Source organism: Dyadobacter linearis (genome assembly GCF_907165045.1).
In the GTDB taxonomy this organism is placed as follows: domain Bacteria; phylum Bacteroidota; class Bacteroidia; order Cytophagales; family Spirosomataceae; genus Dyadobacter; species Dyadobacter linearis.
In genome coordinates this window covers 807,400-865,070 of sequence record NZ_CAJRAU010000003.1, presented here as the reverse complement: position 1 = coordinate 865,070, position 57,671 = coordinate 807,400, and the positions used below count along the sequence as shown (strand labels likewise).

At 45.2% G+C, this 57,671-nt stretch carries 54 protein-coding genes (2 of these 54 only partly in view); 31 read left to right on the top strand and 23 right to left on the bottom strand.

Features of this window, described 5'->3' with window-relative positions:
* The 3 genes from gpmI to KOD92_RS14005 form a co-directional block, all read left to right on the top strand.
* Nucleotides 1-366 carry the 3' portion of a 2,3-bisphosphoglycerate-independent phosphoglycerate mutase gene (gpmI, locus tag KOD92_RS14015; RefSeq protein WP_215234190.1) on the top strand. 1,167 nt of this gene lie to the left of the window's left edge, so only the last 366 of its 1,533 coding nucleotides appear in the window; its start codon lies off the left edge, out of view; the stop codon is at nucleotides 364-366.
* Between the two features lie 101 nt (nucleotides 367-467).
* A complete protein-coding gene (locus KOD92_RS14010) occupies nucleotides 468-1,022 on the top strand; it encodes a hypothetical protein (RefSeq protein ID WP_215234189.1) in 555 nt (184 codons plus the stop codon).
* A 320-nt stretch (nucleotides 1,023-1,342) separates the two neighbouring features.
* The gene (locus tag KOD92_RS14005) at nucleotides 1,343-2,293 is read left to right on the top strand and encodes a hypothetical protein (protein WP_215234188.1); all 951 of its coding nucleotides are present in this window, start codon (nucleotides 1,343-1,345) and stop codon (nucleotides 2,291-2,293) included.
* Nucleotides 2,294-2,377: 84 nt separating this feature from the next.
* On the opposite strand, the gene KOD92_RS14000 is transcribed toward KOD92_RS14005, so the two are convergent.
* The 4 genes from KOD92_RS14000 to KOD92_RS13985 all read right to left on the bottom strand — a co-directional run bounded on the left by KOD92_RS14000 (nucleotide 2,378) and on the right by KOD92_RS13985 (nucleotide 5,940).
* Complete coding sequence (locus KOD92_RS14000) at nucleotides 2,378-3,259, bottom strand: polyphosphate kinase 2 family protein (protein ID WP_215234187.1); 882 nt, start codon at nucleotides 3,257-3,259, stop codon at nucleotides 2,378-2,380.
* Nucleotides 3,260-3,271: 12 nt separating this feature from the next.
* Nucleotides 3,272-3,865: a non-canonical purine NTP diphosphatase gene (locus tag KOD92_RS13995; RefSeq protein ID WP_215234186.1), complete on the bottom strand. Its 594-nt coding sequence runs from the start codon at nucleotides 3,863-3,865 to the stop codon at nucleotides 3,272-3,274.
* An 83-nt stretch (nucleotides 3,866-3,948) separates the two neighbouring features.
* A complete protein-coding gene (locus KOD92_RS13990; RefSeq protein WP_215234185.1) occupies nucleotides 3,949-4,854 on the bottom strand; it encodes an FKBP-type peptidyl-prolyl cis-trans isomerase in 906 nt (301 codons plus the stop codon).
* Nucleotides 4,855-4,905: 51 nt separating this feature from the next.
* A complete protein-coding gene (locus tag KOD92_RS13985) occupies nucleotides 4,906-5,940 on the bottom strand; it encodes a DHH family phosphoesterase (protein ID WP_215234184.1) in 1,035 nt (344 codons plus the stop codon).
* Nucleotides 5,941-6,140: 200 nt separating this feature from the next.
* Here KOD92_RS13985 and KOD92_RS13980 point away from each other — a divergent pair, with 200 nt between their 5' ends.
* Nucleotides 6,141-6,560, top strand: coding sequence for a nucleoside-diphosphate kinase (locus tag KOD92_RS13980; RefSeq protein WP_215234183.1), 420 nt, complete (start codon nucleotides 6,141-6,143; stop codon nucleotides 6,558-6,560).
* A 65-nt stretch (nucleotides 6,561-6,625) separates the two neighbouring features.
* Here KOD92_RS13980 and KOD92_RS13975 read toward each other — a convergent pair whose 3' ends face one another.
* Complete coding sequence (locus tag KOD92_RS13975; RefSeq protein ID WP_215234182.1) at nucleotides 6,626-7,129, bottom strand: fasciclin domain-containing protein; 504 nt, start codon at nucleotides 7,127-7,129, stop codon at nucleotides 6,626-6,628.
* 94 nt (nucleotides 7,130-7,223) lie between these two features.
* Between KOD92_RS13975 and KOD92_RS13970 the strand changes: the two genes are divergently transcribed.
* From KOD92_RS13970 to KOD92_RS13925, 10 genes are all read left to right on the top strand, one after another.
* Nucleotides 7,224-7,859: a 3-keto-disaccharide hydrolase gene (locus KOD92_RS13970; protein ID WP_215234181.1), complete on the top strand. Its 636-nt coding sequence runs from the start codon at nucleotides 7,224-7,226 to the stop codon at nucleotides 7,857-7,859.
* Between the two features lie 123 nt (nucleotides 7,860-7,982).
* A complete protein-coding gene (locus KOD92_RS13965; RefSeq protein ID WP_215234180.1) occupies nucleotides 7,983-10,142 on the top strand; it encodes a TonB-dependent receptor in 2,160 nt (719 codons plus the stop codon).
* A gap of 31 nt (nucleotides 10,143-10,173) precedes the next feature.
* A complete protein-coding gene (locus tag KOD92_RS13960; RefSeq protein ID WP_215234179.1) occupies nucleotides 10,174-10,830 on the top strand; it encodes a hypothetical protein in 657 nt (218 codons plus the stop codon).
* Between the two features lie 15 nt (nucleotides 10,831-10,845).
* Nucleotides 10,846-12,294 (top strand): histidine kinase, encoded by a 1,449-nt coding sequence (locus tag KOD92_RS13955; protein WP_215234178.1) that lies wholly within the window; start codon nucleotides 10,846-10,848, stop codon nucleotides 12,292-12,294.
* Nucleotides 12,278-13,060 (top strand): LytR/AlgR family response regulator transcription factor, encoded by a 783-nt coding sequence (locus KOD92_RS13950; protein WP_215234177.1) that lies wholly within the window; start codon nucleotides 12,278-12,280, stop codon nucleotides 13,058-13,060. The genes KOD92_RS13955 and KOD92_RS13950 overlap by 17 nt, the downstream gene beginning before the upstream one ends.
* Before the next feature lie 320 nt (nucleotides 13,061-13,380).
* Nucleotides 13,381-14,133: an isoprenyl transferase gene (locus tag KOD92_RS13945; RefSeq protein WP_215234176.1), complete on the top strand. Its 753-nt coding sequence runs from the start codon at nucleotides 13,381-13,383 to the stop codon at nucleotides 14,131-14,133.
* 6 nt (nucleotides 14,134-14,139) lie between these two features.
* Entirely contained in the window at nucleotides 14,140-16,737 is a 2,598-nt protein-coding gene (gene bamA / locus KOD92_RS13940; protein ID WP_215234175.1) for an outer membrane protein assembly factor BamA, read from the top strand.
* Nucleotides 16,738-16,788: 51 nt separating this feature from the next.
* Nucleotides 16,789-17,403: an OmpH family outer membrane protein gene (locus KOD92_RS13935; protein WP_215234174.1), complete on the top strand. Its 615-nt coding sequence runs from the start codon at nucleotides 16,789-16,791 to the stop codon at nucleotides 17,401-17,403.
* 11 nt (nucleotides 17,404-17,414) lie between these two features.
* Nucleotides 17,415-18,059, top strand: a complete 645-nt coding sequence (locus tag KOD92_RS13930) for an OmpH family outer membrane protein (protein WP_215234173.1) — start codon at nucleotides 17,415-17,417, stop codon at nucleotides 18,057-18,059.
* A gap of 285 nt (nucleotides 18,060-18,344) precedes the next feature.
* Nucleotides 18,345-19,943: a hypothetical protein gene (locus KOD92_RS13925; protein WP_215234172.1), complete on the top strand. Its 1,599-nt coding sequence runs from the start codon at nucleotides 18,345-18,347 to the stop codon at nucleotides 19,941-19,943.
* A gap of 16 nt (nucleotides 19,944-19,959) precedes the next feature.
* Here the strand turns inward: KOD92_RS13925 and KOD92_RS13920 are convergent, their stop codons facing one another.
* Together KOD92_RS13920 and KOD92_RS13915 are read right to left on the bottom strand one after the other, a co-directional pair.
* On the bottom strand, nucleotides 19,960-20,697 hold the full coding sequence (locus KOD92_RS13920; RefSeq protein WP_229254671.1) for a lipoprotein signal peptidase: 738 nt from the start codon (nucleotides 20,695-20,697) through the stop codon (nucleotides 19,960-19,962).
* 51 nt (nucleotides 20,698-20,748) lie between these two features.
* Nucleotides 20,749-21,951 (bottom strand): proline dehydrogenase family protein, encoded by a 1,203-nt coding sequence (locus tag KOD92_RS13915; protein WP_215234171.1) that lies wholly within the window; start codon nucleotides 21,949-21,951, stop codon nucleotides 20,749-20,751.
* A 173-nt stretch (nucleotides 21,952-22,124) separates the two neighbouring features.
* On the opposite strand from KOD92_RS13915, the gene KOD92_RS13910 reads away from it, so the two are divergent.
* Nucleotides 22,125-23,219: a chorismate mutase gene (locus tag KOD92_RS13910; RefSeq protein ID WP_215234170.1), complete on the top strand. Its 1,095-nt coding sequence runs from the start codon at nucleotides 22,125-22,127 to the stop codon at nucleotides 23,217-23,219.
* 63 nt (nucleotides 23,220-23,282) lie between these two features.
* Here the strand turns inward: KOD92_RS13910 and KOD92_RS13905 are convergent, their stop codons facing one another.
* Nucleotides 23,283-23,924: an SGNH/GDSL hydrolase family protein gene (locus tag KOD92_RS13905; RefSeq protein ID WP_215234169.1), complete on the bottom strand. Its 642-nt coding sequence runs from the start codon at nucleotides 23,922-23,924 to the stop codon at nucleotides 23,283-23,285.
* A gap of 6 nt (nucleotides 23,925-23,930) precedes the next feature.
* Nucleotides 23,931-24,527, bottom strand: coding sequence for a thymidine kinase (locus KOD92_RS13900; RefSeq protein ID WP_215234168.1), 597 nt, complete (start codon nucleotides 24,525-24,527; stop codon nucleotides 23,931-23,933).
* Between the two features lie 103 nt (nucleotides 24,528-24,630).
* Here KOD92_RS13900 and KOD92_RS13895 point away from each other — a divergent pair, with 103 nt between their 5' ends.
* Nucleotides 24,631-25,734 (top strand): hypothetical protein, encoded by a 1,104-nt coding sequence (locus KOD92_RS13895; protein WP_215234167.1) that lies wholly within the window; start codon nucleotides 24,631-24,633, stop codon nucleotides 25,732-25,734.
* Nucleotides 25,735-25,789: 55 nt separating this feature from the next.
* Here KOD92_RS13895 and KOD92_RS13890 read toward each other — a convergent pair whose 3' ends face one another.
* Together KOD92_RS13890 and KOD92_RS13885 are read right to left on the bottom strand one after the other, a co-directional pair.
* Entirely contained in the window at nucleotides 25,790-26,638 is an 849-nt protein-coding gene (locus tag KOD92_RS13890; protein WP_215234166.1) for a hydroxymethylglutaryl-CoA lyase, read from the bottom strand.
* 130 nt (nucleotides 26,639-26,768) lie between these two features.
* Nucleotides 26,769-27,830 (bottom strand): NAD-dependent epimerase/dehydratase family protein, encoded by a 1,062-nt coding sequence (locus tag KOD92_RS13885; RefSeq protein WP_215234165.1) that lies wholly within the window; start codon nucleotides 27,828-27,830, stop codon nucleotides 26,769-26,771.
* Nucleotides 27,831-28,077: 247 nt separating this feature from the next.
* Between KOD92_RS13885 and KOD92_RS13880 the strand changes: the two genes are divergently transcribed.
* Genes KOD92_RS13880 through KOD92_RS13865 form a run of 4 tightly spaced genes read left to right on the top strand, consistent with a single transcriptional unit; the run spans nucleotide 28,078 to nucleotide 35,142 of the window.
* Nucleotides 28,078-28,806 carry a hypothetical protein gene (locus tag KOD92_RS13880; protein ID WP_215234164.1) on the top strand — a complete coding sequence of 243 codons (729 nt, stop codon included), beginning with the start codon at nucleotides 28,078-28,080 and terminating at the stop codon, nucleotides 28,804-28,806.
* Nucleotides 28,803-31,574, top strand: coding sequence for a TonB-dependent receptor (locus KOD92_RS13875; RefSeq protein WP_215234163.1), 2,772 nt, complete (start codon nucleotides 28,803-28,805; stop codon nucleotides 31,572-31,574). The genes KOD92_RS13880 and KOD92_RS13875 overlap by 4 nt, the downstream gene beginning before the upstream one ends.
* Before the next feature lie 16 nt (nucleotides 31,575-31,590).
* Nucleotides 31,591-32,718, top strand: coding sequence for a DUF4249 domain-containing protein (locus tag KOD92_RS13870; RefSeq protein ID WP_215234162.1), 1,128 nt, complete (start codon nucleotides 31,591-31,593; stop codon nucleotides 32,716-32,718).
* Between the two features lie 21 nt (nucleotides 32,719-32,739).
* On the top strand, nucleotides 32,740-35,142 hold the full coding sequence (locus KOD92_RS13865; RefSeq protein WP_215234161.1) for a hypothetical protein: 2,403 nt from the start codon (nucleotides 32,740-32,742) through the stop codon (nucleotides 35,140-35,142).
* A 15-nt stretch (nucleotides 35,143-35,157) separates the two neighbouring features.
* Here KOD92_RS13865 and KOD92_RS13860 read toward each other — a convergent pair whose 3' ends face one another.
* Nucleotides 35,158-35,619 carry an Lrp/AsnC family transcriptional regulator gene (locus KOD92_RS13860; RefSeq protein WP_215234160.1) on the bottom strand — a complete coding sequence of 154 codons (462 nt, stop codon included), beginning with the start codon at nucleotides 35,617-35,619 and terminating at the stop codon, nucleotides 35,158-35,160.
* Nucleotides 35,620-35,787: 168 nt separating this feature from the next.
* On the opposite strand from KOD92_RS13860, the gene KOD92_RS13855 reads away from it, so the two are divergent.
* Nucleotides 35,788-36,744, top strand: coding sequence for an NAD-dependent epimerase/dehydratase family protein (locus KOD92_RS13855; RefSeq protein WP_215234159.1), 957 nt, complete (start codon nucleotides 35,788-35,790; stop codon nucleotides 36,742-36,744).
* Between the two features lie 96 nt (nucleotides 36,745-36,840).
* A complete protein-coding gene (gene kbl / locus KOD92_RS13850) occupies nucleotides 36,841-38,028 on the top strand; it encodes a glycine C-acetyltransferase (RefSeq protein WP_215234158.1) in 1,188 nt (395 codons plus the stop codon).
* A 162-nt stretch (nucleotides 38,029-38,190) separates the two neighbouring features.
* Here the strand turns inward: kbl and KOD92_RS13845 are convergent, their stop codons facing one another.
* Complete coding sequence (locus KOD92_RS13845) at nucleotides 38,191-38,982, bottom strand: transglutaminase-like domain-containing protein (protein ID WP_215234157.1); 792 nt, start codon at nucleotides 38,980-38,982, stop codon at nucleotides 38,191-38,193.
* 178 nt (nucleotides 38,983-39,160) lie between these two features.
* On the opposite strand from KOD92_RS13845, the gene KOD92_RS13840 reads away from it, so the two are divergent.
* The 4 genes from KOD92_RS13840 to KOD92_RS13825 are packed head-to-tail and all read left to right on the top strand — an operon-like array spanning nucleotide 39,161 to nucleotide 42,728.
* The gene (locus KOD92_RS13840) at nucleotides 39,161-39,694 is read left to right on the top strand and encodes a YceI family protein (protein ID WP_215234156.1); all 534 of its coding nucleotides are present in this window, start codon (nucleotides 39,161-39,163) and stop codon (nucleotides 39,692-39,694) included.
* 15 nt (nucleotides 39,695-39,709) lie between these two features.
* Nucleotides 39,710-41,062 (top strand): neutral/alkaline non-lysosomal ceramidase N-terminal domain-containing protein, encoded by a 1,353-nt coding sequence (locus KOD92_RS13835; protein ID WP_215234155.1) that lies wholly within the window; start codon nucleotides 39,710-39,712, stop codon nucleotides 41,060-41,062.
* 11 nt (nucleotides 41,063-41,073) lie between these two features.
* Entirely contained in the window at nucleotides 41,074-42,159 is a 1,086-nt protein-coding gene (locus tag KOD92_RS13830) for a Gfo/Idh/MocA family protein (protein ID WP_215234317.1), read from the top strand.
* Nucleotides 42,160-42,167: 8 nt separating this feature from the next.
* On the top strand, nucleotides 42,168-42,728 hold the full coding sequence (locus tag KOD92_RS13825) for an acyl-CoA thioesterase (RefSeq protein WP_215234154.1): 561 nt from the start codon (nucleotides 42,168-42,170) through the stop codon (nucleotides 42,726-42,728).
* Here the strand turns inward: KOD92_RS13825 and KOD92_RS13820 are convergent.
* Nucleotides 42,725-44,281: a helicase HerA-like domain-containing protein gene (locus KOD92_RS13820; RefSeq protein ID WP_215234153.1), complete on the bottom strand. Its 1,557-nt coding sequence runs from the start codon at nucleotides 44,279-44,281 to the stop codon at nucleotides 42,725-42,727. The two genes, KOD92_RS13825 and KOD92_RS13820, sit on opposite strands and share 4 nt — an antisense overlap.
* A 219-nt stretch (nucleotides 44,282-44,500) precedes the next feature.
* Between KOD92_RS13820 and KOD92_RS13815 the strand changes: the two genes are divergently transcribed.
* From KOD92_RS13815 to KOD92_RS13805, 3 genes are all read left to right on the top strand, one after another.
* Nucleotides 44,501-45,529, top strand: a complete 1,029-nt coding sequence (locus KOD92_RS13815; RefSeq protein ID WP_215234152.1) for an alpha-E domain-containing protein — start codon at nucleotides 44,501-44,503, stop codon at nucleotides 45,527-45,529.
* Nucleotides 45,530-45,700: 171 nt separating this feature from the next.
* Nucleotides 45,701-47,104, top strand: coding sequence for a phosphoglucosamine mutase (glmM, locus tag KOD92_RS13810; RefSeq protein WP_215234151.1), 1,404 nt, complete (start codon nucleotides 45,701-45,703; stop codon nucleotides 47,102-47,104).
* Between the two features lie 28 nt (nucleotides 47,105-47,132).
* Nucleotides 47,133-48,281, top strand: coding sequence for a cysteine desulfurase family protein (locus KOD92_RS13805; RefSeq protein ID WP_215234150.1), 1,149 nt, complete (start codon nucleotides 47,133-47,135; stop codon nucleotides 48,279-48,281).
* On the opposite strand, the gene hemH is transcribed toward KOD92_RS13805, so the two are convergent.
* The 9 genes from hemH to KOD92_RS13760 form a co-directional block, all read right to left on the bottom strand.
* Nucleotides 48,271-49,362, bottom strand: coding sequence for a ferrochelatase (gene hemH, locus KOD92_RS13800; RefSeq protein WP_215234149.1), 1,092 nt, complete (start codon nucleotides 49,360-49,362; stop codon nucleotides 48,271-48,273). The two genes, KOD92_RS13805 and hemH, sit on opposite strands and share 11 nt — an antisense overlap.
* Nucleotides 49,363-49,444: 82 nt before the next feature.
* On the bottom strand, nucleotides 49,445-50,392 hold the full coding sequence (locus KOD92_RS13795) for an N-acetylornithine carbamoyltransferase (protein WP_215234148.1): 948 nt from the start codon (nucleotides 50,390-50,392) through the stop codon (nucleotides 49,445-49,447).
* Between the two features lie 64 nt (nucleotides 50,393-50,456).
* Nucleotides 50,457-51,593: an aspartate aminotransferase family protein gene (locus tag KOD92_RS13790; RefSeq protein WP_215234147.1), complete on the bottom strand. Its 1,137-nt coding sequence runs from the start codon at nucleotides 51,591-51,593 to the stop codon at nucleotides 50,457-50,459.
* Nucleotides 51,594-51,607: 14 nt separating this feature from the next.
* Nucleotides 51,608-51,997, bottom strand: coding sequence for a type II toxin-antitoxin system VapC family toxin (locus tag KOD92_RS13785; protein ID WP_215234146.1), 390 nt, complete (start codon nucleotides 51,995-51,997; stop codon nucleotides 51,608-51,610).
* Nucleotides 51,998-52,253: 256 nt separating this feature from the next.
* Nucleotides 52,254-53,237, bottom strand: a complete 984-nt coding sequence (gene argC / locus KOD92_RS13780; protein ID WP_215234145.1) for an N-acetyl-gamma-glutamyl-phosphate reductase — start codon at nucleotides 53,235-53,237, stop codon at nucleotides 52,254-52,256.
* Nucleotides 53,230-53,637, bottom strand: coding sequence for a type II toxin-antitoxin system tRNA(fMet)-specific endonuclease VapC (gene vapC, locus KOD92_RS13775; RefSeq protein WP_215234144.1), 408 nt, complete (start codon nucleotides 53,635-53,637; stop codon nucleotides 53,230-53,232). Before vapC ends, argC begins: the two co-directional genes overlap by 8 nt.
* Nucleotides 53,634-53,867 carry a hypothetical protein gene (locus KOD92_RS13770; protein WP_215234143.1) on the bottom strand — a complete coding sequence of 78 codons (234 nt, stop codon included), beginning with the start codon at nucleotides 53,865-53,867 and terminating at the stop codon, nucleotides 53,634-53,636. Before KOD92_RS13770 ends, vapC begins: the two co-directional genes overlap by 4 nt.
* A gap of 8 nt (nucleotides 53,868-53,875) precedes the next feature.
* The gene (locus tag KOD92_RS13765; RefSeq protein ID WP_215234142.1) at nucleotides 53,876-55,075 is read right to left on the bottom strand and encodes an argininosuccinate synthase; all 1,200 of its coding nucleotides are present in this window, start codon (nucleotides 55,073-55,075) and stop codon (nucleotides 53,876-53,878) included.
* Between the two features lie 136 nt (nucleotides 55,076-55,211).
* Nucleotides 55,212-55,937, bottom strand: coding sequence for a GNAT family N-acetyltransferase (locus KOD92_RS13760; protein ID WP_215234141.1), 726 nt, complete (start codon nucleotides 55,935-55,937; stop codon nucleotides 55,212-55,214).
* Between the two features lie 328 nt (nucleotides 55,938-56,265).
* On the opposite strand from KOD92_RS13760, the gene aat reads away from it, so the two are divergent.
* Nucleotides 56,266-56,868 (top strand): leucyl/phenylalanyl-tRNA--protein transferase, encoded by a 603-nt coding sequence (gene aat, locus KOD92_RS13755; protein WP_215234140.1) that lies wholly within the window; start codon nucleotides 56,266-56,268, stop codon nucleotides 56,866-56,868.
* Nucleotides 56,869-56,979: 111 nt separating this feature from the next.
* Nucleotides 56,980-57,671, top strand: the 5' portion of a protein-coding gene (proB, locus tag KOD92_RS13750) for a glutamate 5-kinase (RefSeq protein ID WP_215234139.1). It continues 340 nt past the right edge of the window; 692 of the gene's 1,032 nt are visible here — the first part of the coding sequence; its start codon is at nucleotides 56,980-56,982; the stop codon falls past the right edge of the window.

The following is a 57,671-nucleotide window of genomic DNA, read 5'->3' as shown; positions in this document are numbered from 1 at the left end:
GGTGATGTGGATTTCGTTTGTCTTAATTTCGCGAATCCCGACATGGTAGGGCATACCGGCGTTTTCGAGGCAGCTGTAAAAGCTTGCGAGACTGTGGATCAATGCGTTCAGGCAGTGGTAACAACTGGTTTGAACCACGGATATTCTTCCATTATTATCGCAGATCACGGGAATTCGGATTATATGTCGAATGACGACGGTTCGCCGAATACTGCCCACTCATTGAATCTGGTACCTTGTATATTAGTTGATAATACTTATCAATTGCCGCTTAAAGACGGGAAATTAGCTGATATTGCTCCTACGATTTTGGCTTTAATGGACATTCCAAAGCCAGAGGAAATGACGGGAGTCAGCATTCTTTAAACTTAACAACTACAAATCTTGTTGACCACAGAGAGCCAAAACAGCTCTCTGTTTTTTTAAATATGCGTTGCTCTATTATCAGGATTTCCTTCATCAGTTACATGTTCGCTATCTTGGCGAGCCTCATTTTTGTCAGTTGCGACGAGCGCAAGTCAGACGAAAAGCATGAAAAAGCTTATTACGATTTGCGGAGCTTTGTAGAAAATCAGATTGTATATCTGAAAGAAAAAAAGCCGCTGGTAATCAAAAAGGCTAAGCTGGACGGAGAGGAGCAAACCATTCAATCTACCGGAATTGATTGGGAGAAGGAGCTTGGTCTGTTTCTTCAAGCTGATATCAACAAGCCTTCGTATGCGCAGAGCTACAATGTGACGAGACAGGATTCGGCTACATTTGAGTATCGGCTGAAAGACAATGCTGATCTGCCGGTACGCTATCTCAAAATAGTGACGGACACATTAGTGAAGTCGCCGGTATTGGTTAAAGCAATTATTAAGTCTGAAAATAGAATTTATCAGTCTGAAAAGAGCATAGAACTTTCCTGTTCTTTCAAGAACAATCTTCCTCAAATTTCGTCCTATTCAGTAACCGGCTATCAAAAGCTTATCTTCATGGAGCCGAAGCACTTCACTATCTCATCAAAAATAGGACAATAGCGGGTTTTTCGCAGCTTTCTCTCTGTACGCTTACACCATAAGTTGGGTAAACATTACCCAATTTGCTAGTCAACAATGCATTGTAACGTGCATTAGCCAACTTATTTCGTGTCGAGAATTTTCCTCGAAAAAATCTTTAAATAAAGACATTTAGGCTTTTTTTCTGGTATTATTCCTAGAAACTGAATCTGCTTGCGGGTAGACTATCTATCTGTTTTTACAAATTCGGCATAGAATTGGTTGAATACCTTGCGAAACCATGTAGACCCGGGACTTAACCTGTCACATGAAAACTAAATCACAAATAAATTTAATATTCAATGCAACAAGAACAGAAAAATAAGCAAAGCATAGCTTGGGCGATGGTAGTTGTCCTTGGGCTAGCAACAGCCATGTTTGGCTACTTGTTTACAACTCAGAAGCAAGAGTTGACACAACAGGAATCAATGGTAGTCGAAAAAGCACGGGAGTTGGCTGTGACCAAAACTAAACTGGATTCGATATCCACAGTTCTTGATTCAAAAATTGCAGAAGTAGAAAAATTGGGCGGTGATATTACAGAGCTGACCAAAATGAAAGAGAAACTGGAAGCAGATAAATTGGCTTTCAGCAAAAGCAAAAGAGTTGAAACTAACAAGTACCTGGGCAAAATCAAGGAATATGAAAAATTCCTGGTTGAGAAAGACGAAATGATCGCTCAGTTGAAGGCTGAAAACGAGCATTTGGTAGCTTCTAACGATTCTTTGAGCACTCACGTTGGTACATTGACCAGCGAACGTGAAAGACTGGTTCAACGCCAGACTGAACTGACTGACTCAGTGGTAACGTTTACTGCTGCTAACAGAGAACTAAGTGATAAAGTAAGCAAAGCTGCCGCATTGAGAGCTCAGAACCTGAAAATCCTTACTGTGAATTCAAGAGGTAAGGTGAAAGACAAAGAAGAATACAAAGGCAAAAAAGTTGATAAGTTGAAACTGGTTTTCAACCTGCCTGAAAACGAGCTTACTGCTCAGGAATCAAAAGACATTTATGTAAGAGTTCTGGATCCTCAGGGAGCTGTTATCGCAGACGATGCGACTGGCTCAGGAGAGTTTGAAGTTGACGGAGCGCCGTCGAAATTCACAGCACGTGAATCGGTAGCATACCAAAACAACAACCAGAAAGTTGAATTGCTTTATGACAACGCTTCTCAGTTCCGTCCAGGAAAATATAACGTTGAGTTATACGCTGAGGGTTACAAAATAGGTGGTGGAAATTTCACTATCAAATAAGAATACAACTTCACACCATGCATAGCTATGGAAGCGGCCGATATTTTATCGGCCGCTTTTTTATGAGTCAAATTCAAGATTTTCCTATCCGTTCTGCTTTTTGATTACATCAATAAAATGATCGAGTACCTGTCCGTTTTCGGGAGAGGGATACGCCATTTTCATATCTTTAAGTTCAGCTGCAATAATCTTCGACACGCAAAGCCGCATATTCTTTTTATCGTCAGCCGGCACTACATACCAGGGCGCTTTCTCAGACGCTGTTTCATTAATACAATCATTATAAGCGTCCATATATTCATCCCATTTCGCGCGGACTTCCACATCCTGCTCATCAAATTTCCAGTTCTTTGACGGGTCCTCAATTCGCTCGATCAATCGCTCAGCCTGCTCTTCCTTTGATACATTCAGGAAGAATTTGATTACCCGGATACCATTTCGGTAAAGGTATTTTTCAAGATGACGAATGTCAGAATACCGGTGTTTCCAAACTTTATCAAGATCTTCTGTCAGTTCAAGAGGCAGCTTTTGTGACTTAGTCAAAATATCAGGCTCAACCTTCACAATGAGTACTTCTTCATAATAGCTTCGATTGAAAATTGTGATTGTGCCGCGCTGAGGAAGTACCTGGTTGGTGCGCCACAGGAAATCGTGGCTTAGTTCGGTTTCAGTAGGTCTCTTGAAGGAATGAATCTTAATGCCCACCGGATTTACGCCCGAAAGCACATGTTTGATCGTCCCGTCCTTTCCCGCCGCGTCCATTGCCTGAAATATGACCAGCAACCCGTATCGATTGTGTGCGTACATCATACTTTGCAGTTCGTCCAGCTCTTTCGCCTGCTCCTGTTGCATTAGTTCGTACTCTTCCTTACTGTCGTAAATGTCTTTAAACCGGGTCTTAGCCTTTTTAATATCAAATTTTTTGGAACCGTCGACACGATAATCTGCCGGATTGAATTCTTGCATAATGCATAATTGTTAAAGTTGGGAATCAATAGGGTTGGTCTTCAAAAAGTCGACCAGCTTCGCAAATGCCCGCGCCCGGTGACTCAGTTTTGACTTTTCCTCTAATGTCATTTCGGCAAATGTTCTGTCAAAATCATCTGGAACAAAAACAGGATCGTAACCAAAACCATTTGTTCCTCTTTTCTCTGCTATGATTTTCCCCTCCACTATCCCTTCAAATTGGTGAAATTCACCATTCAAAACCAGCGTAATCACGGTAACGAAACGCGCGCTCTTATCGGGAAGTGAGGAAAGCTTTTGAAGCAGGAGGTTGATATTGTCGTCGGAGTTGCGCTGGGCGCCCGCATATCTGGCAGATTTTACACCAGGCTCGCCATTTAATGCAGTTACTTCCAAGCCCGTATCGTCGGCGAAACATTCTATTTGGAAATTCTCGTATACATAAGCCGCCTTTCCACGCGAGTTTTCAGAAATGGTATCGTAAGGTTCCGGAATGTCGACATCACAGCCAATGTCGGCCAGCGTGACGAGCTCAAACTGGTCGCCGAGCAGCGCCTGTATTTCGGTGAGCTTGTTTAAATTATTGGTAGCGAAGCAAAGTTTCATAAAATGCGTAAATGAATGTCAGCGCATTTTACACAAAAAAACGGCCACTCTTGTGAAGTGGCCGTTCAATATATTCATTCTGATTATCTCGCCGGAGGTGTTACCGGAGGGCCTGCTGGTGCAGGTTGCCCTTTTGAGAAATCGATCAACTCCATTTCAAATTGCAATACCGAGTTGCCTGGGATCGGGCCGTAAGCTTCCGGACCGTAAGCAAGGCCCGAAGGAATGATCAAAAGTCCTTTTTCGCCTTTTTTCATCAACATAATACCTTCTTCCCAACCTGGAATCACCATTCCCTGACCTACCTGCAGATCAAGTGGTTTTCCCTGATTTTTAGAACTGTCAAACTCTTTTCCGTCCAGGAATTTACCTGTATAATGTACTTTCACGGCATCTCCGGAAACCGGGCTGGCTCCTGAGCCTTCCACCTGAGGCACGTATACAAGTCCCGAAGCAGTTTTTCTTGCTTTTGCAGCAAGGTTATTTTTAGCCAGGAAATTGTCGATCACTTTTGCGTCAATACCTTTTTGTTTTGAGCCTGCTTCTGATTGTTGTTTCTGGAATTCCTCAGAAGTCAAAACGCTCAATACCTTCACTGTAAAACTGATTTCCGATCCTTTTTTGATCATTGGAGGCATTGGCTGCATCATTTTCGCAAACAATGTATCTGCATTGATCATGAATTTCGCGCTGTCGCCGGTTGCCAGCATCGCAAGACCTTCTTCAAAACTTCCTTTGAAAGGAGGAGCCTGCAATACCATTTTCACCGGGTTGCCTTCTTTGTAAGTATCCCGAAGTGTTGAATCAGTACCATTTTTCAAAACCAGATGGAAAGACATAATATCTCCCAGCTTCGCTTTTCTCGCATCATCTTCGTGGTCGAAGATTTGATATTTAAGGCCGCTATCAGTAACCTGCGTCCGGTACTTGTTGCAAGAAGCTGCCAGAATAGTTATGCCCATCGCATAACCGATTGTTTTAAGATTCATTGGATTGTTAATTATGAGATACTTGTAAATTTTGATATATCAATTGTAAGTTTAGTCAACGCTTAAAAGGGCTTGTTCGTATAAGGGAAGAATGCTTAAAAAATAGTCAACCGTTTCATTCACTGACTGTTCTGATCTTCCTCCGCTCGCATTCTTATGTCCGCCACCGTTGAAATGCGCACTGGCCAAATCTCTCACAGAAAACGATCCGACCGATCTGAACGAGATTTTTATCTCACCTTTCCGCTCGATGAACATTGCCGACATCACTACATTTTCAACCTGCAAACCGTAGTTGACAATACCTTCCGTTTCGCCTGTGCTCGAATTGAATTTTTGCAGCTCGGCCTCGGTAAGTACCATATATGCAGTTCTGTATTTTGCATTCACCACCAGTTTTTGAGAAAGCACATATCCAAGGAATTGAAGCCTGGAAAGGGGTGCATTGTCGTAAATCAGCCTGTGAACCCGGCTTGAATCAAATCCGGTGAGCATTAAATCAGCGACTGCGAGGTGAACATCAGCCGTCACATTGCCATGTCGGAACGAGCCGGTATCAGTCATAATACCCGCGTAGAGGTATTCGGCCATAGGAATATCGAAAATCTGCCGGACCGGCGCATCAGCTTCCAGCTCTTTGATCAATGCATAAACCAGCTGAGCGGTCGCGGCAGCATTGGTATCCCAGATCATCCACTTCGCGAAATGCTCCGGTTCGAGATGATGGTCGATCATTAATTTAGGGGCAGGCGCATCCTGGACCACTTTACCAAGATCTTTCAGGCGTGACAATGCAGAAAAATCCAGACAGCAGATTAATGTAGCTTCCTGAATCTTTTGCTTGCATTTGGCTTGCTCTGTGGCTTTTTCATAAACAAGTACACCGTCCGGGCCAATCATCCATTTGAGATTCGCGGTATAGTCAGTCGGGCTGATTACAGTTACATCGTGGCCTTTTTTTACCAAATAATTTGCCCACCCGAGCGAAGATCCCAAAGCGTCGGCGTCGGGATCACGGTGCATCGTAATGATGATTTTTTGGGGGAGAGATAAAAAAGAGCTTAACTCTTTAACGGTTTGATTCACAGGTATTTGTTTCGAAAAGAGGAATTCTACGAGCCTTCCAAGCCCACAAAATTAACAAAACTGTTGGTATTTGCTTAATCCTGCCTCCGAAAGGCGAAGTATCCTTGGCGTTTTAACCTTTCGCGGGCATAGTTGCCGAACTATCAAGGATATAAATTGAAAAACAGTAGTTTTGCACGAAATTAATTTAGCCTTTAAGTATGCCAACGAATAGAACATTCACAATGATTAAGCCGGATGCCGTAAAGGACGGTCACTCGGGAGCAATTATCAAAATGATTGAGGAGGCGGGATTTCGTATTGTAGCCTTGAAAAAAACGCATCTTACCGCAGCGCGCGCGGGCGAGTTTTATGCGGTACACGCAGAACGTCCGTTTTATAATGATCTCTGCAACTACATGTCGTCAGGCGCTATCGTTCCGATGATCCTTGAAAAGGAAAATGCCGTAGCAGATTTCCGTACTTTGATCGGCGCTACCAACCCGGCTAATGCAGATGAGGGTACGATCAGGAAACTGTTCGCCAAATCAGTGGAAGCGAATGCGATCCACGGTTCAGATTCTGACGAAAATGCAGGGATCGAAGGAAATTTCTTCTTTGCCCATACCGAGCAGTATTAAAACATAAGACCACAAAAAAGCCCGGTAAACTAATTTGCCGGGCTTTTTTGTGCACATATTGTCAATTATTTGATAATAACCAGCACACTGTCGATCACGTGGATCACACCATTGTCCGCATTTACATTTGGGATCACTACATCCGATTTATTCACTGCTACAATGCTGTCTGTTTTTGTAACGACAAGATTTGCCTTGTTGAGCGCAGGATGGTTTCCAAGTTTCAGTTCAGCGGCTTCTGTTCTGTTTTTGATAATATGGTTTTGAAGGAAATACTTCACTGAATCGTCGGGGATCACGGAAGAACTGAAAATATTCGCTCTGCCGAAAGCATTGTTGTCAGGAGCGAACAGGGTAATGTTATCAGTTCGCAGCGCGTCGGTCATTCTCGCGCGTACCATAATATCTTTCAATATACTGAACTGACCGTTTTCAAGAATTACGTCAGCTATTGTTTTAGGTTTAACCAGATCTTCACTATTCTCTTTACATGATATTACGGTTGCGGAAAATAGAGTCGCAATCAAAAAAAATGTCGCCCAACGCCCTACAAAACGGTTTTTTTTCATAGCTTTCCAAATAGTTATTTTTTGTAAAACTAATGGAAAATGTATTTTAACTGCATTTTGCCGCCAATTTTTTAATCCTAATCCCCAAACCAAAATGTTAAAAACAAGACAACTGCTTCTCATTTGCTGCGCCATTCTGTTCGTGAATTCCGCGTTTCTGGCGACCCGTGAAAACGGTGACCCGCAGGTAAAAAAGCCTGTTAAGCTATTTAATGGAAAAGATTTAAGCGGCTGGAAAATCAATGGTACAGAGAAATGGTACGTTGAAAAAGGAGAGCTGATCTGCGAAAGCGGGCCTGACAAGCAATATGGTTACCTGACCACCGACAAGTTTTACAAGAATTTCGATCTGTCCCTGCAATTCAAGCAGGAGGCAAACGGCAACAGCGGCGTATTCTTCCGCTCGACCGTTGATGGTACCAAAGTATCCGGCTGGCAGGTTGAAGTTGCTCCGCCAAACCATGATACAGGCGGTATCTACGAATCGTACGGCCGCAACTGGCTTGTTCAGATCCCGGAGGAAAAAGAAGGATTTCTGAAAATGGGCGAATGGAACACTTTGCGTATTAAGGCAGTAGGAGACAAAGTACAAACCTGGCTGAACGGTAATGCAATGGTCGATTTCGACGACGCGAAGATCGGTGCGGCAAACGGTTCGATCGCATTGCAGATCCACGACGGCGGCGGCATTAAAGTTCGCTGGAAGAATATTATGCTGGAAGAGCTGTAAGCACTTCTCATTTACTACGATCTCTGACGCATTCATCCCGCTGAAAACGGTGGTTCGTCGGAAATCAATTACTGAAAGGCTTCATGGAAGATAGATTTGTGTCAATAACACGATCTGTCAGCCATGAAGCTTTTTTACTTTTCACTTTTGTGTATCTCCACTTTTGCGCATGCGCAGCATGTGGTCAAAGGCAGGGTTACCGATCATAAAGGCGCCGGGCTGCCAGGTGCCAACGTTTTTTTGAAAGGTACTTATGATGGTACCACCACAGGTGCCGGCGGGGCATTCACTTTTACTACTTCCGAAAAGGATACCGCCACGCTTGCCGCTACTTATGTCGGGTTTGAGCTTTTTGAGAAAAAAATAAGCCTTACACCAAATGCTGCTGACCTTCAAATCAAACTAACTGAGCTGGCCAACGAGTTGAATACGGTGGTAATTACAGCCGGCGCATTCGAGGCTTCGGACGAAAAGAGAATGGCGATGCTGAAACCGCTGGACATTGTTACCACCGCAGGAGCCGCCGCCGATATTACCGGCGCTATGCAGTTTTTGCCCGGCGCGCAAAGGGTAGGGGAGCAGGAGGGGCTTTTTGTAAGAGGCGGGTCGGGACAGGAAACGAAGATCGTTATTGACGGAATGATCGTCCAGAACCCGTTTTTCAGCTCGCTACCGGACGTGCAGCAGCGGGGCAGGTTCAATCCTTTTATGTTTAAGGGAACTTCTTTCAGTACCGGCGGCTATTCCGCGCAATATGGGCAGGCGCTTTCTTCCGTTTTGCTGCTCAATACTACCGACAAAGCTAGTACCAATGGTCTGGGTATCAGTCTGAATCTGGCGAATGCAGGGTTGAACTACGATCATGCTACTAAAAATCAGTCCGTTTCGGCGGTGGCTTATTACGGAAATCTGCGGCCGCTTTTTAAGTTGGTCAAACAAAATGTAGACTGGCTGCACGAGCCTGAGTTTAAAGGTTCTTCTCTTACCTATCGCTGGAAGCCTACCAAAAACGGGGTATTGAAAGTGTACGGAATGTATTCTGACAGTCATTTGAGCATGAACTCCAAAGATCCTTCCAGCGAATCGGGCAGCGTGAACCTCAATCTTAAAAACCGGAATGCATTCGCAACCAGCACTTATACAGATTCGTGGAAAGACGAATTGTGGACGCTGAATTCTGGTTTTTCTTATAGCCGGAATAAAGACGATATGCGTTTTGACGGTGTCAATTTTGATCGTTTCGACGAACGTACACAGGCGAGACTGGTTTTGAGTCGATTATTTTCCGGCAACAATACTTTACTCTTCGGCGCGGAGGCGCATGCTATTCATCTCAAAAATGGAGTAGATGGTGAATTATTCAGTTTAAAAGACAGATATGCAGCTGCATTTATCGAATCTGAAATATATGTGACGAGGCAACTGGCTGGCCGCATTGGAATACGGAGCGAATACAGTTCTGTGATCGGGAGGTTTAATCTGGCGCCCCGGCTTTCTTTTGCATATAAAACAGGAAAGTACAGTCAGGTCTCACTTGCGGCCGGGCAATTTTACCAAAACCCCGATTACCGATATTTATACACCAACAAGTCACTGACCTACGAGCGCGCCGACCACCTGATTCTGAACTTCCAGATCATCAAAAACCAGCGGACCTTTCGGGTTGAGACGTTTTATAAGAACTACGCGCAGCTTGTGCGGGAGTTTACCGGCCAGCGTTTCAATGCCGATCCCTACCGTTTTCCCTGGGGGGCGACCAATAACGGCGGCAAAGGTTATGCAAGCGGTTTCGACTTTTTCTGGCGCGATCAGAAATCGGTCAAAAACTTCGATTACTGGATTACTTACAGCTTTGTAGATTCCGAGCGGCTGTTCCAGCAATTTGAACAGGCAGCGACCCCGACATTTATCTCCAATCACAATATCAGCCTGATCACCAAAAAGTGGTTTGAAAAAATCAAAACGAACCTGAGCGCTACTTATGCATTCACAAGCGGCCGCCCCTATTATAATCCCAATAGCGAAGTTTTCCTTGGCGATAAAACACCGGCTGTCCACAATGTGAGCATTCAGGCCAGTAAGCTGCAAAGCATTAAAGGTAACCTGGTAATATTCTATGCGACTGTTGATAATGTATTGAATACCAAGAACATATTCACGTATCGATACACACCCGACGGTAAAACGAGATATGCAGTCGGACCGCAGAGTTACCGGAGCTTTTTTGTAGGAATGCAGATCATGCTTTCGAAGAAGGCCAAAGTGGACAAAGATGATTTTTAAAAGGTATTTCTATAAACTCAATTTAAACAATATGAAAAGACTATTGACGACCGTAATCGCATTCAGCTGCTCAGTTTGCATGCTTTTTGCGCAAAATGAAAAGTATACTGCGGCCATGACCGAGAATATCCAGGCCTTCAATAACCTCGACCGGGCGAAACCTGATGTGAAAGCGCTTGTTGATATTTCCAATAAGTTTGAAAGAATAGCGGCAGCTGAACCAAAAGAGTGGCTCCCAAAATATCATGCGGCTTTTTGCAATGTAATGCTCGGTTTTGCGGGAGCTACCCTGACCGAAAAAGATCAGTATCTCGATAAAGCAAATGTCTTATTGAAAGATGCGGAGGGTATTTTGGGAAAGCCGAATGACGAATTGCTGGTGTTGAGGGCTTATCAGGCGCAAATCCACCTGGCAGCCGATCCGATGAACCGCTGGGAGAACGATGGTGCCAGGTTTACCGAGCATCTGGCGGCAGCGAAAGCATTGAATGCAGAAAACCCGAGGATATATTACCTGGAAGGAAGCAGCGCATTCTTTACGCCCGAGGAGTTTGGCGGCGGGAAAAAGGCAGCCAAACCTTTGCTTGAAAAAGCAAAACAAAAATTTGAGACTTTTAAACCCGAATCCGGTATTCACCCAGACTGGGGCAAAATGGAAACCGACTGGATGCTTTCACAAACTAACTGAGATGACTGACGCAAGATGAATGACCGTGAAGTGAAACCATTACAAATGCAGGCTTCCTCGCTCGACGGGAGGGATTTTAGTAATATGAACCTGGAAAACGCCGATTTCAGCTTTTCCAGCTTAAAGGATACAAACTTCGACGGTGCCAATTTGCGGAATGCGAGACTGCGTTTTTCGTCGCTCGACCGGACAACTTTTCGGAATTCTGACCTGACGAATGCAGACCTTAGTTTCAGCAGTCTCTCGGATGTGGACCTGACGGGCGCGAAAGTGGAAGGCGCCAATTTTAGTTATACTTCCAATGAACGGTCGTTTCGCTGGCAGGATGTGAGTTTGATCGGAATAGTGCAAAATCAGGGCTGGATCGGGACGCTGGTAGCGGTTCTGCTCGGCGCGCTGCTGCTGTACGGCGTGAATGCGATCGTTTATTTTACTGCCGAGATCTTCTATACCAATGAACCGATCAGAGTCAGTTTGTATCAGTTTCTGGTATTGAATGGCGTTCTTTCGGGCATTTTGACGATCCTGCTCACGCAGGGGCTGGTTCAGATGATGGATGTTTTTCTTAAAAAGCTTTGGCTGAAACATCTGATCCTGACCATCGCGATTGTCATCGCAAACAACCTGTTTGGGATCATTTTCTTTTCGTATTTCGGCACTGATATCCTGCTGGAATACGGCAGCCGGTACCCGGAAGAAGCTGCGCAAAATGCGCCCTGGTACTGGTATATGTGGGGGCCGATTTTGGTGGCCAATGCATTTTATTATCTGAGAAGGGAAGGCCAGCAGCTTTCACGCAAGATATCCGACCAGGAATACCAGTTACTGAATCTTGAAAAACTAAAAACGAGGGCAGAGCTCGACGCATTGCAGGCGCGCATTAATCCCCATTTTCTGTATAACTCACTGAATAGCATTGCCAGCCTCGTACATGAAGATCCAGACAAAGCGGAGGAAATGACATTGCTGCTTTCGAAATTGTTCAGATACACGACCGGCCGGAAAACGAACGATTATTTCGATACCATTGAGAATGAGCTTGAAATGGTGGAAACGTACTTGCAGGTTGAGAAAGTGCGGTTTGGAGACAGATTGAGGTTTAGTGTTGAAGTAATGGACGATGGTTTGCGACAATTGCAGGTGCCAAAATTTATCTTGCAGCCAATTGTCGAAAACGCGATCAAACATGGTATTTCTCGCATGGCCGAGGAAGGGAATATTGTGGTAAGGATTTACGAGGAAGATTCCTGGCTGCACCTTTGTGTCCACGATAATGGTCCGGCGTTTCCCGAAACGATGGGGGCCGGCTACGGGATCAGAAGTATTCAGGATAAATTAAAGCTGCTTTACGGCGATGACGCCAGGCTGGAACTGCACAATGAACCCAGGAAAACCGTCAATATCGCGATCCAAAAATCAGTAATAGGTCAACATCAAAATTTCAGTCATGCAGTTCCCGCTTAAAACGATATTAATAGACGACGAACCACTTGCATTGAGCCGGTTGAGAAGATTGCTCGAAAAGCATTCAGAAGTGTTTTCAATTATTTCCGAAGCAAAAAACGGAGCGGAAGGTCTGATCGAAATTAATAAGCATTGCCCGGACGTCATTTTTCTGGATATTGAAATGCCCCTGCTGAATGGTTTTGAAATGCTTTCAAAGCTTACCAGAATGCCGCTGGTGGTTTTTTCGACAGCTTACGATCAATATGCGATCCGGGCTTTTGAAGAAAATTCTGTCGATTACCTCTTAAAACCGGTTGAAAATGACCGGCTGCTGAAAACAATTGAGAAGATCCGGAATCTGGCAAATGCGGGTGCAAGCAGTGTGGGAACTGTAAATCCGTATTCCGAAAACCTGCTGCGCTTACTGGAAGAAATGAAACCTAAAAAGGAGATATTCTCACTGTCTGTCAAATCAGGCGACAAAATCTTGCTGATACCGATGACAGATATCACGCATTTTGAAGCAGAGGAGAAATATGTATTCCTGAATACCCTCGACGGACAAAAATACCTGCTGAACTATACCTTAACTTCGCTCGAAGAAAAGCTCCCCAAGCATTATCTGCGTATCAGCAGGGGAGGTATTGTCAACTCCCATCACATTAAGGAGATCCAGAAGCATTTCAATGGAAAGTACGTGATCGTACTGCGTGACCGCAAGGCTTCACAGGTAACAAGCGGCAGTACTTATGCTGATACTATACGTCATCTTCTTGATAATTAACTGGCTGGTCTTCACGCCGGGATTAAGAATTATTCATTTTGTAGAGGCAATACTTATTCCTAAATTGCGCCCCTGTTTACAATCCCGATATAATTTTAAGAATGTAATCTCCTGTTCACCAGTAGGTTTATTGTAAAGCAGTTTATTATCAAATAAGATTTTTTTTTGAATTTCGGCACAAAAACGTCTTGCTCAGCGTACAGGTAATTGATTAAGTGATTCCTGAAAAGCTGAGCAGTGTGATTTTTTGGCCCTAATTGATAAATCCTTTGATATTCGTCATTTGTTTTGTTAAAAAAGGTTAAAGGGAGTCAGGAGTAATGAAGGAGCTCATTGATGCGGGCAATCTGCCGAAGCACATCGCCGTTATCATGGACGGTAACGGAAGGTGGGCTCAAAACCAGGGCGCAGCTCGGGTTTTTGGCCATCGCAATGCAATTAAGGCAGTTAGGGAAGTGACGGAAGGCTGTGCTGAACTGGGTGTGTCGTGTTTGACACTCTATGCATTCTCCACTGAAAACTGGGCCCGGCCTGAGTTTGAAGTCAGGGCTTTGATGGAATTGCTGGTCCAATCTATTGGAAACGAGCTTCCTACCATGCAAAAGAATAACGTCAAACTGGACACGATCGGAGATACGGAAAGCCTGCCAAGAAGTTGCCAGCGGCAGCTTGCACAAGCAATTGAAGCCACGCGTGACAATACCGGCCTCAATCTGATCCTGGCTTTGGGATACAGCGGCAAATGGGACATTACCCAGGCAACCAGAAAAATCGCAGAGGATATTCGAAACGGCGTTTTGACTCCCGGTGAGATCAGCGAAGAGCTACTTTCGTCTAAACTCGCTACCGGCAACAGACCGGAAGTGGACCTGATGCTGCGCACTGGCGGTGATCATCGGATCAGTAATTTCCTTTTGTGGCAACTGGCGTACTCTGAGTTGTATTTTTATGAAGATCTTTTTTGGCCTGATTTCCGTCGGGAGCATTTATATGAGGCGATTCTTTCCTATCAGAACAGGGAACGAAGATTTGGAAAAACAGGCGAACAAATTAAAGCGAATAGTGCTAAGTAGAACAATATGAACCTTCTTACCAATTTGAATAAATCACTAGCACATCTGAAAGGTCTTACTGCATTACTGCTGATATGCTCTTGCGTATCCGTGAATGCACAGCGGATCGGTATCGGGGCCAACAAGCCCGCCGCTCCTGCTGCAAGTGTCATGGACCCAGCTAATCCAAAGGAATATACGATTGCCGAAGTGACAGTTTCAGGTACCCAGTTTCTGGATCCTAATTCCATGATTTCTATTTCCGGATTAAAGCCAGGAGACAAGATCCGGCTGCCAGGACCAGCTATTCCTTCCTCTATCAAAAGAATGATGGATTTTGGTACGCTGGATGATGTAGAAATCCTTTATACCAAGATCGAAGCTGATAAAGTTTGGCTGAATATCCACATTAAAGAGCGTCCGCGTCTTTACAAAGTATCTTTTTCCGGAATTCGTAAGGGAGAAAAAGAAACATTGAATGATAAGGTGAAGCTGATAAAAGGCCGCGTAATTACGCCGACCGTGATTAAGAACACGCAGCTGGTTATCAAGAAGTATTATATGGACAAAGGTTTTTACTACACCAAAGTGAAGGTGTTGCAAATCCCTGATTCCACGCGCGGTCAGGCTACTTTGAATTTTACGATCGATAAAGGCAAGAAAGTTAAGATCGAGAAAATAGATATTGAAGGAAATACGGCTATCAGTGACAAAACATTGAAGCGGAAAATGAAGGGTACCAAGCAAAAAAGAATTGGCAGGCTCTTCAATCCATCTAAATATATTCCTAAAAAATACGACGAGGACAAGGAAAAACTGATCGCGTACTACCGTAAAAATGGTTACCGCGATGCTACGATCCAGTTTGATACAATTAAAAATGGTGAAGAAACCATTAGCATCGATATGAAAATCGATGAAGGTACCAAGTACTTCTATCGCGATATCACCTGGTCGGGAAACTACCTGTATACTTCCAAATATCTGGGCGATCGCCTTGGGATCAAAAAAGGGGATGTGTACAATCCTGAGGAGCTGGATAAAAAGATAAATGGAATACCTGGGCAGGACGTGAGTTCGATCTATATGGACGACGGTTACCTGTATTTCCGTATCGAGCCTACTGAAAGAGCAGTGGAAGGCGATTCGATCGATGTAGAATTGCGGATGTTTGAAGGAAAGCAGGCGACGATCAACAGGATCTTGTTGAATGGTAATACCAAAACAAGCGACCGTGTTGTATTAAGAGAGCTTTTCACCTTGCCGGGGCAGAAATTCAGCAAGACAGAAATTATCAATACTCAGCGCCAGCTGTCGCAGATGGGTTATTTCGATCCTGAAAAAATCCAGATCAACCCGATTCCAAATCAGCAGGATGGTACTGTGGATATTGAATATACAGTAGAAGAAAAACCATCTGACCAGATCGAATTGTCTGGTGGCTGGGGAGGTTACATTGGTTTTGTAGGAACTTTGGGTCTGGTTTTCAATAACTTTTCCATCAAAAATATCCCGAACCGCGAAACCTGGCGGCCACTTCCTTCGGGGGATGGTCAGAAGCTGTCACTTCGTTTTCAGGCAAATGGTAAGCAATATCAGACCTATTCGATGTCTTTCAGCGAACCGTGGCTGGGTGGTAAAAAACCGATCAACTTCGGTGTATCGATCCAACGTACCGTTTATCGTCTTACAGATTTGAATTCAATGTATGGTATCGGCGGACTGAACGGAGGTTCAAGAACGATCAATTACCGCGGCGGATATTACAACAACGGGATCACATTCTCACTCGGCCGCCGTTTGAAAGAGCCGGACCGTAACCTGGTAATGACCCACTCGCTGTCTTACCAGCGCTACCGCCTGGACGATCTTGATATTTTCGGAATAGGTTACACCAATGGTAACTCGAACAATATTTCTTTTAACACTACGATTTCAAGAAATACATTAAGTGATTTTCAATTTCCAAGAAGCGGAAGTAACATTTCTTTGAGTGCCACTGTAACTCCGCCTTACTCGGCTTTCAGGCAAAAAGAGTTTTCTGACAAAACAGATACTTACCGCTGGGTTGAATACCATAAATGGATGTTCGATGCAAGCTATTACGCGACCATCGCAGGTAAATTGGTATTGAGTACCCGCGCTCACATGGGTTTCCTGGGTAACTACGATAAAACTGATAATTACAGCCCATTTGGACGGTTTATAGTCGGTGGTTCAGGATTGGCGGGACAAGGAACATTCTCCCTTGCAGATCAGGACATTATCGGTCTTCGCGGTTATGAGGATCAAAAAGTCGGTCCTATTACTCAGAATGGCCGCCCGGCATCTGGTGGCGGGGTCGTTTACAACAAATATGTGATGGAATTACGGTATCCGGTTTCACTTAATCCACAGGCTACGATCTTTATTCTTGGCTTTGCAGAAGGTGGTAACAACTGGGGTACTTATAAAGAGTTTAACCCATTCGATCTGAAAAGGTCGGCGGGTGTGGGTGCGAGGATATTCATGCCAGCATTCGGACTTTTAGGTATTGACTGGGGTTATGGATTCGACAAAATCCAGGGCAGCGATAAACGAAGCGGCGCGCAGTTCCATTTTACTATCGGACAGCAGATCAGATAATATTGTTAAAATAGTTTCGTTAAGAAGTTTGCAAATTATTAGCGGCTTGGCATGAAGAAGTTTTTTATTTTACTAGTTTTGTCAATTCTATGGCAGTCAGAGGCTAGCGCCCAGAAGATTGGGTATACTGACATGGAGTTCATTACAAGTAAGATGCCTGAGTACCTGGCAGCGCAGACGGAGATGAAAAAGTTCTCTGAAAAGTGGGCCAAGGAAATTCAGGACAAGTTCGGTGAAATCGATCGCATGCAGCGGGCTTACATGGCGGAGGAGATCTTACTGACGGAAGAATTGAAAAGAAAACGTCAGAGCGAGATCAAGGAAAAGGAGCTTGAGGCGGGCGAATACAATAGTAAAATATTCGGAATGGACGGGTTAATGTTCCAGAAGAAGAAAGAGCTTATGAAACCTGTACTTGAAAAAGTGCAGCGCGCCGTAACCAAAGTCTGCAGCCAGCGTCGGCTTGATTTTATGTTTGACAAATCCAGCGACATTGGAATGCTTTACACAAATCCCAAACACGATTATTCAGATTACGTGATGGAGGAGTTGGGTATAGATCCAAAAGCGAATAAAGCATCTGGCAGCGAAAAGCCTGAACAACCGGTGAATGTACCGGCAAATACCTCACCCAAACAAAAAAGTACAACTAGTAAACTTAAATAAGTAACAAAGCAATGAAACAAAAATTGATGGCTTTTTTGGTCGTAATGACCATCATCACCACCCCTCTCCTGGCTCAAACTACAACTCCGGCAAGCGGACTTACAAAAATAGGCTACACCAATGTGGATTATATAATCGCGAAGCTTCCTGAAAGCAAAGTGATGCAGAATCAGCTTGAAGTAACGAAGGCGCAGTTGGATAAGGCATTGGGCGAAACGTACAAAGAGGCACAAGACAAGTATGAGGCTTACCAGAAGAACGGTGCTAACATGACAGATGTGATTCGTGCAGACAAAGAGAAGGAGTTGCAAAACCTGCAAACCCGTATCCAGGAAATGCAGAACAACGCGCAAACTTCTCTGCAAACGAAACAGCAGCAGCTTTTGGAGCCGATCCTTACAAAGGTGAACAACGCAATTCAGGAAGTAGGAAAGGAAAATAGCTTCCTGTATATCCTTAACATGGATGCAGGTGCAAATTCAACGCCTATTATTCTTTTCGCAGCGTCTGAGGAAAACAATGCAACTCCTTTGATCCTGAGAAAGTTGGGAGTTGATCCTGACAAAGTGGAGGCGGCACCGGCGGCAACAACACCTGCTAAGCCAGCGACAACTGCACCAGCAACTACTCCGGCTGCAACACCAAAGAAAAAATAATAAGTCATATTTGAACTTTAAAAACCGGAGAGCAGTCTTTTAAATGGCTGTTCTCCGGTTTTGTGTATATGGAAGCAAGTGAGGCAGTACCTTACTTGCTTTTTATTTTGTGTTACCCTGCTGGTAGCTATATTTAAAAAATACAATTAGTAAATCTTCCAGATGGAATCTGATTCGGTATTTCAATTTTATATCGATAGACAGGGCTTTCTATACGGGATTTACTAGTTTTGCGTTTTGACTCAGTGCTCTTCTAAACAAAGAATTAATTATATTTTTGTCGATATGCTCATAAAAGATATTCATAAAATACTGATACTTCTAGCGGCTGTTTTATTCGGATCGGGCGCACAAGGGCAGGAAAATATGAAGACCAACTCAACCGGCCCGCTACAACTTGTATTTCCTTCTGAATCAGAATGGAACGTTTTGTATGAAGGAAAAGAGATTAATTTCCATTTGCAGGTGAAAGGAGGGAGGGGCGATTCGGTTAGGTATAATGCAGTGAGCGGGCTAACAAAAGAAATGAAATTCGATTCGCTGGGGCATTTCGTCTGGACACCCGGGTTTGAAGTTGCTGACAGGATCAATACAACCAAGTCATTTCCGGTCGTATTTGAAGCGCAAAGTGTGAGTGGGGAAAGTGCTTCCCGCGAGGTGGTATTTAAAGTAAATCACGTCAACAGACCGCCGCAGATCGACGAGCTACATCCTTTTTACGTACAATATAAAACCCAGAATGTTTACAAGATAGATATGGGCGCAGTGCGCGACCAGGATGCTGACCCGATTGTATTCGTGCCTATATTGGACCAGATGCCCGAGGGGATGAAATTGAGCGCTGCCGGTGAAATTACGTGGGAACCTTCGATGACCCAATTTACCACACTGAAAAAGGGTGCCCGGTACATGGAATTTTATGTAGAAGATCAGCCGTCCAAAGCAAGGACCAAGGGGCGCCTTAAACTGGATGTTACCCAAATGGACCTTGCTCCCGATTTTACAATTATCCCTCAAAGTTCGATTGTCAGAAGTGCTGAGAACAACCGGATCAACCTGCGGTTTACACTATCAGATCCGAATGGAGAAGATGATATTAATACATTCAATTTTGTTTCGGAAAATAAGAGAGTTCCTTCCGAGGCATTGGTAAAAAATACGCCGACGAGCTATGAGTTTATCTGGGAGCCTGGTTACGATTTTGTGAAAGACCCTTACGATACGCTGGCCTTCAATATCACTTTCTATGTAATGGACAAAGCACAGAATAAGAAGGAACGGACTGTGCGTTTTGTAATTAAAAATACGGTTGACGAGAGCCTGCGTGATACTTACGCATTTAATTTATACCGGGGTGCACTTGCGAATGCTTGGAGCTTGTTGGAACAAATGACTGAGAAAGAAGTTGAATTGAAGAAAGCATATTCAAGGGCAAAGAAGGGAAAGCGAGGTCGTTCACTTTTGAATGCTTCTCTCGGCGCGACAACTGGGTTGGCTCCTGTAATCGCGAAAACTGACGCAAATACCCGAGGTTATATTACAACAATCGGTGGTACCACAGTTGCTACCGTGGGTACGCTGGAAGCAACGGAAGTTATAGGTAAGTCGGTAAATGGTCTGCTTGATCGTTTCAACTACGTTATGCAGAAGAAGAATGAGCTGCAAAATAAGGGAGACGTTTTTGCGCGTGAATATGGACAGAAGTCTGCGCGTCGCCACCCGGATTTTATACGGAGGCTTGACGAATTTAAGGCACTAATGAATCTGAGCGGATTGGTGGCTTTGGAACTGGATGCGAGGTGGGAAAATAAGAAGGATGCCACGGATAACGCACTAAGGAAGACTTTTAAGGATTACGTTCCCTATACGAAAGACGAAAATTAGAAATAAAAAAAGAGAGCTAAATGCTCTCTTTTTTGTTGCTATCGTCTTCTTCCAGTTGTCGATTTTGAATCGTAGGCGTTTCCGGTTCCTCCGCATTCGAATCTGGGCTTTCTGCTGTTAGCTCAGTTTCTTTCGCTGTATCTTCTGTTTGTCTGTCTTCTTCGTCCGGTCCGTGTGAGTGGAAACTTCCCTGGAAAATGAGAATGCTGCAAACACCTATAAATATGCAGGAATCGGCAATGTTGAAAATTGGTGTTGAATAGTATTGACCTCCCCAGACAGGTACCCATTCAGGTATAAATCCTTCCCAGAAGTCCACGAATATCATATCGATCACTTGGCCGTGAAACCAGGGAGTTGGCGACCCGTAGGGAGCATTTTCCAGGAACACGCCATAAAATGTGCTGTCGATTACATTTCCAACCGCACCAGCAAGGATCAGAGATAATGCCCAGAGTAAGCCTTTGGAAGCACCTGCTCGCGCAAGGTGGATCATATAACCGCCGATTGCGACCATTGCGACCAGACGAAACAAAGTCAGAAACAGCTTCCCGTATTCGTGACCCAGCTGCATACCGAATGCCATTCCGGGGTTCAGAACATAATGCAACTTAAGCCAATTTCCTATCAGTGCGATCTGGCCCGAAAACCCCGGCTCCATATACTTGTGCACCAGCAATTTCGACGTCTGGTCAACCAATATGAGGAGAAAACTTAAAAGCAAAAAAGGGATCGGATTTCTGGATTGGTTCATTCGTTTTTGAAAAACTATTGAAAATTTAAGAACGTGAAAGTAATAAGTTACTTATAAAGAACCGATTCCTCTTCTTTTCAATTCACTTTTAACCAGCAAATACTCTCTGCTGCTTTGCCCGGCAATGGAAGTATTTTCCTCTGCACGACGGATCAAATAAGGCAATACAGCATCGATTGGCCCGTAAGGAACATACTTCGCCACATTGTAGCCGGCTTTCGAAAGATTAAACGAAATATTATCGCTCATCCCAAGCAGCTGCGCAAACCAGATCCGGTTGTCGTTTTTCTCAATGCCCAATTTCTTCATCTTAGCTGCACAGTACTGAGAGCTGTATTCATTGTGCGTACCCAGGCAGATCGAAATGTATTCAATATGTTCGAGGCAAAAATCAATTGCTAAATTATAATCCTCATCGGTAGCTTGCTTTGAAGCGTGAATAGGATTGAAGTACTCATTTTCCCTTGCACGCAGCCTTTCTTTTTCCATATAAGCTCCTCGTACCAGTTTTCCTCCCAATAGATAACCTTTTTGCCGGGCGGTCAAATAGGCGGATTTCAACGCTTCGAGGGTTTCATGCCGGTAAAGCTGGTAAGTATTGTACACGATCGCTTTCTCGCGGTTGAATTTCTGCATCATCTGATAAGTAAGATCATCGATGATACCCTGAATCCAGCTTTCCTCCGCATCGACGAAAATCCGGACATTCATTTCATGTGCCCGAGCGCAAAGATTTTCCAGGCGCTGCTGGACTTTGACGTACGCAGCTTCTTCCTGGTCGGTCAGGGGATCTTTCCGCTGGATTTTTTCCAAAAGATCAGCGGAAGCGATTCCTGTAACTTTAAATACCGAGAACGGAATGGTTTTAGAATTGGCAGCTTTGTCAATGGTTTTCAGGATCTCCGCAGCAGTTGCATCGAAACTCGATTCGTCATCTTCGCCTTCGACTGAATAGTCCAGGATGGTGCCGATGCCGGAATTACCCAGCTCGGCGATCGTCTGATTGCATTCGCTAATCGTCTCACCACCACAGAATTGTTCAAAAATGGTAACCCGGATGAGATTTTTTATGGGTAAGTTTAGTTTTAGTGCAAGCTTTATAAAAAAAGTGCCTAAATTTACCACTCGAGCCTGATTCATGAGGCTAAATAGCCAGTATGTTTTCCGAAGTTTAGCGTCAGATTTAGAAGCGAAAGCGACGGAGGTATCTTCAAAAAATACAGGTATTTGGTTTGTTGGAGAGGATTCTGCCATTTGAAGTGCACTTTTTCCCGGGTGAGGATTTATTAATCACGAGAGAAGTTAGTGTTCATTAAGAAGTTATTTGACTTTTATGGCATCAAATGTACGTCAATCCCGGAAATACGCATAAGCTGCCGGGCCAAAATATTGCAATTATCTAATTTATTAAGGACAAGTTTTTGAATATGAATGCTTCTTTAGATATCCTTCCCCTAAGTAGTTGGATCAATACCAACGGGAAACCTTTGGTAATCGCCGGGCCTTGCAGTGCAGAGACGGAGGAACAAATGTTAGAAACCGCAAACCAGATCAAAGAAGAAGGTTTTGCGCATGTTATCCGTGCCGGTATCTGGAAACCAAGGACTCGTCCGGGAAGTTTTGAAGGTATGGGAGAAGCAGCTTTGCCATGGTTGCAGGCTGTAAAAAAGGAAACAGGCATGCCGGTTGCTGTTGAGGTTGCAAACCCTCAGCACATTGAACTGGCATTGAAGTATGGTGTCGATATCCTCTGGGTAGGTGCTCGTACTACTGTGAACCCGTTCAATGTTCAGGAACTGGCTGATGCACTGAAAGGTGTGGATGTACCTGTTTTGGTGAAAAATCCGGTTAACCCTGATCTGCAACTTTGGATCGGCGCCTTGGAGCGTTTGAACCAGGCGGGCGTAAAGAAACTTGGAGCAATCCACAGAGGTTTCTCTAATGCGCAGGAAACCAAATTCCGCAATTCCCCAATGTGGAATATCGCAATCGAATTGAAAACGCTTTTCCCTGAGTTGCCGGTAATCGGTGATCCAAGCCACATGGCGGGAAAACGCGCTTATTTATATGAACTGTCGCAACGCGCGCTTGACTTGCATTATGATGGTTTGATCATCGAATCACACCGTGATCCTGATAAAGCCTGGTCTGACGCTTCACAGCAATTGACTCCGGCGGCTCTTGGCCAGATGTTGCATGACCTGCACGTTCGGAAAGAATCTTACGGCAGCGATTATGCATCACAATTAGAAATCATCCGCGGCAAAATCGACCACCTGGACCGTGAAATGCTGGAAACTTTGGCACAACGTATGGCTTTGGTTGAGAAATTGGCCGAGTACAAACGTGATAACAGTGTAGCTGCTTACCAGGTTGACCGTTTCCGTGAAGTATTGGAAACGCGTGCTGGCTGGGGAAAAAGCATGAATCTGTATCCAAATCTGGTAGACGAGTTGTTCAAGCTTGTTCACATGGAGTCTATCCGCAAGCAAACTGAGGTGATGAACCAGGTAAGTGCTTAATAGCGATACTAGTATATATTTTCAAAGGCTGTCCGTTTGGGCAGCCTTTGTTGTTTTAAAGTATCAAAGGTTTTTAGCTAGCAATACCTTCTTTATTTCCTTCGCCCAAATCTCATAAGCTTTCGCATTCAAATGCGTCTTATCCACTGCGAATTCTGCCTTAAGTCCCGTCGAATCACAAATCTGCGGGTTAATATCAATGTAGGTGATATTATTTTTAACGCAGTATTCTACCAAAAATCGGTTCAGCGACTCGACTTCTGACTTGCTCACCGGATCATTCTGTTCGAACATAGTGAGTGTCACTACCGGGATAATCCCGTTCTTTTGAAGAGTTGCTAACAGTAATGTGAAATTTGCCTGTATCTTTTCCTGAGAAACCCCAACCGTAATATCATTGATCCCGCCTTCCAGAAAGCATATCTTAGGTTTCAAATCGACGACATGCGTTTGGATCAGCTGGACAAAATGATAGGTGCATAAACCCGGCAACCCGTTGTTCAGAACATCCATACGGCCGAGTAACTCTACCCAGTTGCCTTGTGCAGTGATGGAATTACCGTACATGACGATCTGCGGGTTTCCTTTCATGGATACAAATCTTTGAAAGATCTTATCTCGGTAAATGAATGCGAATGCGAGTATGAATGTAATCAGAAGCACATTGAGCACCAGCGAAGCAGTGAATAGTCTTCTGTTATTCATAATAAATCACAACATATAAGCTTTGTCCCCCAAATTGAAGCACCGCCTGCACCGTGCTTCATAATGCTCGGTCTCGCCCAGCAAAACGCGCTCGCTCGACGGAGAAATGCGGTAGGAGTGGGATGCGACCTCGCCACAAACCATGCAGATCGCGTGCACTTTGGTCACGTATTCGGCAATTGCCATCAACTGGGGCATGCAGCCGAAAGGTTTTCCCATATAATCCATATCAAGGCCGGCAACAATAACCCGCTTCCCGGAATTGGCCAGCCCGTCGCATACTTCCACAATCTTCTCATCAAAAAACTGCGCTTCATCCACGCCGACAACTTCGCAATCTTCTGCCAATTGCGTGATTTGAAGCGCCATTTCGACAGGTATCGAGCGTATTGAATTATCATTATGAGAAACAATGTTCTCGTCGTGGTAACGTTTATCCAGAGCTGGTTTGAAGATTTGTATCCTTTGCCGGGCGATCTTGGCGCGGTTCAGTCTTCGGATCAATTCTTCTGTCTTGCCGGAAAACATCGAGCCGCAAATGACTTCGATCCAACCGGTTCTGGGGCTCTGATTTTCTCTTTTATGAGATGGTTCTACAAACATCTTTTGGTGTCGGATTGACCTGCGTGCACGTCAATTTTGATTATATTTACAAAGCAAACATATTTTTTTAAAACACGATCGTTCTCAAAAGCTCATATTCCTTATGCCGGATAATTTGAATTCAAATGCACTCAACCAATATGCCGCCAGATTCACCACAACAGTCCTGAACGAGGTGTACAAGTCGCAGGATACGATTAACGGGGCGACTTTATTGAAACTGACGCCGGTAAGGCAAGTGAACCTCGGGATTTTAAACCGGTTATTTGAAGCCTGGAAAAGCAATGCAGAATCCTTTCGAAGCCCGTATTTTGATTTTTCAAATGAAGAAGTAAAGCGTGCGCTGGAAGATTTTATGAATACAGCTTCCCAGCATATCTCGGTGAAACGGACAGATCTGGAACCGCTGCTTTCGGAATCGGTAAAAGAATCACTCAGATTGTTGCTGACTCCCGCAGCTTATTTTGAAGAGAAAGTGAGAGCTGCACCGGAGGCTGAATTTACCCAGGAAAGAGCAGAGCAAATATTAAAATACACCCATATTCACAGGGGAATTGCGGAAGCAATGCTAGGCAGGCTGAACGACAGTGGTTCGAATTCTGTGTACCAGACGCAGGCTGTGAGCTGGCTTTATGAATTGAAAGATCACAGCGACCTGGTCGATGATGTGGACCAGCACCTGGCCCAGTTTACCGAAGTCTTCCCGATCAACATTGGCGAGATCAGGATCCAGGACCCGGTAAAACCGCTGGTATCTGCCAAAAATGAATCAAAATCCTTTTTCGATTCTGCATTTACCGAATTGGAAACTGTCGCACCGAAGTCTCCGCCGAGAGCTGAGCCGGTTTCGGTAGTTTTAAGTGATATTGTGGCCAAGTCAAATACCGTTGAAGGCGAATCGTTAAACAATCGTTTCAAAGTAGATATTCCGACGCCTAGTGAGGACAAATCCTATGGAAGTGTTCCTTTCAAAGTAGAAAATATAGCAAGCTCGATTCCGCTGGGACAGCGTTTTATGTTTGTTAACCAGCTTTTTAACAAAAACAGCGAGCATTTCGACAAGGCGATTTACGAGCTCGATGCAGTGAAAAGTTTTGAAGAAGCTGAAAACCTGATCTGGCACCGATATGCATCCAAATATGCATGGGACGTAAACGGAGAAGCGGTAACTGCACTACTTGCGATTGTGAAGAGAAAATTCGCCTGATAAATTCCAGCTATTTCTATTTAAAATGCTTCCGGCTCTAAAAGTCGGGAGCATTTTATTTTTGTACCAATTGCAAAAACATACTACGGGCCAGCTGCAATGCATCCATATTCAGTTGATCCGGGTCCGACATTTCCCTTGCAAATGCAATCAGTTGCTCCGTCGGCATATTCCCTACCAGATCATCCTGCGCCATCGGGCAGCCACCATAACCCAGCAATGCACCATCAAATCGGCGGCAGCCAGCCTGGTAGGCAGCCTCAATCTTGCTTCTCCATTCATCAGGAATTGTATGAAAATGCGCCCCGAATTCAAGGTGTGGATAAGCTGGGATAAGCTCTGAGAATAAGGAACTGATATCGTCCGTTTTCGCCATTCCCACCGTATCTGAAAGTGAAAAGATCTTGATACCCAGCTTTGCCAGCTTTTCCACCCATTCCATCACGATCCCGGGCTCCCAGGCATCATCATAAGGATTCCCGAAGCCCATCGAAATATAGATAACTACCTCTTTACCACGATTAGCAGCAATTTCTGCAATACCCTTTACACGCTCAACCGAAGCTTCGATCGATGCATTGGTATTGCGCAGCTGGAAAGTTTCTGAAATGGAAAAAGGGTAGCCAAGATAAGTGATCTGTTTAAAACCGGAAGCTTCCAAAGCGCCGCGCTCGTTTGCAACAATAGCAAGCAGTTTCGTTTTCGAACCCGAAAGATCTAGCTGATCAAGTAATAATGCAGTGTCACTGACCTGCGGCATCGCTTTCGCCGAAACAAAACTTCCAAAATCAATCGTATCGAACCCAACTTTAAGCAGCTCATTAATATAAGCCGCCTTCCGCACCGTTGGAATAAACGGATGAAATCCTTGCCAGGCATCACGGGGGCATTCGGTTATCTTCAATGATTGAATGATTGAATGATTGAATGAGTGAATAGGGGGAAGGAGGAAGGAGGAAGGAGGAATGGAGGAATAACCCTTTTTCCCTCCTCCCTTTCTCCCTCCTCCCTTTCCTCCTTCCTCCCTTTCCTCCCTACCTTAAAATAGGTGCGAGATCGGCCTCGTTCTCTTGGAGCCAGGCGGTGATTTCTTCTACTATTTGCTTGATACCGATTTCAGGTTTCCAGCCGGTTAATGCGGTTACCTTCGTGTTATCAGTAACGTATAAACGTATATCGGCTGTCCGGTTTTCTGGTACTACCTTGATCGGGATCGTTTTTCCGGTTACTTCCTGACAGATTTTGGTCAGTTCCTGCAAGGATGCGCTACTTTGTAGTCCGCCGCCTGCATTCAGGATTTCGCCATTGACTTTATCGAGATTGTGTAGTTGCCAATCGATCAGCCTGTACAGATCTGCCACGTGCAGCATATCCCGGATCTGCTTGCCGGTACCTCCGTAGCCAAAATAGCCCAGTTGCTGCTCGAAATAGTGTTTTGCGATCCACAACACCATTACACCCTGATCAACTTTACCCATTTGCCAGGGACCAGTGATTACGCCGCAGCGATTGATAACTGTTTTCAGATTATAAAATTCATTGTATTCCTGAATGATCAGCTCAGAGGCAAGCTTCGTAGTACCATATAATGAGCGCGCCCCATTTAACGGAAAATCTTCTGAGATACCTTTGGAAGAAACGCCCGGAACAGGTTGGTCGTCAGACAATGCAAACCTGGTTTCCTCTTCCACGAAGTTCAGCGTTTCGATGGTTTTGATCGGATATACGCGGCTGGTAGACAGGAATATAAAGCCAGCTTTGTGCTTCAATGCATAATTAAGGCAATTGACAGTTCCTACCAGATTGGTATTGATCAGATAGTCGGGTGTACCGTCGAGCCCAGCCAGTACCGAGGGTTCTGCCGAAGCTTCAATGACCGTGTCAACCGCAGGTATTGAATCGAAATCTTCTTTGTTTCTGATATCACCGTGAACAAACTCGACACCGTGCTTTTTGAGGCGGCTCAGATTTAGCTCGGAACCCCGGCGTTTTAAGTTGTCGAGTGCAAAGACCTGATAGTCAGGGTAATTTACTTTTAAAGAAATGGCCAGTGCCGACCCAACAAAACCTGCTCCCCCGGTGATTAAAATTTTCATAAAGTTTTTTTGAAGTGATCTGAATGTGTGGAATTCCAGTAAAGCCAAAGTTAGGACATTCCCGAAAAACGGGTGACGAACATTTTGATTTTTATCATTAAATCTTGCTTTTCGTAAATGAGAAGGTTACGATAAATAAATACATTAACTATGAAGTAAGTAACTTACGATCACTTCTTTAATACTTAGCCCCGGGATAGCAACAAATCAATAGGTTTTCGTAGTATTGCTCTAAAAAATATTGTGCATGTCGCATTTTACCTTTGTATTTTTTCTAGTCATTGGCGTCATCGGTATATCCTTTGGTCAGGATATTCAGGCCAATTCGACCGCAGCTCCACCGGAGGCTCAGCCTGTTTCCTTATACAAGCAAGCAACTGCCTTTTCTCAAAATCTCTACAACGGGCGGCAATACTATCTGTATGATGCAAGAAACGATGAGCATCAGTTTTTTGACGACAGGAAATGGCGCAAAGGAGTTGTCAGGTACGACGAACAGCAATTTGACAGCATTCCGATGATCTATGATATTTTTCGGGACGAGCTGGTTATCAAACACTTCAATGGGGATCACCTGCTTTTGCAATCTGAGAAAGTAGATTTCTTTATGCTCGGCGATCACAATTTCGTCCGAATGGAGGCCGGCAAGGATATTAATCCGCAAATGCGGACAGGCTTTTATGATATTATCTACGACGGCCAGTCGCGCACGATTGCGAGGAGAGCGAAACAGCGGCAGGAGAAAATCGTTGACAAACGCGTGATTGCGCTTTATCCTCAGAAAAGTTATTTCTACGTATTCAAGGATGGTAAATACCACGCAACGCAATCAAAAAAAGCTGTACTCAATCTTTTTCCCGAACACAAAAAAGAGTTGCGCAAGGCACTGAGGGACGGAAAGCTCAGTTTCAGGAAGCAAAAGGACGCGGCGATAGCGAAGATGGTTTCCACTCACGACGAATTAGCCAAACCATGAAAATACTTTTACCTCTGCTTATTTCTATCAGTTTTCTGTTCGCCTCCAACCTGGTAAAAGGGCAGGGTACAACTGAAAAGAAAATTACCGTAAAGCTGGATTCCGCCAGATTCGACGAATTTGTGAAGCAAGTGGAAGCCCAGACGGGTTACTATCTTTATTACGACGCCAGCCGTTTTGACAGCCTTACCCTTGACCTGAATGTTCAGAACCTGACGATACGAGAGGTACTGGATCAGGTTTTCAAAGGCTCTGAATTCGAATATGCGATTGACGCGCAGAAAAGGATATTTATCACATTAGGCCAAAGAATTATTACCCAGCTTACTCCGGGCCTTTTTGATCCTGACAAAGCGAGTGACAATGATTCGATTACCTACGTGGGGCCGGGAGACGATGCCAAAGAGAAATTACTGTCGACTGCCGAGAGCAAGATCCACGAAATTGGAGTCCGAAAGCACAGGATCACGCCGGGGAATTCCACAATAACAGGGTATGTCCGGAATGCTGTCACTGGTGAGCCGGTCATCGGCGCCGCGGTTTTTATTGCCTCACCGAATATTGGCGTTACTACCGATGCACTAGGTTTTTATTCGCTTACACTTCCCCGCGGAAAGCAGATACTCAGGATCAGAAGTACCGGAATGCGGGAAACCCAGCGCCAGATCGTACTCTATTCGGATGGAAAGCTGGACGTGGAAATGCGGGAAAGCGTTATTGCATTGAAGGAAGTTTCGGTCAAAGCCGGAATGGATAAAAATGTGGTTGGTACCCAAATGGGAACGGTAAAGCTGACTATAAAAAACCTGAAACAGGTGCCCACCGTTTTTGGCGAAACCGATTTGCTAAGAACCATTCTGACGATCCCTGGGATTAAATCAGTGGGAGAAAATAGTACGGGTTTAAATGTTCGCGGAGGTTCGACGGACCAGAACCTGATCCAATACAACGATGCGGTTATCTACAATCCTTCCCACCTTTTCGGCTTTTTCTCTGCATTCAATCCCGATGTATTAAAGGATGTGGAGTTATATAAAAGTACGATTCCTTCCAAATTTGGCGGCAGGCTATCCTCTGTACTGGATATTAATAGCCGCGACGGAAATAAGAAAAAGTTTGTTGCTTCCGGCGGGATCGGTCTGGTAACCGGCAGGCTGACACTGGAAGGTCCATTGGTTAAGGATAAAACGTCCTTCCTGCTCGGTGGCCGCTCGACGTACTCAAACTGGGTGATCAAAGCGCTGGATAATGAAAATTATAACAAAAGCTCAGCCTCATTTTACGATGTCAATCTGAATATCAGCCACGAGATCAATGAGAAAAACAGCTTGTTCCTGACAGGATATACCAGTGACGACCGGTTCAAATTGTACGGCGATACCTTATACAATTACCAGAACCAGCTCGCTTCATTGAAGTGGAAACATACTTTCAATACCAGATTATACGGTGTACTAACAGCTTCTCACAGCAAATATCAATATGCGATGGAGGCCGAAGGTTTGCCGCTCAATGCATTTGACCTCAAATTCAACATCAACCAATCCAATTTCAAAGCGGATTTCAGCTATAACCTGAACCCGAAACATACGCTTGAATTTGGGCTGAGCAGCATTTATTACAAGCTTAATCCAGGCTCCTTTCAGCCCAGAGGCAGCCAATCACTGATCGTTCCAGACGAACTACAGGCTGAGCAGGCGGTGGAAAGCGCGATTTACCTGGAAGACAAATATGAAGTCAGCCCCAGGTTATCGGTCTCGGCGGGAATCCGGTATTCGTTGTTTCAATATCTGGGTCCGAGGAGCGTAAATACTTATGTGCCAGGATTGCCGATCGACTACATTTATCAAAACGGTGTTCAGGAATATAAGTCGGGCAAGAATATCAAAACTTATGGCGGCCCGGAATTTCGCGCCTCGGTCCGGTACAGCGTTTTCGACAATCTTTCCCTTAAATTCAGCTACAATACTTTACGCCAGTATATTCATTTGCTGACCAATACAATGACCGTTTCGCCAACGGATATCTGGAAGCTGAGCGACCCTTATATTAAGCCTCAGATCGGGGATCAGCTGTCGCTGGGACTGTATCGTAATTTCAGAGGTAATAAAATTGAGGTTTCACTGGAAGGTTATTACAAGAATATTCAGAATTTCCTTGATTATAAAGGCGGCGATTCGCTGATCATGAACCACAATATTGAGGCTGCGGTATTGAATACAAAAGCGAAAGCCTACGGAGTGGAATTTATGATCAAGAAAATGACCGGAAAGCTAAACGGCTGGTTGGGATATACTTACGCAAGAACTTTGTTGCGGGCGATCGACCGGGAGTCTCCTGATGCGCCAAACGACGGTAACTTTTACCCGAGCAACTACGATAAGCCCCACGATTTTACATTGATTTCCAACTATCGGTTGTCACACCGGTTCAGCGTTTCATTCAACTTTACTTATAGTACAGGCAGGCCGTACACGCCACCGATCGGAAAGTACATTATTGATGGCGCGCAGCGGGTATATTACGCAGATCGAAACCAGTTCAGGATCCCGGATTACTACCGGACAGATCTGGCGATGAATATTGAAGGAAACCATAAGATCAGGAAGCTGGCGCACAGTTCGTGGACGCTGGCAGTTTATAATCTTTTTGGAAGAAAAAATCCTACGTCAGTTTATTTCCAGACTGTCGGCGGGAGGGTAAATGGTTACCAGCTCTCTATTTTCGGACAGCCGATCCCTACTATTACCTACAATTTCAGATTTTAAAACAGAAAACAGTAGTATGAGATATTTCCTGATCAAGCTTAGTTTTTTTGCTTTGCTGCTTTTTCTGGACAGTTGTATTGAACCATTTTCTCCTCCGGAAATAAATTCTGTGGAAAACCACCTTGTGGTGGACGGTTTTTTAAATGTCGGTCAGGATACAACCCGGATCTCGCTGAGGAGAACCCAGAATGTGAACGAAACCGCAGCTTCCTATGGTGAGATCATGGCGTCGCTGGCGGTGGAGTCGGAGGGCGGGGAGACCTACAATTTTACAGAAGTCGGCGGCGGCTCTTACGTTTTGCCTCCCCAAGCATACAATCCGGCGGCCAAATACCGGTTGCGGGTCAAAACTGTAGACGGAAAAGAATATTTGTCTGAATATGTAGATGTTACTGCGACGCCGCCGATAGACAGTGTGGCCAATCGGTATGATCAGGGGCAGAATGCGATGGTATTTTACGTTAATACCCACGATCCGAATAACAATACCCATTTTTACAGATGGAAATTCGAGGAAACATGGGAATACCGGTCCGCCTACTATTCTTATCTCGAAGTAGTTGACAAGAAGATCATTCCAAGGAAAGACGATATCAACCGATGCTGGAGCACAGCGCAGTCGGGCAGTATATTGCTGGGCAGTACGATCAAGCTGACCAGCGACGTGATCAAAGATCTCCCGCTATTCAGAGTACCCGTTTCAACCAACAAACTTTACATTAAATACAGCGTTCTGGTGCGGCAATATGCATTGTCCCGCCCTGCATTCGAATATTGGACCAGCTTGGCGAAAACGACTCAGGGTACCGGTAGCCTTTTTGACCCCCAGCCTTCGCAGGTGACGGGAAATTTTCAGAATGTAAAAGATCCGAAAGAGCTCGTTTTCGGCTATTTCAGTGCTTCTACTGAGCAGGTAAAGCGGCTGACGATCGCGCCTAACCTGGGTAATTATCCCAGCTGTATGCCGCCCGATACTTTTGATATTACTTGTAGACCGGCGAGCGACAGGCAATGCGCGCTGGAAACTACCGCTTTGCTGATGTCCTACGGAGGCGAGCTCGCCGAGTACATTTTAGGTGCGCCTGCCAGTTGCATAGACTGCCGGACACAGGGCGGGACAACGAGAAGACCGCCGTTTTGGTGAAATGATCATTTTAATATATAAATGAAAACAAAAATCTTTACCTATATCTGTCTGCTGCTTGCTGCCCCGCTGATCGTGGCTGCGCAGGACGACGCGATGGTAACTTCCATGAAGCAGCGCTTCGGACTTTACAGCGAAAGGGCCGTGCAGGAAAAGATGTACGTGCACCTGGACAGACCTTTTTATCTGGTTGGAGAAACGCTTTGGTTCAAAGCTTATCTGCTGAATGGCGCCACGCACCGGTTTCTTGACCTGAGCAAAGTCGGGTATCTGGAAGTGCTTGATATTGAAAATAATCCGGTAGTTCAAACGAAATTTTCAATGAATACGGGCCAGGGAAATGGTTCGGTACAGCTGCCCGCGACGATCGTGAGCGGCAAGTACAAAGTGCGCTGCTACACCAACTGGATGAAGAATTTTGGTGTCGACCAGTTTTTTGAAAGTGATTTTACGGTTGTGAATCCTTTTATCCGATTTGAGCCCGACCGGCTTGTAAAGGATAATCTGCGGTATGATTTTCAGTTGTTCCCGGAAGGTGGAAGGCTGGTAAAGGGTATTGAGAGTAAAATTGCTTTTAGGGCCGTGGCCGAGGATGGAAAAGGAATACGCTTCAACGGGGCAATAGTGAATGCACAAAATGATACTATTCAGAAGTTTGCGCCCGGGTTGAATGGAATAGGGACTTTTACATTTACCCCAAAAGAAGGCGAAACTTACAAAGCATTCGTGACCGATTCCAAAGGTACCAGAGCAGAATATCCCTTTCCGGCTGTGGAAGAAGGAGGCTATGTGATGCAGGTGAAGGATTCGACAGATACCTGGCTGAAAGTAACCGTTTTTGCGCGGCTGAATACCGACGAACCCACTTACGTTTACATGCTCAGTCACACGCGACAGAATAATCCTGTCATTGAAAAAAAGCCTATTGTGAGAAACCGGGCTGTGTTTTTACTCGATAAAAGCAAGTTGGGAGAAGGAATTTCACACATTACCATATTTAATGAAAAGGTTAAACCGGTCACCGAGCGGCTGTACTTCAAGCGCCCGAAAGCTAATTTGAATATAGACGCACAACTCGCGAAAACCTTTATCACGCGGGAAAAAGTGACGCTGAACCTGACTTCCTCCGTCGCTGCTGCCGCCGATCAAATGTCGAATCTTTCGGTTGCGATATATCTGGACGACTCCATTAAAGGTGATCCGCAACAGAATATCAATACTTACCTCTGGCTCACTTCCGACCTGAAAGGTACGGTCGAATCTCCTGAATATTATTTCAGTAATACAACAAAAGAGGCTGATCAGCAACTGGATAACCTGATGCTCACGCACGGCTGGCGCAGATTGCAGTGGGATAATGTGTTTGGAAACCAGCCGCCCAAGTATACCAATATACCCGAGCACGACGGCCATTTTATTACCGGAAAGATCGTTGATAGAGAGACCGGTAATCCTGCGAAAGGTAGGGATGCATTTCTGGCTGCACTGGACGTTCCGGCACTGTTATACGGGGCGCAGAGTGATCAGGAAGGGAAAGTGACTTTCGAAGTACGAAGGTTTATCGGTCCCAAAGAAATTACGGTCCAGACGAACCTGGGAATGGATTCGACCTACAAAATTGAAATAGCCAGTCCGTTCTCCAAGCAATATTCACAAAACCCACTGCCGGCTTTCTTTTTCGACAAAACGCTGGAAAACCAACTGCTGACGCGTACGATCAATATGCAGACAGCTAACTCTTACCTGCCCAGGGTTTACAATCAGAAAAAAGTAAAACTTGCCGATTCGCTCGCGTTCTTTGGAATGCCCGACGAAAAATACTTTCTCGACGATTTTACCCGCTTTCCTACTATGGAAGAGGTTTTAAGGGAATATGTAAAGGGTGTACTGGTGCGGAGAAGGCAGAAGGAATTTCATTTCCGGATCATCGATAAGTTGTTGCCCAATACGTTTTACACTACCGATCCTTTGATGCTTGTCGATGGAATTCCCGTTTTCGATGCCGACAAGATCATGGAATTCGATCCGCTGAAAATCAAGAAGATAGAGGTTTTGAATGCACGGTACTTCCTGGGTCCGATGACTTTTACAGGCGTTGTCAGCTTTTCTACTTATGGCAATGATCTTGCGGGCTTCGAGCTGGACCCGAGAGTGCTGGTTGTTCCTTACGAAGGCGTGCAGGCGCAACGTGAATTTTATGCACCCAAATACGACGGCGGAAATGCAAACAGCCGCATTCCCGATTTCAGGAACCTGCTCTTATGGGCACCGAACGTCGTAACCGACAAAACCGGAAAGGCTTCTGTGGAGTTCTACACTTCGGACCAAACCGGCAAGTACCAGGTTGTTATTCAGGGTATTACTCCCTCCGGAGTCGCGGGCAGCAAGCAGTTTTCTTTCCAAGTAGGCAAACGAAATTTTTAGCGACTGCTCCCTTTATCAAATATAAAACTCGGAGGTGTGTTTGATCTCTTTCAATACGAAAGTCGAGTTAAGCACGCCTATATTGTCGATTTTCGAGAGTTTATATTTAACAAAATCATGGTATTCATCGAGGCTTGCGACGTTGATTTTTAGTAGAAAATCAACTTGTCCTGCCATATGGTAGCATTCCTGCACTTCGTCCAGATTCTGGATTTCCTGCTCGAATTTTTCAATAAACGCTTCATTGTGGTACCGCATTGATACCTGGCAGATCGTCGTAACCTGGCGGTTGATCAGCTTTTTATCGAGTATCGCCACGTACTGTTTAATAAACCCCATACTTTCAAGCCGCCTGATCCTTTCATAAACCGGCGAGATAGTCAGATTCAGCATTGTCGCTATTTCCTTCGTCGTCTTTTTTGCATCTTTTTGCAGGATGCGGAGTATTTTGGTATCAATTTTATCCAACTGTTCCATGGTGCAATAATATTTGCTGCGCGAAGCCTCTTGATAGTTTCCGTAAAGTAATATTTTAGGTAAATATGGGATTGTGCAGGAATATTTACTGCGTAATGCCTCATTTATTGAGAATACGTTTCTTAAATAAGAAATTGCAAGTGATAAATGCTTTAAAATATGATCTCTATGAAGTCGGAAAATATCCTCGTAATCGGCGCAAATGGTCAAATAGGTTCTGTACTGGTCGAATACCTGCGCGAGATCTATGGCGTAGGTCACGTAGTTGCTTCGGACATTCGGCAGCCGGAAATTGAAACGGGCATTTTTGAACAGCTGGACGCTACGAATGCGCAGGCGCTTGCCGGTCTTGTCAAGAAATATAAGGTTACGCAGATCTATCACCTCGCCGCGATTCTGTCGGCAAAAGGAGAGCAGGAGCCGCTGAAAACGTGGGATATTAATATGCAAACCTACTTTAATGTACTCGAAGTAGCCCGCGAAAATCAGGTTGAAAAGATATTTTACCCCAGCTCTATTGCCGTTTTCGGAGAGCAGGTGGATACGAAAGCCGAACAATGGTCTTACCTTGATCCGTCGACCGTTTACGGGATCAGTAAAGTGGCGGGGGAGAACTGGTCGAATTACTACTTTAAAAGATACGGAATGGATATTCGCTCGCTGCGTTATCCCGGCATTATCGGATATCAGTCGATGCCCGGCGGCGGTACTACCGATTATGCAGTCGATATTTATCACAAAGCAGTAAAAGGAGAAGTATTTGAATGCTTTTTGAAAGCTGATACAACATTGCCGATGATCTATATTACGGATGCAATGGACGCAACGGTGCGGTTAATGGAAGCTCCGAAAGAAAAAATTGCGGTTCGGACGAGCTATAATCTGGCAGGAGTCAGTTTTTCTCCGGAGGAGATTGCGGCAAGTATCAAACAGATCATTCCTGACTTTGAGATTACTTATAAGCCCGATTTCCGTCAGCAAATCGCAGATTCGTGGCCGCAACTGATAGACGATGCAAACGCCAGGAAGGACTGGGGCTGGCGGCCGACCTATAACATCGAAAAAATGACTCAGGAAATGATTAAGGAGCTAACCAAAAAGTACGAGACAATTAGATCCCGGTAAAAGGTCAGCCACCTCACCGGGTCACTCATTCAGTCATTCACCGTTCCACGGCGGCTCATTCACTCATTCACTCATTCAGTCATTCAATCATTCAACATGTACGGAAACATTCAGGCAGAACTCGAAAAAGAACTCGACGCGATCAAAGAAGCGGGGTTATATAAAAAGGAAAGAATCATTACAACACCGCAGTCGGCGAAAATCGCAACGTCTGACGGAAAGGATGTTCTTAATTTTTGCGCCAATAATTACCTCGGTCTTTCTTCGCACCCGGAAGTGATCAAGGCTGGCATTGAAGCGATAAATACGCATGGATTTGGCATGTCTTCGGTGCGCTTTATCTGCGGAACGCAGGATATTCATAAAGAACTTGAAAGGAAAACGGCCGAGTTCCTGGGTACCGAAGATTGCATTCTTTATGCAGCTGCGTTCGATGCGAACGGTGGGCTTTTTGAGCCTTTGTTGAATGAGCAGGACGCGATCATTTCCGACGAACTGAACCACGCGTCGCTGATCGACGGGATCAGGTTGTGCAAGGCGAAACGCTTTCGTTACAAGCACAACGATATGGCCGACCTGGAAAAGCAGTTGAAGGACGCGACAGGAAGCCGGAGAATCCTGGTTGTAACTGACGGTGTGTTTTCAATGGACGGAACCATCGCGCAGCTTGACAAAATATGTGACCTGGCCGAACAATATCAGGCAATGGTCATGATCGATGAATGCCACGCGAGCGGGTTCATGGGGAAAACCGGCCGCGGCTCGCACGAGTTCAGGAACGTAATGGGGCGGATCGACATCATCACAGGTACTTACGGAAAAGCGCTGGGCGGTGCGTCGGGCGGATTTACTGCCGCTAAAAAAGAGATCGTCGAGATCCTCCGCCAGCGTTCGAGACCCTATTTGTTCTCAAATACATTAGCTCCATCCATCGTCGGCGCATCCATTAAGGTATTAGACCTGCTTTCTTCATCTACCGAACTGCGCGATAAACTGGAACGGAACACAGCCTATTTCAGAAAAGAAATGACAGAAGCTGGATTTGATATTCTCCCAGGCGAGCACCCGATTGTGCCGATCATGCTCTATGAAGCAAAACTTGCACAGGAATTTGCAGCGAAGTTACTAGACGAAGGAATTTACGTAATAGGCTTCTTCTACCCCGTAGTACCACAAGGAAAAGCGAGGATCCGAGTACAAATCTCCGCCGGCCACGAGCACGAGCACCTGGAAAAAGCAGTAGCCGCGTTTACGAAAGTCGGTAAGGAACTGGGGGTTATTTAGAAGGGGAGGAAGGAGGAAAGGGAGGAAGGAGGAAGGAGGAAAGGGAGGAAGGAGGAAAGTAGTATGATAGGAAGGTAGGAAGGAGAAACGAAGATATTTTTTTCTCCCTCCTAATTTTTACTTCCCACCTTCCTCCATCCTCCCTTTCCTCCCTTTCCTCCCTCACTCCATCAACGAAGCTTCCACGTGCAATGATTGCAAAGTGGCGTTGCCGTATTGGGTGACCATAGCAACGTCGGCGGCGTCTCTTCCGTGGGCTATTTCAATACGGTAACCCTCGGTTTTTTCCTGTACGGCGTCGAAAGTATACCAATCTCCTCCGATATAAACGTCAAACCAGGCGTGTAAGTCCATGACTTTCAGTCTGTCCAGGTAACCGACCGTCATGCGGGCCGGGATGCACAGATTCCGGCAAAGCGCAATTGCGAGGTGGGTGAAGTCCCGGCAAACGCCAATCCTGTTTCTTGCAAGATCCAGCGCAGTAGTACTTGCGTCGGTTACGCCATATTGATAGGTAATATTCTTATGTATCCACGTCCGGATCGCCTCAACCTGCGCATAACCAGGAACCATATTGCCCGCAATTTCCATCGCAAGCATATTGATCTCGTGCAAATCTGACTGGCAATAGCGGCTTGGCAGAATATAATGCATTACTTCATCGGGCAAATCTCCAACGAGCACATAAGCCGGTGGCGGACTTGGGATTGCCTTGGTAGCATTCACCTGCGCCTGCACCTCCGTCGTGATCACCACCCTGCCTACGGGTAGGATCGTGCGCTGACAAGGATTTCCATAAATATCGATGTATTCTGAAAATGGTACCTGCGGCTCAATATTAAAGCCTTCCTGCATTATAGATTGTCCTTCCTGACGACGAGGACGTAACATCGTAGTTACCGTAGTGGGAGCATACACGTCATACGTGAATATGCTTCTTCCCTTCATTTTCATGTGGAATCGATTTATGTTTAGTAAATATAGCGATAGGCAATTACTTAAAAATTACGTGCCATTTATCTTATCAATAAACCGCTATACGTTCTGAATTAAAACATATTAATACGCGTTTCCTGACTGGAATGCTATTTTCGGCATTCACAGGAATTTGTAGCATTTAAATATTTAATCTATGGCAGTAACTAAATGGATCGTAGACCCTGTACATTCTGAGGTTCAGTTCAAAATCAAGCATCTGGTCATTTCCTCGATCACGGGTTCCTTTAATAATTTTGAAGGCGGCGCGACCTCTGATATGAGCAATTTTGAAGATGCTGAAATTCACTTTTCACTGGATGTGAGCAGTATTGATACCAATATTGAAGCACGTGACGCGCATTTGAGGTCGGCTGACTTTTTCGACGCAGAGCAATATCCTCACATTACTTTTCAGTCCAATTATTTCCATAAGGTAAAAGGCGACAATTATAAACTCTCCGGTTTGCTGACTTTGAAAGGCATTACGAAACCAATTGAGCTCGACGCTGAATATGGCGGTTCCGAGCGGGATGCGGAGGGAAAATTAAGAGTAGGTTTTGAGGTAGAAGGCAGACTTAGCCGGCAGGAATTCGGGCTTAACTATATGCAGCTCACCGATTCGGGCGGGCTGGTGATTGGTGAAGATGTAAAACTGATCGCTAATATCCAGCTTGTGAAACAGGTTTAATCCGCAAAATGCTCCATGAGGTTTTTAAAAATTCTGCTCCGGATAATTGGTTCGATCGTATTGTTTTTGGTGTTGATACTCGCCGTGCTCGTCACGACGATGGACAAAACGCCGTACAAAGAAATGCCCTACTACGCGGAATGGAAGCGCATTATCAATCAGGTTGAGCCAGTCGCTCCCGATTCAACCGGCCAGCTGAGGGCGGGTTGGGCGAAGGTCAACATTACCCCTTCCTCACCGACGCCAACTGCGGGATATGGTAACCGAAAAGGCAAATTATACACTGCTATTCATGATTCTGTTTATGTGAGGGCAATGGTAGTGGACAATGGAAAGTCGCTGGCCGCTATTGTTTCGGCAGATCTGCTCATCATTCCTCCTACCGTTGTAAAAGTGCTGCAATCGCGATTGACAGAAAAAGAAGTCCCGTTTGATCAGATATTCTTCGGGGCTACACATACGCATAATAGTGTAGGCGGCTGGGGTACCGGCGTTTCTTCGTTGTTTTTTTCGGGTAAATATGATCCCCAAATGGTCGATCGCCTGGCCGATGCATTTTACACAGCTATTAAAGAGGCAAAAGGCAGACTCGAACCGGTTGAACTCACTTACCTGGAATCAATAGACACATTGGATATAAGGAACCGGCTGGTAGGGGAGGAAGGAGAGGTTGACCCTGAAATACGGTCAGCGGCGTTTGTAACTAAAACAGGTAAAAAGGCTATTCTGAGCTCATTTGGGGCACATTCTACGGTTTTGGGTTCAAGAAATATTGTGCTTTCTCGCGACTATCCGGGCGCACTGGTAGATTCTCTGGAAAAAGGCCGCTACAATTTTGCCATGTACATGGCGGGTGCAGTAGGCAGTATGGGGCCTATTGAAAGCGGTACCGACGATTTTGACGAAATAAAAAACCAGGCATTCGGTGTGCAGAATGCGATCCTCTCGGATGCTACTTCAAAGGAGACTTCCAAACAAAATACAATACGATCTCTTACATTGCCGCTTCCCCTCCGCGATCCCAGTCCGAGGTTGACCATGAACCTGGTAATGCGTTCGTGGGCATTTAAAAAGGCTTTTGGTGAATATCCGATTTTTGTAAAAGCACTGCGTATCGGGAATATATTAATGGTAGGAATGCCCTGCGATTTCTCAGGCGAGCTCGTGGCCGGACTTGATGCATACGCTAAAACGAAAGGACTCAATCTGATGGTTACCAGCTTCAACGGCGGATATATTGGTTACATTACCCATGATAAATACTTTGACCGGGATTTGTACGAAACCAAAACGATGAACTGGTACGGCCCGTACAACGGCGCTTATTTCCAGGAGGTGATTAAAGATATTATTGATAAAATGTCCTAAACTGCTCCATGATGAAACTATTTGCATTTCTGATTTTTGGAATAATGAGTATACAGGCAATCGCGCAGGCTCCGGTAAAAGTCGCCGTGGCCGGGTTGACGCACGGGCACGTGGGCTGGATATTTAACAGGTCTGAGAAAAAGGATATTGAGCTGGTAGGTATTTACGAGACTAATCCTGCGTTGGTCAGCGAATTTTCATCCAGATATAAGCTCGACAAAAAGCTCTTCTATACCGACCTCAACAAGATGCTCGACGAGACCAAGCCGCAGGCGGTTTCTGCGTTTGGGGCGATCAGTGAGCATATTATGGTCGTACGCGCCTGTGCGCCGAGGAAAATTCATGTGATGGTGGAAAAGCCGCTCGCGACAACATTTTCAGACGCCAAGGAAATACAAAAGCTGGCCGGACAAAATGAAATCCAGGTATTGACCAACTTCGAAACTTCATGGTATGCGAGCAATCAATATGTGAAAGATCTGGTAGAAGAAGGAAAGCTGGGAGATATTCGGAAAGTAATGGTCAACGACGGGCACCAGGGGCCGAAAGAAATTGGGGTAAGTAAAGAGTTTCTCGAAATCCTGACTGATCCTGCCAAAAACGGCGCCGGAGCGCTGGTGGATTTTGGTTGTTATGGCGCCAATTTGATGACGTGGCTTTTGAAAGGCGAGCGCCCGATTTCGATTACAGCGGTGACGCATCAAAATAAGCCGGAGATCTATAAGGAAGTGGACGATGAAGCTTCCATTATTCTGCAATATCCTAAATCCCAATGCATTATTCAGGGTTCCTGGAACTGGTCTTTCGCGCGGAAGGATATGGAAGTGTATGGAAACAAAGGATACGCAGTCGCCGTAAACCCAACGGTGGTGCGCCAGCGGTTGCAGGAAAAAACGCCGGAAGAAACGATCAAGCTCGATCCTCGCCCGGCTCCGTTTACAGATCCGTTTTCAGTATTGGCCGATGTAGTTACGGGCAAATTGAAATTGGAACAAAACGATATGTACGGTTTGCCGTTGAACGTAACCGTGGTCGAAATCCTCGAAATAGCGAAGGAATCGGCGAAAACTGGCAAAACGATTTTTCTGAAAAAATAGACAAAAGCATGGAGCCACGCTCGGTAAGGTATTCTCAAAGTACATTAACGGAATTAATGATACCCGCCTACGCCAACTTTGGCGGGAAAATACATGGCGGTATATTGCTTTCGCTGATCGATAAGGTCGCTTACACCTGCGCGTCGCGGCACGCAGGGGCTTATTGCGTGACAGTTTCTGTGGACGGAGTTGATTTTCTGCAACCTGTCGAGGTAGGTGATCTGGTATCCCTGCACGCGTCGGTGAATTATGTGGGAAGAACTTCGCTGGTGATTGGAATTCGGGTGATCGCTGAAAACGTGCGCAACCGAACCCAGCGGCATACCAATACTTCCTATGTGACGATGGTGGCAAAAGGAGACAACGACAAACCGACGGTGGTTCCTGAACTGCTGCTCGAAAACGAAGACGATGCGCGGCGCTTTCTGGAAGCGATCAAAAGGCGGGAGCTCCGCGAAAAATATAAGGATGCATTTGATAATGCAATAACCCGGTTAGATGTGCAGCATAATCTGGGACAGCTAACCGGGCACCGTTGTGTGGTAGGTTGGAAGCGTAAGGAGGATTAAAAGCCAAAAAAGCCGCCCGTTTTCTTCGTTCTGGAACGGGTGGTTTTACCAAATAGCATTCCGAAAACGCCTCTCACAACTTCTCTTCCGATTTGTTTTGCCAAAGGAGAATTGAGCGCCTCCGAGATCATTCCTTTTTCTTCCTTCCCCTTTTTTACTTCCTGAACCTCTTCTTTCACCTGGGCTTCCACTTTTGCGTGTTCCTCCATTCGGCGGGTCAGCATTTCGTATGCGCTTTCGGGGTCAATAGGGTCTTTATATTTCTGGTATAATGTCGATTGCTGCACGTGCTGGTCATATTCCGCCTGCACCATCGGTCCCATAATAGAAGTAGGAGGCAGCAAATGCGTGGCTGCTACCTCGGTTGGAATACCTTTATCATTCAAAACGGTAATCAGCGCCTGGCCAATTCCCAGCGTAGTAAGTACCTGGTCGATCTTGTAGAAATCAGACTTTGGATACGTTTTAACAGTTTGCTTCAAACCATCTGCATCCTGAGGCGTAAATGCCCGCAAAACGTGCTGGACGCGGTTTCCAAGTTGAGAAAGTACCGAAACGGGAACATCCTGCGCCATTTGGGTACAAAAGAAAACGCCGACTCCCTTGGAGCGAATAAGCCTGATCACCTGCTCAATCTGGTCTAAAAACGCTTTCGGCGCGTCTTTGAATAGCAAATGTGCTTCGTCGAGGAAGAAAACAAGTTTCGGTTTGTCCAGGTCGCCTGCTTCCGGCAGTTTTTGGTAAAGCTCCGCAAGCAGGCTCAGCATAAATGTGGAGAACAATGCAGGCTTATCCTGCACGTCGGAGATATTCAGCAGACTGATAATGCCCTGGCCGTCAACGCGATCGATCAGATCATTGATATCAAAAGAGCGTTCACCGAATATACTTCCTACTCCCTGTTGTTCCAGCGCAACGATCTTTCTCAATATAGTCCCCGCCGTGGAGCTGGAAATACTGCCATAATCGCCTTTAATCTCAGCCGCGCCCGGGCCTTCCGATAGATAATTGAGGACTTTCTTTAGATCATTCAGATCTACCATTGGTAAATCCTTATCATCTGCATATTTAAACAAAATCGCCAAAACGCCAGACTGCGTATCGTTTAGTTCGAAAATCTTGGAAAGCAGAATAGGACCGAATTCAAGGATCGTCGCGCGCATTTGCGACCCTTTCTGTCCGCTCAGGGAATAGAGCTCGACCGGATATCCTTTTGGTGAAAACACATTTCCCAGGATCTGAGAGCGTTCTTCCAGCGCTGCATTCGTTTTTCCAGGCTGCGCTATTCCTGACAGGTCGCCTTTAATATCAGACATAAAAACAGGAACACCAGCCGCAGAAAGCTGCTCGGCGAAAACCTGTAACGTACGCGTTTTCCCTGAACCGGTAGCGCCTGCAACCAGCCCGTGGCGGTTCATCATTCGCAGCGGAAGACTTACCTTTGCCTCGCTTATGATTTCACCGTCCAGAATAGCGGATCCCAGATGAATTACAGGTTTGTCAGTCTTGTAGGATTTCTGTATTGCGGCAACAAACTCTTCTTTTTTAGACACTGGGATCTCCGGTTTTAGGTTATGAGATGATATTTCACAAAATTTAAATGTTTCGCCAATAATCCAAGTCTGCGGACCTATTTTTCGCAAATGATAATCTTTTGAGATATAGTATTACTTTTCGTATACTATTGCTTTTGCAAAATATTATTAGGTATTTTGGTTGAACTGCTTAACAAATATTCTGATTATTCATTTTAGAGATAATACTTGCCGTTTATGCTTAGCCGAGTTGCGAATTCAATTTACTGGATGAACCGTTATATGGAACGGGTTGAAAATTACGCCCGTTTTGTTGGAGTTAACTTTAATCTTGCCTTGGATTTGCCACCCGATGTGGACGAACAATGGGAGCCGCTGCTGATCGCGACCGCAGATCATTACCTTTTTTATAAATATTACGACAAGCCTACCAAAGAGGACGTAATTCACTTTCTGACATTTGACAAGCGCAATCCAAACTCGATCATCAGCTGTTTGTACGAGGCCCGGGAGAATGCGCGGACGATCCGGGAGACGATTTCGAAGGAAATGTGGGAGAGTATTAATACATTTTACCTTTCGATTCGTGCCACTTCGCCCGATAAATTCCGGAATATGGACCACATGCAGGCCTATTTTACGGATATCCGGCAGAGCTGCCAGCTCTTTCACGGGGTAGTGGACACTTCGATTACGCGGAACGAAGCGTGGCATTTCGGTAGATTGGGCCGTCATATTGAGCGTGGTGATAAGTGTTCGCGGTTTTTGGATGTAAAATATTTTACATTGCAGCAAGACTCCGGCACGTCAGGTTCCACACTTGATCTCATGCTTTGGACTGCTGTTTTGAAGTCCGTGAGCGCCTATAATATGTACCGGCAAACGCACCGGGCGCTTACTTCCATGAATATCGTGGCTTTCCTGATTCTGGATAAACTTTTCCCGAGATCCATCGCCTATTGCGTGCGCCAGGCTGAACTTTCCTTGTATGCGATCGGCGGCTCGATTCCTGAGCGTGGGCACAATAATCCAGCCGAAAGAGCATTGAGCAAGATCCGTAGCGAGCTGGAATTCACCGACGTGGAGGAAATCTTCAAGACGGGCCTGCACGACTATCTCGATACCTTCCAAACCAAGAACAACGAAGTCGATACTGCGATTTTCAATATGTATTTCGGGCTGGAAAATGGCCAGTCGCAAAGTCAGTCACAGAGCCAGTCGATGGGCCAGACGTCGGGTCAATTCCGGACTCAGTGGATGAATTGAGCCCAAAGGATTCCTGAATATGCTTCCTGCCTCCCGGCTGAAAATTCATTTCGACCGAAAAGACCCTTACAGCGTGCCGAAAGGTAGATGAGCGTATTAGTTGTAGAAAAAGCTAAGTCCTGAGAGGGAAATTTAGTATTTTTGCACCAAACAAAAGAGATACACCAGAACGTGACGTTAATTAAATCTATCTCCGGAATCAGAGGTATTGTGGGTGGAAAGTCCGGGGAAGCACTGACTCCGATCGATGTGGTAAAGTTTGCAGCTGCATACGGAACATGGTTGAGGCGCTCGAATCCACAGAATTCAAAAGTGATTATTGGCAGAGATGCAAGGCTTTCCGGTGAAATGGTCAGCCGGCTCGTTGCTGGTACTTTACAGGGTGTTGGTCTCAATGTGATCGACCTTGGTCTTTCCACAACTCCTACTGTTGAAATAGCCGTAACTGCCGAAGGTGCAGGCGGTGGGGTGATCCTTACTGCAAGCCACAATCCGATCCAGTGGAATGCGTTGAAGCTGCTGAACCACCTGGGCGAATTCATTTCAGAGGCTGACGGTGAGGAAGTTCTGAGAATAGCTGATCAGGAAGATTTCGTTTTTGTAGATGTAAAGAAACTGGGCAGTTATACTGCCGACGATTCTTATCTTCAAAAACATATTGATCACGTACTTTCTCTCGCACTTGTTGACAAGGAAGTAATTGCGAATGCAAATTTTAAAATCGTTGTCGACGCGGTTAATTCCACCGGCGGGATCGTGGTACCAATGCTTTTGGAAGCACTTGGTGTTGATCCAAAAAACATCAAAAAACTCAATTGCGAACCGACAGGTAACTTTGCCCACAACCCCGAGCCGCTTCCTGAGCATCTCCGGGAAATAAGCAAGGAGCTTGATAACGGATCTTACAACCTGGGTATCGTAGTGGATCCGGACGTGGATCGGCTTGCATTGATTTGCGAGGACGGAACTCCGTTTGGTGAGGAATATACATTGGTTGCAGTAGCCGATTTTGTCCTGAAAAACACACCCGGCAATACGGTTTCCAACTTATCTTCAACTGCTGCATTGCGTGATGTAACTGTAAAAGCAGGCGCTTCTTACTTCGCATCTGCGGTGGGAGAAGTGAATGTGGTGAATATGATGAAAGCCAATAATGCAGTGATCGGCGGAGAAGGAAATGGCGGGGTTATTTATCCTGAAAGCCACTACGGTCGCGATGCGTTGGTTGGTATTGCATTGTTTCTCACACACTTAGCCAAGTTTGGCAAAACAGCTTCTGTGATGCGGAGATCTTACCCGAACTACTACATTTCAAAAAACAAAATAGAGCTGACAGCGGATATCGATGTCGACAATATATTAAGTCGCATTCAAAGCCGGTATTCAAAACAGCCTCTCAATACAACCGACGGTGTAAGGATCGAATTCAACAAAGAATGGGTTCATTTAAGAAAATCCAACACCGAGCCGATCATCCGGATTTATTCAGAATCCGAAACGCATACTACCGCTATGAATCTGGCAAATAAGATCATTTCCGACATTAAGGAAATTATTTCAGAGCCTAAAAACTGATTCGGGAATAGCAATTAAAAGTACGAATATGAAAGCATACCTGGACAACGCCGCTACCACACAACTTGATCCGGAAGTTTTGGAAGTAATGCTTCCTTTAATGACCGAACAATTCGGAAATCCATCTTCCATTCATGCCTACGGACGCGCTGTCCGCTCGGCGATCGAGCGTGCCAGGAAAAGTATAGCAGGTATCCTGAATGCAGCTCCGGCCGAGATTTTCTTCACATCGGGAGGTACCGAGGCTGACAATACGGCGATCCGCGGAAGCATCGAAACGCTGGGATTGAAGCATGCGATCACGTCACGCATCGAGCACCACGCCGTTTTACATACATTGGAACACCTTCAAAAAACGGGCGTGATCAAGCTGAGTTATGTGAATCTCAATGAAAAGGGAGAGGTAGATCTTGAACATCTTGAAAACCTGTTGGCCACAAATAGCCGTTCGCTGGTTTCATTGATGCATGGAAATAACGAGATCGGGAATTTGCTCGATCTGGAAGTTGCAGGGGATATTTGTCAAAAGTATGACGCTGTTTTTCACAGTGACACGGTTCAAACAATGGGCCATTTCCCGCACGATCTGCAAAAGCTGAAAACCAATTTTATCGTCGGCGCGGCGCATAAGTTCAACGGTCCGAAAGGAGTTGGGTTCCTGTATGTGCGCCCGGGCATTAAAATCGCACCTTTTGTGCACGGCGGCGCGCAGGAGCGTAATATGCGTGGCGGCACTGAAAACATCTACGGAATAGTGGGTCTGGCAAAAGCGCTGGAAATCGCTTACCGGGATATGGACGCGCACAGAACGCATATTGAAGGTTTGAAATCGAGAATGATCGAAAGCCTGAGAAGCAAGATCGACGGCGTTACTTTTAACGGTAATTCTGCTGATCTGGGAAACAGTCTTTACACGGTATTAAGTGTGTGTTTGCCGCCTTCGGATATGAGTGATATGCTTTTGTTTAATCTGGATATTGCGGGAATCGCCGTTTCTGGTGGCAGTGCGTGTTCAAGCGGAACGGAGATCGGTTCTCACGTGCTGAATGAACTTAAAATCGACGCTGACCGGGCCAATGTCCGCTTTTCTTTCGGGAAATATAATACAGAAGCTGAGATCGACTATGCGGTAAATACACTCGCCGATCTCTATAAAAAAGAACCTGTTACGCTCTGATCTCCGCAGGTTTTGGTCTGCCGGTAATCAGGTCTTCGAGGGTCTCAATCCAGATATCGCTGTCATTGAGACTCTCTACAAGCTGCCAGTGCTGGCCGCCTTCTTTTTCAAATAACTCTTTATATTCTTCGCCCACTTCAATCGTCGTTTCAAGGCAATCTGCCACGAATGAAGGCGAGAATGCCAGCACATTCTTAACGCCCTTTTTGGTCAGTTCCGGGATCACTTCGTCCGTGTAAGGCTTGATCCAAGGTGTTTTCCCTAATCTCGACTGGAAGCAGGTAGTATATGTTCCTTCCTGTAAATCAAGTGCTTTTACCAATAATCTGGTAGTTTCAAAACACTGGGCGCGGTAGCAATGCTGGTTGCGGTGATCAAGCTGGTTGCAGCAGGTACCAAACTGGCAGAAACTTCCTGTAACATCGCCTTTCGTGATCTGGCGCTCGGGTAAGCCGTGGTAGCTGAATACGAAATGACCATATTTACGCTGGGCCATGTATTTCTTTGCCAGATCCGCAAAACCCTGAATGAACTTGGGATGATCCAGGAAACGGTTTACAAACCGGATTTCGGGTAAAACTTCCCAATCCTGCACCACGCGCATTACTTCTTTGTATACAGAACCTGTTGAAGCCGAGGCATATTGCGGGAAGAACGGCACTACAATGATCTCCGAAAAGCATTCTTTGCGCAATTCTTTTAATGCACCTTCAATACTTGGGCTTTGATAGCGCATCGCAAGTTCAACCACATATTCGTCTCCCAGCGCCTTTTGTAATTTTTCTTTTACCGAATAGCCGTAAATTTTAAGGGGAGATCCGTCGGGCCGCCAGAGCTCTTTGTACACTTTGGCCGACTTAGGTGCCCGAAAAGGCGCGATGATCAGATTGATCAAGAACCAGCGATTCAAATAAGGGATATCAATGACCCTTTCGTCCATCAAAAACTCACGCAGATACTTGCGCACATCGGGCACCGACGGACTATCGGGAGTTCCAAGGTTCACGATCAGAACGCCGGTTTTTTTAATTGACTTTTCGGTTGTTGAAGTAGCGGGCTGCGCCAGGGTATCAGTATTCATTATTGGTATTGGGTCAAAATCCGGATGTACTACTTAACAACTGTTTCCGGAGTTTTAAAAGTTCGCCTTAATTCATTTCAAATTACAATCCAAGCAAGATCTCTTTCAATGCTGCCTGCGCCGACCATTCACGGTTGGCAGCCTGCTCGATCACAAGCGACCGTGGGCCGTCGAGTACTTCGTCGGCTACTTTCATATTGCGGCGGAGCGGGAGACAATGCATAAACTTACCATTGTCCGTGAGCGCCATTTTGGCTTCGTTGATCATCCATGAAGGATCATCGGTAAGTACCTGTCCGTAAGTTTCGTACGACGACCAGTTTTTTCCATAAACGAAATCTGCACCTTCCAGTGCTTTGTTCTGGTCATAAATCACCTGACCTTTTCCTACAAATTCCGGCGCCAGATCGTAACCCTCCGGGTGAGTAATTACCAGCTCAACGTCCATCGGGTTCATCCATTCACAGAACGAATTCGCGACAGCCTGCGGCAATGCTTTGAAATGCGGCAGCCAGGTTAATACAACCTTTGGGCGCTGTTTTATCTTAAATTCCTCTATCGTAATACAGTCGGCAAGCGATTGCAAAGGGTGGCGCGTCGCCGATTCCAGGTTCACAATAGGTACTTCTGCATATTTTTGAAACTGCCTGAAAACAATCTCCGCATAATCTTTTTCCCGATCCTGTAACCCGGCAAAAGAGCGGATACCGATCACATCGCAATAGCTGCCGATTACAGCCGCCGCTTCTTTCACGTGCTCAGCTTTGTCGCCATTCATGATCACACCTTCCTCCATTTCCAGTCCCCAGCCGTCCTGCCCCACATTCATGGTAATCACATTCATGCCAAGATTTTGGGCAGCTTTCTGCGTACTTATCCTCGTCCTTAAGCTTGAATTAAAGAATAACAACCCTATTGTTTTGTTTTTACCTAATTCAATATCTCCAAAAGGATTACGCTTTGCAGCAATTCCGCTGCTAATCAGTTGGTTGAGATCGGTGACGTCGTTAATGGAAAGGAAGTGGTTCATTCAGTTTAGTATTCAGGCAGATTGAAGGTTGTGCGGCCGAAGCCAATTTTGTGTTGAATTTACGTCAAATGCTCGCGACAGCTACTTCTTTTTTCAGAGCTTCCAGAAACATATCTGCCTCGTCTTTGCGCAATGCAAGGGAAGGCAGCAGTCTGATCGTATTGGCGCCAGCTACTCCTGTAAACATTTTATGTTCAAAAAGCAGCTTGTTGCGCAGGTCTTTTACAGGAAAATCATATTCGATCCCGATCATCAAACCTCGTCCTCGAAGTTCTTTATAACCACCTATTTCTTCAATTCCTTTTAGCAGGTAGTCGCCAATACTGGCAGCATTATCTAGCAGATTTTCATCTTTCATTACATCCAGCACAGCTATGCCGGCTGCACATGCCATGTGGTTTCCGCCAAATGTGGTTCCAAGTAAACCGTAGCTCGCCTTGAATTTTGGTGAGATCAGCACACCGCCGATCGGAAAGCCATTTCCCATTCCTTTCGCCATTGTCATCAGATCCGGGTGAATGCCGCTGAACTGGTGTGAAAAGAACTTGCCGGTACGACCGTAGCCGCATTGTACGCTATCCAGAATAAGTACGGCACCAGTTTCGTCGCATTTTTTGCGAAGTGCCTGAAGAAATGCATCGCTGCTGACCTGAATTCCGCCCACACCCTGGATACCTTCCACGATCACAGCACATACCTCGTCGGTAATACCGTTTTCAAGTGCTTCAATGTCGTTAAATGGCAGGAATGTAACGTGTTCCTTATAGTTTACGGGAGCAACGATGGACGGATTGTCTGTCGCCGCTACGGCTCCTGCGGTACGACCGTGGAAAGCTTTTGTAAAAGCCACCACTTTGGACCGGCCGGTATGAAACGAAGCCAGTTTCAATGCATTTTCATTGGCTTCCGCCCCGGAATTAACCAGGAATAGCTTGTAGTCCGGATATCCTGAAAGTTCGCCCAGTTTTTCCGCCAGTTCTTCCTGCAAAGAAATCTTCACAGAATTGGAGTAAAAGTTAATAGCGTGAAGCTGTTTGCTGAGCATATCCACATAATACGGGTGGCAATGCCCAATCGAAATCACCGCGTGCCCTCCGTAAAGATCGAGGTATTTCGTACCATTCGTATCCCACAAATAGCTCCCCTCAGCCTTTACAGGCTCGATATCGTAAAGCGGATATACATCAAATAAATGTGACATTTTTATAGTGATATTTAAGAAGCAAGTTCCAGATTCTGGATTCTTTGGAAATGCCCAAGATTTATTGTTTTGACTGGCAAATGAAATGTGATTGCAGAAGCTGCAATAAATATGTCCCGAAACTCTATCATCAGATTCCGCCTTCGCAGATCATGGTATATTTCGGCCGCATTCAGCGAAACTTCCTCTGTAAATGGAAGTACAGGGATTCCATCGAGGAGAATTTTGACATCCTTTTTCTTGTCATCGTTTGTAGCTCCCATCATAAGTTCGTACACAGTTACAGCAGATACAAATAAAGAAGCGTCGTTTGGTAACGACGCCAAAATAGTTTTCGACTTATCAGATTTTCGGAGAAACTCAATGAATATTCCCGTGTCAATCACCATTCCGGAACTTTCCACTTATTAATGTTTTTAGAATTTTCTGTTATTGAAGCAATATCTTCCTCGGTCCAAGTGGATATATCTTTTATTTTTTCCTTCCAAACAGACAGATTCCCCTCAGGTCTTCGCACTTTTTGTTGAATTAAAAGCGTGTCTGCATAGGCGAGCAGCTGCCTCCGGTGCGGCTCATTCAACTGATCAAATGTTTGAAGTAAATCATCCATATTGCCGCGAATTATAACAGATCACACATTTACAAAAGTAAGAAATTGCATTAAAAAGCCGGTGCTTTCAGCCTCAAACCTGCGTCTTCGGGCAACCCGAATGCGATATTCATATTTTGTACTGCCTGCCCAGATGCGCCTTTGGTCAAGTTGTCAATAATGCTCGAAATCAGCAGTTGTCCGTCATGAACTTCCAGGTGCAGCAGACATTTATTGGTATTTATGACTTGTTTCAAATCTATCGGCACATCGCTGACGTGTGTGAATGGATGAGATTCGTAAAAGCTTTTGTACATGCTTTTAGCTTCGTCCAGAGTTCCTTCGAAAGGTGTATACACATTCGCCATAATTCCTCTGGTAACATCTCCGCGATAGGGGACAAAATTGACGGCTTTGTCAAAACCAGTCTGCAATTTGCCCAAGCTCATTTTTATTTCGGTCAAATGCTGATGCGTGAATGCCTTGTATATCGAGATATTATTATTTCTCCAACTAAAATGCGTCGTCGCACTCAAAGCCTGCCCGGCCCCTGTACTTCCCGTAACAGCGCTGACGTGAATATCGTCTGTGATCAAACCGGCATTAGCCAGCGGTAGAATAGCCAGTTCAATGCTTGTAGCAAAACAGCCGGGATTTGCGATTTTGCTCGCACCAATTATCGCGCCTCTTTGAAGTTCCGGCAATCCATAAACAAATCCTTCTGTCTCGTCACGAAAATCGGTACTCAGATCGATCACTTTTACTGTTTCCGGGAGAGCGTGTGCTGCCAGGAATTTCTTCGATTCGCCGTGGCCCGAGCAAAGGAAAATCGCATTTAACCCCGGTTGATCTAGCAGCTCCTGCGTATCGTCTCCGGAAAATACCAGATCGGTATCGCCTAGTAAATCGGTATGTGTTTCATGAACAGGTTTTCCGGCCTGGCTTTTGCTATGTGCGAAAGCAATATTAACGAACGGATGATTGATCAGAATTCTGATCAGCTCCCCGCCAGTGTAACCCGCCGCGCCTATTATTCCAATATTGATGTTAGTCATTTGTAATCCAGTTTTCAATTTTAAGTCCACCGACTCTCTCGAATTCCTTGACATTATTGGTCACCAAAATTAATTCATGACTTAATGCATGCGCTGAGATCAGGAGATCATTTGCTCCGATTATCTTTCCTTTACTTTCGAGATCAGCCCTTATCAAAGCATAAGTTTCGGCTGCCTGTTCATCGAAATCAATAATGGTGAACGGTTTCAAAAAAGCTTCCAGGGCAGCCTTATTCTGCTCCGTTAGCTGACTTTTTTCAACACCATACCAAAGTTCAGCAACTACAATAGAGGAAATTGCTATATCTCTCCAATCCAGTGTTTGCAACTTATGCAGTACTTCAATCGGCCTTTTTTTGATAATGTAGGCCACTATATTGGTATCCAACAAATATTTCATTCGAATAAATTTTCAGATTTATCGAGAGGAGGCTGGATACGTTGAGTTAAATAATCGTCAGAAAAATCAGCAATGTCATTCCACCATTTCTGCAAACCGTTCTTAACATCGGCTTGCAGTTTTCTTTTCTCTAAAATAGACTCCATGTACTCATAAAGCTCTTGAAGAACATCAGCAGGTAATTCCTGGACCTTCCGTTGGATTTGGCTTTGGAGTTCTATTTTCGTCATATTTTAAATTATAAATTCGATTCCGTCACTTTCTGATAAATCATCACCTGGTTCGAAGCTACTTTCGAGAAACCACGTACATCGTCGCCAGTCCAGGCGTTGTTCATTTCACCATAGCTTCCGAATTTCGACGACATCAGGTCGAATGGAGATTCAATTCCTTCCACATGAAAACGGTAAGGCGCAAGATATACATGCACTTTGCCGGTTACGTGCGTCTGAGTATCTGCCAGGAAAGTTTCGATATTCCGCATTACGGGCTCAACAAACTGTCCTTTGTGCAACAAGCTTCCGTACCAGTTCGAAAGTTGCTCTTTCCAGTAAAGCTGCTGCTCGCTCAATACGTGTTTTTCCAGCGTATGGTGCGCTTTGATAATAATCAGTGGTGCCGCAGCTTCAAAACCTACACGACCTTTGATACCGATAATCGTATCGCCCACGTGAATATCACGGCCAATGCCAAAAGGTTGCGCGATTGCAGCCAGCTTTTGAATTGCTTCCACTGAATTTTCGAAACTTTCGCCTGCAATTCCTTTCAGCTCGCCTTTCACGAATTCAAGTGTAATTCTTTCTGGCTCGGTTTTGGAAATTTGCGTCGGCCAGGCAGATTCCGGGAGGTATTGTTCAGAAGTTAAAGTCTCTTTTCCACCTACCGAAGTCCCCCAAAGTCCTTTGTTAATGCTATATGCGGCTTTGGCCCATTCGCGGCCAACTCCTTTTTTGGTCAAATATTCAATTTCAGCCTCGCGCGAGAGTTTCAGGTCGCGGATCGGCGTAATGATTTCTGCTTCCGGGATGATAATGCGAAATGCCATATCAAAACGAACCTGGTCATTTCCTGCGCCGGTACTCCCGTGTGCAATCGCGCTGGCACCGATTTCCTTCGCATATTCAGCTACCGCTACCGCCTGAAAAACGCGTTCGGCACTTACTGAAAGCGGGTAAGTATTGTTTTTAAGGATATTTCCAAAAATGAGATACTTAATGCAATCATTGTAATATTCGCTCGTCTTCGAAATGGTCGCGTGTTTTTTTACACCCAAAGAATAGGCATTTGCCTCAATGGTTTTGAGTTCTTCATCCGAAAAACCGCCGGTATCCACCAAAACTGAATGGACTTCGTAACCTTTGTCTTCGGCTAAATATTTTACACAAAAAGAGGTATCTAATCCTCCACTGAATGCTAGTACTACTTTTGGCTGTGACATTATATTGAACTTGTTCTTACTGGATTCTTAAATAGAAGGTACAAAGTAAACAAAAAAATACCTCGCTTCGGGCTTGTGACGGCGGCCGGGCGAGGTATTTAAAAGATATCTGAAATCTGTAAATGAATGCCGTACTCTAATGTACAAGCAATGCCCCGGCGTTTTTCTTTTTAGCGCGTTCTTCCCTTCGCAACAAAATGCGTTGCTTGATACGCATCCAGCGCTCGTAAAGACCCGATTCTTTCAGGAAATCCCAGGAATGTTTTTCCTCAACCACATTGCCGGCTTTCACCGCAGCTGGCTCCTTTTCAACAGGATCGTACATCATTCCAGTACACAGACAGTGTTTTCTGCCAGTGCGCGTCAGTACATCATAGTTAACGCAACTTGCGCAACCTTTCCAGAATGCATCATCGGCAGGTAATTCGCTGAATGTAACTGGTTCATAACCCAGGTCCGAGTTGATCTTCATCACCGGCAAACTGGTCGTAATGCCGATTATTTTCGCGTCAGGATATTTTTTACGGGATAATTCAAATGCTTTTTGCTTGATCGCTTTCGCCATTCCGCTGTTACGAAAATCAGGATGTACGATCAGCCCTGAGTTGGCTACGAACTTTCCGTGCTCCCAGGTTTCTATATAACAAAAACCAACCCATTCGCCTGTATCGGTAGTCGCGATGATCGCCTTACCCTCCACCATTTTTTCCATGATGTACACCGGAGAACGTTTGGCTATACCGGTACCACGCTTTTTAGCGCTTTCCTCCATTTCTGCACAAATAGTTTCTGCAAAACTGAGGTGATTTTCATTGGCAGCCTGTACTATAAACTTACTGCCCACTACTTCGGTATTTTTCATTGATGGCGATTCTGACAAAAATTCGAAACAATAATTAATATACCCAGATTAAAAACGATGGGACGTTTTGAACTATAAGAAAGAAAACGGGGGGTATAAAAGATTTACCACGTAGGTAAAATAGAATTATGCGGTCCGGGGGGACCTGAATCGAAAAGGCGTAGTATGAAGAACAGTATATGTGCCGTTGCTATTCATTTGACTGTCAATGGAGTCTAATAGGGTGCAAATTTTGAAAAAAAAATTATCACTCCAAAGAAACAGAAGATATATTTTTATGGTTCGGTTTCGATAAAAGTTTTATCTCAAACACACTTAAACCTACCTCATGTCAGCTTTAAATCCGGATGATATTCTAAACGGTTATATCAATGGAATATTTCCTATGGCCGAGCCGGATGGAACAATTTACTGGTATTCACCCAACCCCAGGGCTATTATCCCATTTGAAAACTATAAACCTTCCAAGTCTCTCCGGCCGGTTATAAACAGGAATCATTTTGAAATTCGCGTAAATACGGATTTCGAAGGTGTAATGAGAGGTTGTTCGGGGCCCCGGGCAAAGGAAAGCGGCACGTGGATTTCGGAAGATATTATTGCCAGCTACACAGAATTGCATAGATATGGATATGCCCACAGCGTGGAAGCTTACCGGGAGAACCGGCTCGTAGGCGGACTTTACGGGGTTTCGATTAACGGCGTATTCTTTGGTGAATCCATGTTTACGATCGAGAGTAATGCATCCAAGGTAGCTTTCCATTATTTAATCCAGATATTGAAACTAAATGGCTTTGCATTGCTGGATACACAGTTTATCAATGATAACGTACTTCGTTACGGGGCTGTTGAAATTCCGCGGGACGAATACCTGGACCTTCTCAGTAATGCTTTAAAAGTGAAGGTAAGGTTTGACGGAACTCCGATCTCATGAATCGTATAGCAAAGTAAATGCGCCATTTCATTGGAAATGATTTAATTTTAGCTCAAAATCTACTACCAGGCATTGCTTCGCCCAAGTGAATGCTGCTTTTTGAATCCAGAAGTGTCGAAACCCATTCTTGTCATCAAATTTGGAACCGCGTCGATTACGCTGCCTTCGGGAGAGCCGGACAATGGTAAAATCTCAGAAATAGCCAGACAGGTTTCCGAAATCCACGCTCAATACCGCATAATCATTGTTTCCTCCGGCGCAGTAGGAGCAGGGAAAGCTTATATCCGGAATTATAAAGGAACGATGACGCAGCGGAAGGCGGCCGCCTCGGTTGGTAACCCGCTGCTGGTGGGTTTGTATGCCAGCTATTTTGCGCCCAAACATATATTTATAGCCCAAAGTCTTTGTGAAAGGCAGCATTTCGCAAACCGGGACAAATTCCTGCAACTCAAAGAAACTTTTGAAGAGCTCTGGGAAAACGATATTATCCCCATTGTAAATGAAAATGACGTGGTCAGCGACCGGGAACTCAAATTTTCCGACAACGACGAACTGGCAACTTTACTGGCAGTTGGTTTCGGTGCCGAATCGCTGATGTTCTGCACTTCCGTGGGTGGGTTACTAGATGAAGAGGGGCAGATACTGAGGAACGTATCGAATGTGAACGAGGTTTTTAAATTTGTTAAAACAGACAAATCATTCCTGGGATTAGGCGGAATGGCCTCCAAGCTGACTTTTGCAAAACTGGCCGCGCGTATGGCGATCAGGGTGGTTATTTTTGGAATGAATGCAAAGAATGAATT

What these genes read in the sequence shown, in the direction of transcription:
- KOD92_RS13980 (WP_215234183.1), top strand. Translation starts at nt 6,141, where the DNA reads ATGCCAACGAATAGAACATTCACAATGATTAAGCCGGATGCCGTAAAG.
- KOD92_RS13765 (WP_215234142.1), bottom strand. Translation starts at nt 55,075, where the DNA reads ATGTCACAGCCAAAAGTAGTACTAGCATTCAGTGGAGGATTAGATACC.
- KOD92_RS13900 (WP_215234168.1), bottom strand. Translation starts at nt 24,527, where the DNA reads ATGTTTGTAGAACCATCTCATAAAAGAGAAAATCAGAGCCCCAGAACC.
- hemH (WP_215234149.1), bottom strand. Translation starts at nt 49,362, where the DNA reads ATGAATACTGATACCCTGGCGCAGCCCGCTACTTCAACAACCGAAAAG.
- KOD92_RS13815 (WP_215234152.1), top strand. Translation starts at nt 44,501, where the DNA reads ATGCTTAGCCGAGTTGCGAATTCAATTTACTGGATGAACCGTTATATG.
- KOD92_RS13795 (WP_215234148.1), bottom strand. Translation starts at nt 50,392, where the DNA reads ATGAACCACTTCCTTTCCATTAACGACGTCACCGATCTCAACCAACTG.
- KOD92_RS13965 (WP_215234180.1), top strand. Translation starts at nt 7,983, where the DNA reads ATGAAGCTTTTTTACTTTTCACTTTTGTGTATCTCCACTTTTGCGCAT.
- KOD92_RS13845 (WP_215234157.1), bottom strand. Translation starts at nt 38,982, where the DNA reads ATGAAAATGAAGGGAAGAAGCATATTCACGTATGACGTGTATGCTCCC.
- vapC (WP_215234144.1), bottom strand. Translation starts at nt 53,637, where the DNA reads ATGAAATATTTGTTGGATACCAATATAGTGGCCTACATTATCAAAAAA.
- KOD92_RS13990 (WP_215234185.1), bottom strand. Translation starts at nt 4,854, where the DNA reads ATGAATCTTAAAACAATCGGTTATGCGATGGGCATAACTATTCTGGCA.
- KOD92_RS13760 (WP_215234141.1), bottom strand. Translation starts at nt 55,937, where the DNA reads ATGAAAAATACCGAAGTAGTGGGCAGTAAGTTTATAGTACAGGCTGCC.
- KOD92_RS13770 (WP_215234143.1), bottom strand. Translation starts at nt 53,867, where the DNA reads ATGACGAAAATAGAACTCCAAAGCCAAATCCAACGGAAGGTCCAGGAA.
- KOD92_RS13855 (WP_215234159.1), top strand. Translation starts at nt 35,788, where the DNA reads ATGAAGTCGGAAAATATCCTCGTAATCGGCGCAAATGGTCAAATAGGT.
- KOD92_RS13905 (WP_215234169.1), bottom strand. Translation starts at nt 23,924, where the DNA reads ATGAATAACAGAAGACTATTCACTGCTTCGCTGGTGCTCAATGTGCTT.
- KOD92_RS13935 (WP_215234174.1), top strand. Translation starts at nt 16,789, where the DNA reads ATGAAGAAGTTTTTTATTTTACTAGTTTTGTCAATTCTATGGCAGTCA.
- KOD92_RS13835 (WP_215234155.1), top strand. Translation starts at nt 39,710, where the DNA reads ATGAGGTTTTTAAAAATTCTGCTCCGGATAATTGGTTCGATCGTATTG.
- KOD92_RS13930 (WP_215234173.1), top strand. Translation starts at nt 17,415, where the DNA reads ATGAAACAAAAATTGATGGCTTTTTTGGTCGTAATGACCATCATCACC.
- argC (WP_215234145.1), bottom strand. Translation starts at nt 53,237, where the DNA reads ATGACTAACATCAATATTGGAATAATAGGCGCGGCGGGTTACACTGGC.
- KOD92_RS13955 (WP_215234178.1), top strand. Translation starts at nt 10,846, where the DNA reads ATGAATGACCGTGAAGTGAAACCATTACAAATGCAGGCTTCCTCGCTC.
- KOD92_RS13910 (WP_215234170.1), top strand. Translation starts at nt 22,125, where the DNA reads ATGAATGCTTCTTTAGATATCCTTCCCCTAAGTAGTTGGATCAATACC.
- KOD92_RS13970 (WP_215234181.1), top strand. Translation starts at nt 7,224, where the DNA reads ATGTTAAAAACAAGACAACTGCTTCTCATTTGCTGCGCCATTCTGTTC.
- KOD92_RS13915 (WP_215234171.1), bottom strand. Translation starts at nt 21,951, where the DNA reads ATGGCAGAATCCTCTCCAACAAACCAAATACCTGTATTTTTTGAAGAT.
- KOD92_RS13825 (WP_215234154.1), top strand. Translation starts at nt 42,168, where the DNA reads ATGGAGCCACGCTCGGTAAGGTATTCTCAAAGTACATTAACGGAATTA.
- KOD92_RS13865 (WP_215234161.1), top strand. Translation starts at nt 32,740, where the DNA reads ATGAAAACAAAAATCTTTACCTATATCTGTCTGCTGCTTGCTGCCCCG.
- KOD92_RS13840 (WP_215234156.1), top strand. Translation starts at nt 39,161, where the DNA reads ATGGCAGTAACTAAATGGATCGTAGACCCTGTACATTCTGAGGTTCAG.
- kbl (WP_215234158.1), top strand. Translation starts at nt 36,841, where the DNA reads ATGTACGGAAACATTCAGGCAGAACTCGAAAAAGAACTCGACGCGATC.
- KOD92_RS14000 (WP_215234187.1), bottom strand. Translation starts at nt 3,259, where the DNA reads ATGCAAGAATTCAATCCGGCAGATTATCGTGTCGACGGTTCCAAAAAA.
- KOD92_RS13995 (WP_215234186.1), bottom strand. Translation starts at nt 3,865, where the DNA reads ATGAAACTTTGCTTCGCTACCAATAATTTAAACAAGCTCACCGAAATA.
- KOD92_RS13975 (WP_215234182.1), bottom strand. Translation starts at nt 7,129, where the DNA reads ATGAAAAAAAACCGTTTTGTAGGGCGTTGGGCGACATTTTTTTTGATT.
- bamA (WP_215234175.1), top strand. Translation starts at nt 14,140, where the DNA reads ATGAACCTTCTTACCAATTTGAATAAATCACTAGCACATCTGAAAGGT.
- KOD92_RS13950 (WP_215234177.1), top strand. Translation starts at nt 12,278, where the DNA reads ATGCAGTTCCCGCTTAAAACGATATTAATAGACGACGAACCACTTGCA.
- KOD92_RS13885 (WP_215234165.1), bottom strand. Translation starts at nt 27,830, where the DNA reads ATGAAAATTTTAATCACCGGGGGAGCAGGTTTTGTTGGGTCGGCACTG.
- KOD92_RS14005 (WP_215234188.1), top strand. Translation starts at nt 1,343, where the DNA reads ATGCAACAAGAACAGAAAAATAAGCAAAGCATAGCTTGGGCGATGGTA.
- KOD92_RS13860 (WP_215234160.1), bottom strand. Translation starts at nt 35,619, where the DNA reads ATGGAACAGTTGGATAAAATTGATACCAAAATACTCCGCATCCTGCAA.
- KOD92_RS13790 (WP_215234147.1), bottom strand. Translation starts at nt 51,593, where the DNA reads ATGTCACATTTATTTGATGTATATCCGCTTTACGATATCGAGCCTGTA.
- KOD92_RS14010 (WP_215234189.1), top strand. Translation starts at nt 468, where the DNA reads ATGTTCGCTATCTTGGCGAGCCTCATTTTTGTCAGTTGCGACGAGCGC.
- KOD92_RS13895 (WP_215234167.1), top strand. Translation starts at nt 24,631, where the DNA reads ATGCCGGATAATTTGAATTCAAATGCACTCAACCAATATGCCGCCAGA.
- KOD92_RS13805 (WP_215234150.1), top strand. Translation starts at nt 47,133, where the DNA reads ATGAAAGCATACCTGGACAACGCCGCTACCACACAACTTGATCCGGAA.
- KOD92_RS13875 (WP_215234163.1), top strand. Translation starts at nt 28,803, where the DNA reads ATGAAAATACTTTTACCTCTGCTTATTTCTATCAGTTTTCTGTTCGCC.
- KOD92_RS13925 (WP_215234172.1), top strand. Translation starts at nt 18,345, where the DNA reads ATGCTCATAAAAGATATTCATAAAATACTGATACTTCTAGCGGCTGTT.
- KOD92_RS13920 (WP_229254671.1), bottom strand. Translation starts at nt 20,697, where the DNA reads ATGAACCAATCCAGAAATCCGATCCCTTTTTTGCTTTTAAGTTTTCTC.
- KOD92_RS13880 (WP_215234164.1), top strand. Translation starts at nt 28,078, where the DNA reads ATGTCGCATTTTACCTTTGTATTTTTTCTAGTCATTGGCGTCATCGGT.
- KOD92_RS13870 (WP_215234162.1), top strand. Translation starts at nt 31,591, where the DNA reads ATGAGATATTTCCTGATCAAGCTTAGTTTTTTTGCTTTGCTGCTTTTT.
- aat (WP_215234140.1), top strand. Translation starts at nt 56,266, where the DNA reads ATGTCAGCTTTAAATCCGGATGATATTCTAAACGGTTATATCAATGGA.
- KOD92_RS13960 (WP_215234179.1), top strand. Translation starts at nt 10,174, where the DNA reads ATGAAAAGACTATTGACGACCGTAATCGCATTCAGCTGCTCAGTTTGC.
- KOD92_RS13830 (WP_215234317.1), top strand. Translation starts at nt 41,074, where the DNA reads ATGAAACTATTTGCATTTCTGATTTTTGGAATAATGAGTATACAGGCA.
- KOD92_RS13945 (WP_215234176.1), top strand. Translation starts at nt 13,381, where the DNA reads ATGAAGGAGCTCATTGATGCGGGCAATCTGCCGAAGCACATCGCCGTT.